Consider the following 57,671-nt stretch of genomic DNA (forward strand, 5'->3'; position numbering starts at 1 on the left):
CTTCTTCGGATAACCTATTTACAGGTGTAAAGATCGGTTATCCGAGTTAAGAGGATGATTTAAAGCATATTATAGATATGAAAAGCTCCGATAAAAGTTTTTATCGGACACTGATGTTTAAATATTAAAGATATGGGAATAACTAAAAGTTTCTTGTTAGAGTTAGCGCATGAAGTGAATAGTACTAAAAAAATTATTGCTTGCGTACCGAATGATAAGTGGGGATGGAAGCCTCATGTAAAATCTATGAGCCTTGGAGATTTGTCAAAGCATATCGTTGAATTGACAGTTTGGACTGAGAATATTCTTACCAAAGATTTCTTGGATTTTCAAGTTGATTATAAGCCGTTACAAGCGGTAACAACAGAAGATCTATTAGTATTACTAGACAAGTATGAAAAGGTGGTTATATCGGCTTTAAATGTATTTGATGAGGAAAAGTGGATGTCTGATTGGAAACTTAAGTCAGGTGATCACATTATTGTAGAAATGCCTAAAGTAGCAGCGAATAGATTCATAGTGAATAATCATATTTACCACCATAGAGGTCAGTTATCTGTTTATTTACGATTATTAGATATTGCTATTCCAGGTATGTATGGACCATCTGCAGATGATGCGAAGTAATATATGATTTAAAAATACATAAATAAAAAACCCTAACTACTTAGTAATTAGGGTTTTTGTGCCCGGAGTGGGAATCGAACCCACACTCCGAAGAACACGAGTTTGAGTCGTGCGCGTCTACCAATTCCGCCATCCGGGCCGATGACTTATCGTTTGTGAGTGCAAATGTAGATAAAAAAAATTAGGTACAAAGAAAAAATATAAAAAAAATCGTTTTGTCAATTTATATTTTATAAATTTGCACCGCTTAACAATTATAGTTGAGTTCTAACTCGCAACATAACAACTAATTATATAATGTCATATTTCGAACCAGACGCAAAGATTTTTGCATGCGCTCAAAGCGTTGAGCTTGCTGAGAAAATTGCAAAAGCATACGGAGTAGAATTGGGAAAAGTAACTTTGTCACACTACAGTGATGGAGAGTTTCAACCTTCATTTGAAGAATCAATTAGAGGTAGAAGAGTTTTCTTAGTATGTTCTACATTTCCGTCATCAGATAATCTGATGGAATTGTTACTAATGTGTGATGCTGCTAAGCGCGCATCTGCAAGACACATCACTGCTGTAATTCCTTATTTTGGATGGGCAAGACAGGACAGAAAAGACAAACCAAGGGTTCCAATCGGAGCTAAATTAGTTGCTAAATTGCTTGAATCAGCAGGTGCTACTCGTATTATGACGATGGATTTACACGCAGATCAGATTCAAGGATTCTTTGAGAGACCAGTTGATCATCTGTATGCATCGACTATTTTCTTACCATATGTGAAAAGTTTAAAGTTAGATAATCTAACTATTGCTTCTCCTGATATGGGTGGATCTAAGAGAGCTTATGCTTATTCTAAGTTCTTAGAATCTGATGTAGTTATTTGCTATAAACAACGCAAACAAGCTAACATCATTGATAAAATGGAGTTGATAGGAGATGTTACTGGTCGTAATGTTGTTCTAGTTGATGATATGATTGACACTGGTGGTACATTAGCAAAGGCTGCTGATATGATGATGGAGAGAGGAGCATTAAGTGTTAGAGCGATCTGTACACATGCTATTTTATCTGGAAGTGCTTATGAAAAGATTGAGCAATCAGCTATAGAAGAATTAATCGTTACTGATTCAATTCCTTTGAAAAAACCTTGTGATAAAATAAAAGTATTAAGTTGTGCACCTTTATTTGGTGAGGTAATGCATAATGTACATGCTAACGAGTCTATTAGTAAGACTTTTGTAGTTTAGAATTTATTAATTTTTTAAATATATTTAAATGAAATCAATTACGATTAAAGGATCAGAAAGAGAAAGCGTAGGTAAAGTATCAACTAAAGCCTTACGTAATGCTGGATTGGTACCTTGCGTGTTATACGGAGGAACAGAATCAGCAGTGCACTTTTCTGCAGAAGAAAAAGCATTCAAAAATTTAGTTTACACTCCAAACGTACACACAGTGGTAATTGAATTGGAAGGTGGGAAAACTTTCAACGCTATCTTACAAGATATCCAATTTCACCCAGTATCTGATGAAATCTTACACATTGATTTCTACCAATTACACGAGGATAAAGAAATTACATTAGAGGTTCCTGTTAAACTTAACGGAAATGCTAAAGGTGTAATGGCTGGAGGTGTATTAAACTTAAACTTACGTAAATTAAAAGTAAGAGCTTTACCAGCTAACTTACCTGATTTCGTTGAAGTAAACATCTCTCATTTAGAAATGGGGAACAAATTATATGTTACTGACGTTGCTGTTAACAATTACAAATTGTTACACACTGATAACACTGTAATCTGTCAAGTAAGAATTTCTCGTGCAGCTATGAAAGCAGCTCAAGAAGCAGCAAAAGCAGCAAAAACTCCTGCAAAGAAAAAATAATTTTTTTAGCAAGATATTTTCCAAAAGCATCTGTGTTTACACAGGTGCTTTTTTTTTGTGCTATATGTAAGGTTACTTATCTCGTTTAATGTATTTTTGCAATTCAATTAATTATGTCATTAATAGAGAGATGAAGAAGTTTTTAATTATCGGATTAGGAAATATAGGTGCTGAATATATTAATACACGTCATAATATCGGGTTTAAGGTAGTAGACGAAATAGCGAGAGAACTTGGTGGTGACTGGCAAACTGTGAAACTAGGAAGTTTAGCAGAAGTAAAGGTTAAAGGGAGAACACTGTTACTTCTTAAACCTAATACTTATATGAACCTTAGTGGGAAGGCTGTGCAGTACTGGATGGAGAAGGAAAAGATACCTGTTGAGAATATACTTGTGATAACAGATGATTTGAATCTTGCCTTTGGTACAATCAGGATTAAAGCAAAAGGTTCTGATGGTGGACACAATGGGCTTAAGAGTATACAAGCTACATTAAACTCAGCAGCATACCCTCGTTTTAGATTTGGTATCAGTGATGAATTTAAGAAAGGACAGCAAGTAGATTATGTTTTGGGAGTATGGGACGATAAGGAGAAAGAGCTTCTACCAGAACGTCTTAAAATGGCTTCTAAGGCAGTACAAGAGTTTGCTCTTGCAGGACTTAACAATGCAATGAATACCTATAACGGAAAGTAATTTTCTAAAAGGGTAGAAATATAAAAAGGGAGTTACTTGAATTAGTAACTCCCTTTTCTATTATTATGCTTGTGGTTGTACCACTGTAATGTGTAATTCTTCTAATTGTTCTGGAGTGATTGTCGCTGGAGCGTCAATCATAACATCTCTACCAGAGTTGTTTTTAGGGAACGCGATGAAATCTCTAATTGTCTCTTGTCCTCCTAAGATAGCAACTAACCTATCCAAACCAAAAGCTAACCCCCCGTGAGGTGGTGCTCCATATTGGAATGCATTCATTAAGAAGCCGAATTGTTTCTCTGCTTCTTCTTTGCTAAATCCAAGGTGTTTAAACATTAACTCTTGCGTAGCTTTATCGTGGATACGAATAGAACCTCCTCCGATTTCGTTACCGTTTAATACCATGTCATAAGCATTAGCACGTACTTTTCCTGGATCAGTATCTAATAAAGCAATATCTTCTACTTTAGGAGATGTGAACGGGTGGTGCATAGCGAAGTAGCGTTTTGCTTCTTCATCATACTCGAATAATGGGAAATCAATTACCCATAACGGAGCGAACTCATCTGACTTTCTTAATCCCATACGGTTACCTAATTCCATACGTAGAGCACTTAACTGTCCTCTTGTTTTGTTAGCAGGTCCAGATAATACTAAGATTAAGTCACCAGCTTTAGCACCAGTTACCTCAGCCCATTGTTTAAGATCTTCTTGGTCATAGAATTTATCTACTGAAGATTTGAATGTACCATCAGCTTCACATTTACAGTACACCATTCCTGATGCACCTACTTGTGGACGTTTAACCCATTCGATAAGAGCATCTATCTCTTTACGAGTATAGGCAGCAGCATCTGGTACAGCAATACCTACTACTAACTCAGCACTGTTAAATACACCGAATTCTTTATGTTGAGCTACAGCATTTAACTCACCGAACTCCATACCAAAACGGATATCTGGTTTGTCATTACCATATTTGCGCATTGCTTCTTCGAAAGTCATACGAGGGAATTTCTTCACCTCTATACCGTGGATAGATTTCAATAGATGTCTAGTCATTCCTTCGAATGTATCCATAATATCCTCTTGATCTACGAATGTCATCTCACAGTCTATTTGAGTAAACTCAGGCTGTCTATCAGCACGTAAATCCTCATCACGGAAACACTTCACGATTTGGAAGTATCTATCCATACCACCTACCATCAACAATTGTTTGAAAGTTTGTGGTGATTGTGGCAAAGCGTAGAATTGACCTGCGTTCATACGAGAAGGTACCACGAAATCACGTGCTCCTTCTGGAGTAGAACTAATTAAGTAAGGCGTCTCTACCTCACAGAAATCTTGTGCAGAAAGATAATTTCTAACCTCTTGAGCTACCTTGTGTCTAAACAATAAATTGTTCTTCACTGGGTTTCTACGGATATCTAAGTAACGGTATTTCATACGGATGTCTTCACCACCATCAGTATCATCTTCGATAGTGAATGGAGGTACAGCAGACTCGTTTAATACTGTAAGTGTGTGAACTAAGATCTCGATATCTCCCGTAGGGATATTAGGATTCTTAGAAGCACGTTCTATTACTTGTCCTTTTACTTGAATTACAAACTCTCTTCCAAGGTTTTTAGCTGCTTCGAATACTGCTTTATCAGTTCTCTCTGCATCAAAGATTAACTGTGTGATACCATAGCGGTCACGTAAGTCGATCCAAATCATAAAACCTTTATCGCGATGCTTGCTTACCCATCCAGATAGGGTAACTTCTGTATTTATATCCGAAGCTCTTAAGGCTCCGCAATTATGCGTTCTGTACATTGCTAAAAATTATTTCCTACAAATTTATAAACTTATTATGAATGATAGAATAAAAGCAGAGACAATATGTTTTAGTTTTTACTCTATTTGTGTTTTAAGTTGTTGCATTTCTTTTCATACGGATGAATACATAGGCAAGTAATGCTCCACATAATGCTAATCCTGCACCTATCCATTCAGGTGAATTATACCCTAATCCCATTGTGATAGGGATACCTCCTAATGAAGCTCCTAATGCATTACCGATATTAAAGGATGCTTGACCAGCCGAAGCCGCTAACATCTCAGATCCCTTAGCATTGTTAATTAATAACATCTGTAATGGCGATCCAATAGTGAATGCTACTAACCCTGTGACTAATGACATTGCGTATGCCATCCATTGAATATGAACAGTGTAATATACGATAATTAAACAAATCGCCATCCCACAAAACGAAAAGATTACCGCCTTAGCAGGAGGGAATGTATCTGCTAATTTACCTCCGACGAAGTTACCCATAAACATTCCTAAACCTACTAATGTCATCACTAGAGGTATTCTAGCTTCAGAGATTTGAGCAATATTAGTCATCATCGGTGCGATATAACTTATCCATGCAAATAAACCTCCCGTCCCTATCGAGATCAAAGCTACTAATACCCACGCAATAGGAGTTTTGAAGAAGGCGGTCTGTTTCTTAAGGTTTGTTTCTTTATCTGCCTCTAATTTTGGTACCCATGCAGCTATAGTTAACGCTGATATAACACCTAACGAAGCGATAAGCATATATGCCGTACGCCATGAGAATTCCTGTCCGATGTATGTACTTAATGGTACTCCTACTAAGTTAGCTGTTGTTAAACCTGCAAACATAATAGCTACGGCTTGAGCTTCTTTACCTTTTTTGGCTAATCGAGTAGCGACTACAGACCCCACCCCGAAGAATGCTCCATGAGGAAGTCCTGACATAAATCGTGAAATGATTAACGTAGTATAACTAGGTGATATAACGAATAGCAAATGGAAGAATGAGAACATTATCATCAGTGCCATTAGTACTTTGTGAGGGGCGTATTTATTAGAAGACATTACTAATAAGGGAGCTCCTACTACTACACCTAAGGCATACGTAGAGATAAAGTTCCCCGCTTTTGGAATACTTATTTGTAAATCATTAGCGATAGTAGGAAGTAGTCCCATCATTGAGAATTCTGTCATTCCGATGGCTAGTCCACCTACTGCTAATGCTATTAAACTTTTGTTCATTGTTGTTTTACTGAGTTTTAATTTTTATAAAATACTATATTGTTTCTTTACCTCTTTCGTATTGATTAGCCCATGCTAGATCTACACCTAGTTCTGTAGCAGCTCTCATAGCGAAGTGAGGATCTCTTAATAATTCTCTACCGAGTAAGATACAGTCAGCTTGATTGGCTTGAAGTATATCTTCTGCTTGTCTACCTGTTTTGATAAGACCTACTGTGCCTACTAGTATATCTGTTTGTTGTTTGATGGCTTCAGCGAAGGGTACTTGGTAGTTTGGGGCAACTTTTATCTGTTGATGTCTGACTAATCCTCCAGTACTCACATCGATTAGTTCCACACCTTTAAGATGTACTTGTTTGGCTAATTCGATACTGTCTTCTAAAGACCATCCGCCTTCAGCCCAGTCTGTAGCAGATATTCTAAGCCATAGACTCTGAGTAGTCAATACTGACTTAACAGCCTCTATTATTTCTATTGTTAATCTAATTCTATTTTCAAAACTACCACCGTATTCATCCGTACGTGTATTCGTTAGGGGAGATAAGAACTGATGAAGTAAATATCCATGTGCACCGTGTAGTTCTATTATCTCATAGCCAGCTTCTACAGCTCGTCTTGCACCTGATTGAAATGCTTTGATTATTCTATCTATCTCACCTTTGTCCATCTCAGTAGGGAGATTCTCTCCATCATTAAACGAGATAGGAGAAGGAGCGATAGTCTGCCAGCCGTTATTTACCGTTGGTGCTATCTGTGCTCTATTGATCCATGGTTTGTCACAGCTTGCTTTTCTACCTGCATGTGCTAATTGTATTCCAGGTACAGATCCTTGACTTTTTATAAACGTAGTTATCTGTCGTAATTTAGTAATATGCTCATCAGACCAGATACCTAAATCAGCATAGGTGATTCTTCCCTCTGGACTTATAGCAGTTGCTTCTTGTATAATAGCTCCTACTTTTCCTATCGCAAATTGTCCATAGTGAACCAAATGCCAATCACTCGCATAGCCATCTATAGCAGAGTATTGACACATTGGAGAAACAATAATTCTGTTGTATAATGTATTGTCCCTTAATACTAAAGGAGAGAATAGAGTTTTCATAAGTTGTGTGTTGTTTGGTGGTGCAAAGGTATAAAATCGAAAATAGAATAGAAGGTCTTTTGTCCTAAAGGATTTTGCGTTTGAATAATTATTACACTTATCTACTGTTTACTTCGACTAGGAAGCCTATATTTGTTATTTGTAATCAATATAAATAAATTAATAATGAACTATTTTAGAATACTTACTGGAGCATTACTTGTTGGTGTGCTTTCTGTTGGATGTAAACAGACGAATACTGAAGCGAAGTCTGAAGAGACTTTATCTATAGAGAATATGGGACGTACGATAAGCTTTAATAAGAAACTAGAGAATGTCGTTGTCTTTGACGTGGGGGCAATGGAGAATATGGCAGAGTTAAACATCCCGTTTAAGGGAATGGCTAAAGTCTACAGTCCTAACTTTCTTGCTAAATATGCAGATGACGAGAGTATTGAGAATGTAGGTTCTTTTATGCAACCTAACTATGAACTAGTCAGCTCTGTTAATCCTGATTTGATTATTATGAGTAGTTGGTTTGATAAGGATTATCCTGAGTTCTCTAAGATTGCACCGACGATAGCGCTTGGTATTGCAGGGAGCAACTATTTAGCGAGTACTAAAGAGAATTTAAAAACATTAGGTCAGGTGTTTCAAGTAGTTGATAAAACCGATAAGCTTATAGAGAATATTGACCATAAAGTTGAGCATATGAAGTCTGTCATCAGTAAGAGTGATGCGAAGGCTATGCTTATCTTGTATAATAGTAAGAGTTATAGTGTCTTTAGTGAGAACTCTCGTTACGGTTATATCTTTAATGATTTAGGGATTAAGCCTGCAGTAGTTGGTTTAGAAGAAGGTAGTGATCATGGTAATGTCGTATCTAGTGAGTTTATATTAGAACATAATCCTGATATTATCTTTATTATCGATAGAGGATTAGTGATGGAGAATAGACATGCAGATAAGAAGGACGTTGAGAACCCTTTAATCCAAAAGACGAATGCCTATAAGAATGGCAAGATTATCTATCTAGATCCTAATGCTTGGTATTTAGCAGGAGGAGGATATATCTCTTTAAATATGATGCTAGACGAATTAGCTCAAGCGTATAAGTAGTATAACCTTAAATCTGCAACTACCATTTACTGCGAATTAATTCTACTTCACATAGCTTCAATTAGCTCTAAAACCACACTACAGTGTGCTTTAATCACTAATTTTGCTCTGTTTTGTACAATTCATTCTCGTTTAAATGCTCTCTACAGATTTAAGGTATAAAAAAAGCCAACTGACTCAGTTGGCTTTTTGCTTTCTATTGTTTTTTGACAAATAGATTACTTGCTATTTTTTTAGTAACAGTGATCTGATGATTATCTACTTTTATAGTATACGATTGATCGAATGGTTCTATATCTATTATTTCTAGTTTAGAGCCTAGTGATATTTTTTGTTTATCTAAATATTGTAAGAACTCTGCAGAAGAGTCTTTAACCCCTACACACACTACTATTTTAGAAGGTTCTATTTCTGATAATAGTTTTTTATCTATCTGTTTTATCTCACCTTTAGCATTGGGAATAGGGTCACCATGTGGATCTTCTGTTGGAAAACCTAAAAAAGAATCTAATTTATTAATTAATTTCTCTGATTTAATATGTTCTAATTCCTCCGCTACATCGTGTACCTCATCCCAATTAAAGCCTAGTTTCTCTACTAAGAATACTTCCCATAGTCGGTGTTTACGCACGATCATCTTAGCTGCCATTACCCCTTTAGGAGTAAGTGTTACGCCTTGGTATTTTTGGTAAGTAATTAATTCTTTGTCATTTAGCTTCTTTATCATATCAGTCACAGACGAAGCCTTAGTCTCGATCTTAGCAGCTATCGCATTAGTCGATATCCCCTGAGATTGGCCTAGTGACAAGTGGAATATTGTTTTTAAATAATTCTCTTCTGAATAGGTAAGCATGGAATGTTTATTTGTTTAAATACAAAGTTAGCATTTTTTTATTTACAAATTAATTTTTAGCTTTGTCTAAATTTAATAACAAGACATGTGTAAAAGTATTTTTAAACTAGTATCAATAAATATTTTCTTTACTCTTTTTTTTGCATCAGTTGCCAATGCTCAGAATATAAAGGGAAAAGTTATCTCTAATGGTGAATCACTCTCTTATGCTACCGTCACTTTAGTAGGCACTTCTCACGGTGTAATGACGGATGATAAAGGAGAATTTATATTTGATCAATTAAAAGAAGGTAACTATACAGTGAAAGCTGAGCTCGTTGGTTTTAAGCCAATGACTAAAAAAGTAAATGTAAAGAATCAACAGAGTGTACAGATGTCATTCGACCTACAGGAAGATGCGACTTTAGACGAAATAGTTATCTCAGGAACATTAAAACCTGTACTTAAGTCAGAAGCCGTAGTACCTGTGGAGATTTATACTCCTGCTTTTTTTGAGAAGAATCCTACTGCGAGTTTATTTGACGCAGTACAAATGATTAATGGGGTACAACCTCAACTTAACTGTAATGTATGTAATACAGGAGATATTCATATTAATGGTATGGAAGGACCTTATACTATGATCTTGATTGACGGGATGCCTATCGTGTCTTCGCTATCGACAGTGTATGGGTTATTTGGTATTCCGACAAGTTTGATAGAGCGTGTAGAAGTGGTTAAGGGCCCAGCATCTTCCCTATACGGTACAGAAGCGATGGGGGGTATTATTAACGTAATTACTAAAGACCCTGAGCATGCCGCAAAGTTGAGCGTAGATGCCTTTAGCACCACTTGGCTTGAGAATAATATAGACTTAGGAGCGAGTTATAAACTTGGTAAGCACGTAAAAGGTTTGTTCGGTGGAAATTACTTTAAGTATGGTCAACGAAAAGACAAGAACGGCGATGGCTTTACAGATGTAACACTTCAAGACCGTATATCGATGTTTAATAAATTTAGTCTTAAGCGAAAAGAAGACAGAGTAGCCAGTTTGGCATTGCGTTATGTATATGAAGATAGATGGGGAGGACAGACAGATTGGAAACGCAAGGAGCATCGTGGAGGAGAAGAAGTATATGCTGAGAGTATATTCACTAATCGCTTCGAGGCAATAGGGATGTATCAACTGCCTACTACAGAGAATATCTATACACAGTTCTCTTATATCTATCACAAGCAAAATTCGTTCTATGGTCCCGAATCGTATAATGCGAAACAACAAGTGGCTTTTGCACAAGCATATTGGGATAAGAATATTGGTAACCACAGTATGCTACTAGGTGCGTCATTTAAATACACGTATTATGATGACAACACGAGAGCAACAGGTATCTATGATGAGAATGGATTAGTGAAGAACCAACCTCAAGAAACACCTATACCAGGTATATTTATTCAGGATGAATGGAAACTAAGTGATCAACATAAGCTTCTATTAGGGTATCGATTTGATTATGATCAGAAACACAAGGGAATTCACTCTCCTCGTATCGGATATAAATATACGCCAACAGCTAACCAAGCATTAAGAGCAAGCTTTGGTACAGGGTTTCGTGTAGTGAATGTATTTACAGAAGATCATAGAGCACTGACAGGGGCGAGAGAAGTAGTGTTCGCTGAGAAGTTAGATCCAGAAAAGTCGTATAATGCCAATCTTAATTATACCATTAAGGTGCCTTCAGATTTTGGAGTATTTAACTTCGATGTGAATGGATTCTATACTTACTTTACGAATAAGATAGACGCAGATACTGATACAGACCAGACTAAGATTATCTATGCCAACCTTGATGGGCATGCTATATCAAGAGGATTATCTCTAAATGTAGACGTGACGTTTGACATTCCGTTAAAGTTGATGGCGGGTGCTACCTATATGGATGTATTTAGAAAAGAGGATGGCGAGCGTGAGCAAATCTATCACTCTCCGAAATGGTCGGGTAACTTTATCGCAAGTTATAATTTTGGTAATGGATTCACTGCGGACTTGACTTCAGATTGGAAGGGACCAATGAGATTACCTCGTGTAGAGAATGATTATCGACCAGAATATTCGCCATGGACTGTTATCGCAAACGTACAGGTAACGAAGAAGTTTAATAACGGTATCCAAATATATGGAGGAGTAAAAAACTTGTTTAATACTCTGCCTAAAGAAGATACTATCGCGAGATGGTGGGATCCATTTGGCGAACCTGGTAATGGTGTAGCGCCACCAGCAGGTAGAAATGATGTAATCTTCGAACCAAATGATTATAGCTATACACCGCTACAGGGTATCAGAGGATTCTTAGGAGTTAGATATAACATATTTTAATTAGTTAGTTGACATTATGAGTAGATGTTTACTTTTTTTCATGTTGAGTTATTTCTTTGGGTTGACGACTTATGCTCAACCCAAGGAGATACTGTTCTCTGAGTTAGAATCGGCTATGGCTAAAGATCCTAAACCTGTGATGATATTCTTACACACAGACTGGTGTAGCTACTGCTCACTGATGGAACGCAAAACGCTGAAGAGTGATAAAGTCATTGGTAAGCTAAACAGAGATTTTTATTATATCTCCTTTAATGCAGAACATGATGAAGTGATAAAGTATAAAGGAAAGAATTATTCACTGAAGAAAGTAGGGATTAGTACTAAGCAACATGAGTTAGCTAAAGAGTTAGCTCAATCCAATGCTTATCCTGCAGTCATCTTTTTAGATGAGAAGCTTGAGGTACTCTATCGACACTTCGCATATGTCAAACCGGATGATATGTATAAAATATTGAATACCATCAAAACAACTAATAAAGGATAGTCAATATCTGTGATAATATAAACGTATATTTTTAGTATTTCTTGATTTTAGAAATGTTGTGAGAATATATAACACAGATACATCTTGCTTTTTATTCACCTATCCCTAAATGAGTCATACTATATTATGACTCAAATTAAAAGAGCCTTACACATTCATTGTTGTGTAAGGCTTTTTGCTTTATTGCTTCGGTTGCTGTTGTGTCACACAGTGTATCATACCTCCATAAGCATATAGGTTGCGGATATCGATACCGATCACCTTTCGTCCTGGGTATAAATTAGCGATTAGCTCGTTAGCTACTTTATCATTCACATCATTATAGTTAGGGACTAACACCTTATCATTCGCGACATAGTAGTTAATATAACTTCCCTTGTAGTATAGGTTCACTCCTGATGGCGTAGTCACATTTTTACTTGTCAAGGGCAAAGCTACTTTAGTGTATTCCTTATTCTCTATATTCGTAGCTGTGTATAAAGTAGTAATATCTGAAGCTGATACTCCCCACTCTGACAAATCTTTTTTACTCATCGTCACCATCACATCACTACTTACAAACTTAGCTATACCATCTATGTGCATATCTGTAATATCTTCTTTAGAGAATCCACCTTCTAACCAAATAAACTTTTTGGCACCTAAGTATTGAGAGAATATTTCTTCTGCTTGCGCCTGAGACATCCCTTGATTTCTAATCGAGTTAGCAGGATATTGACTAATGATAGCACTTTTAGTCGCTAATAGCACTCCTTTTGGATCAAGCTCTACAGCACCTCCTTCGTTTACCATCACGTCATTAAGATTTACTATTTCAGTATTGGTATCCTTAGCGATTAATGCAGGGATAGCATTACATCGTTCGTAATCAAACTTCTCTCCCCATCCATTAAATCCCCAATCTTGGATTACCAGCTTACCTTTGTTATCACGGACATAGATAGGACCGTTATCCCTTATCCATACGTCATCAGTCTTATAGATCTTGAAGTCAATATTCGTTAATGGAACATCGTTCTCCAGTAGTAGATCTGTGATACGCAGTCTCTCTGTCTCATTATATGCGATAAGGTGTACCTTCTCCGTAGACTGTAACGCCTTAGTCATCTCTACCCATATCTGATCTAATTCATCTGGATAATCTACCCCATGCTGATACTGATGAGGCCACTGTAGCCATGTCCCTTCGTGAGGAGCAGACTCTTCTGGAAATGTATATGTAGTTTGTTTCATCTTAGTGGGTGGATCTGTATCTATGTGATCAGCCGCATTACACGATTGGGTTAACATAGATAGGGTTAGACTTAGGGCAATGGTCTTTAGGAGCATCATTCTGTGATTTAATTGATTAATTATAGGAGCAAAGTTACTTCGAGTCAGCGATGTCGGATTGTTCTAAATTGACAAGTTTCTTTTCGACAGGAATTAAAATATGTGTTGCCCACGTATCAGACACAGTTTCATTAGGAAGATATTGCTCTATAATAGGAGTGGAGTCTATACTATAAGGAGTGTTATTCATCCACTGATAGTAGATATTTCGGTAGGTATCTTCTATAGGGCTGTGGTTATCAGGATGTGTATACCTCGCATACCACTGTCCGAAAATAGTCTTCTTTAAGAACGGTTTAGTATCTGTAACTTTAGTCATACAGGTTTCGTAGCGAGTTCTGGTTTTATCAGAGATAAGGGGTTGATCGATGATAACCCCAAATAGCAGCGAGTCTGTGGTAGAGGGTATATAGTTATCTACCTGTTGCCATATCGTGTTAATGGCATCCGTGTTATAATCATTAGTGATATATACATTATAATAGACTGCTAAGGGAGACATATAAACATAGTCAAACGTTATATCCTTAGATTCTATCTGATGTGATGCTATATAAGGAATGAATAGCTCTGCTTTATTCTCTCTCGCATTAAGTGGTGTAATGCCAAACTTCTGCTTAAACGCCTTCGCAAAAGATTGATTACTCTCAAATCCTACATTAAGGGCTATCTCTGTAATGGGTAAATCCGAATATATAAGTGACTTATAGGCATTCTCTAACCGCAGACGTGTGATACATCTGCCTATCGTTTCTTTAGTCAACGCTAAAAATACACGCTGTATGTTGCGATAAGAGTAGTGAGACACCTCCTCTAATTCCTCAGGGAATATCTTTCGATGACTATTGGCTTCGATGTATGCTATGAGTTTTTGTATTCGGTGTATATCCATATAGTTAGGTTGTCATAGAGGAGATTAGTATTGAGCTAAAGTTAAGAATAATGAGGCTTTTTATACGAAGTAAAGTGACCTTTACTATTGATTTTTTTACAGCTTCTTAGTGGGTGGTCGGCTGATGGTCGGCATGTGATGGGCATATGATCGGCTAAAAAGTGCTATAAATAAGCCTATCACTAGCCGAGCATATCGGGAACATGTAGGGAGCATGGTAATTATATGTCACGGATTGTGGCTACTGTGTGATGTTTCTTAAAGAAGTAAATGCCCTATTTCATTGATACAGTATACTTTATTTTATATAAACTAACTATTTAGTTTGTAAACTAAAAAAATAGTTATATGTTTGTGATATCAAATTACAATTATGGAAAAGCTGACTAATAAAGAAGAGGAGATTATGTGTATCCTCTGGAAACTTGAGAAGGGATTTGTCAATGATATTTTAGAACATATGCCAGAACCTAAACCTCATTATAATACACTGTCTACACTGGTGCGTATCTTAGAAGAAAAAGGAGTGGTGTCTTATAAAGCGTATGGAAAGTCTCATCAATATTTTCCATTAGTAAAGATGGAGGACTATCGCAAGATGTTTATGGAAGAGACGATGGAGAAATATTTTGATAATTCGTTTAGTAATCTAGTGAGTTTCTTTGTGAAGGATAAGAAGTTATCTAAGAATGAATTAGATGAATTGATGCAAATTATAGAACAGAATAAAAAATAATTATTGCTGTTTAAAATGCTGACAAATAAAATTATTAGTTAGGATTTTGATTTATTTACTGTTTTGTCTTGACACCAAAAAGTAACAAAAAAAGTCAAGACAGTAACTCCTAAACGGTCAATGTACAATGTAAATTCTTAAACTAAACAAACTCCCTTCGGTCAGACACTGTTTAGTTTTACAGAATTCACATCTATTGACGCTCGCTTATGCGTTTACGCGCTTGTCGCTTCGCAAGAATATTTATTTGAGAGAGAATATCTAGCTTGTGTTCAGAAAAAAAATAGTTTGATTATTAACCAACCAATCAACTGGACTTATGACACCCATTCTGATATATATATTAAAAGTAAACGGATTGCTATTAATAGTCTATCTGTTTTATAAATTGTTCTTACAGAAGGAGACTTATGTACGAGCTAATCGCTTATACTTCTTGTCAGGAGTGGCGTTAAGTGTTGCTTTGCCTTTGTTTACTTATACTAAAGTAGAGACAGTAGAGTTAGAACTAATTCCTGAAAAGTCAGGTATTGTTGTTGATGCTAATATGCCAATGAAGACAGGAGATTATGTCTTGTCTAGTGGTGAGACTGATGTTCCTTTGGATGCTAATAGGATGATTCCAATTAGTGATTCTACTTTATCCAATGAAGAGGGAGCTTTAGAAAGCACCCCTAATAGTAAAGATTTAAAACACTTGGCTGTTGAAACAGCTGTAGTACAACAGTCAGATTGGACCTCGGTTGATTATTATGGCTTAGCTATGGGGCTTTTTATAGTTATGACTGGACTTAGTCTTTTATGGCTAGTGTATAAAGTACAGAGGTTAATGCGTCATATTTATAGACTTCCCATTAGTCAGATAGATGCGAGTGTGCGTATAGATTACAGTACTACTGATGCATATTCGTTTTTGAGATGGGTAGTGTTACCTAGCGATTATAAGTCTATGGATCAGTTAGAGGTGGTATTAGCTCATGAGCGTGTGCATGTGAGACAGTGGCACAGTGTGGATCTTATTCTTATGGAGATCTTAAAGCATCTGTTTTGGTTTAATCCTATGTTACATCTGTTACAGAAGGAGGTTAATCTTAACTTAGAGTACATTGTAGATGAGCAGATAGCTCTTGAAGAGGATGTGTATAGTTATCAGAGAGCATTAGTGCTGTATGAGTCTAATAAATTAGGGTACACTCCTATGGTGAATACATTCGGTTCTTCTGATTTGAAGAAGCGTATCTTAATGCTTAACAACCCAAAATCAACGAATATGAAACGTTTAAAATATTTATTACTTAGTCCTGTGGTAGGAGGCTTCTTCTTTCTATTTCAGATAGAGGTGCAAGCGCAGTATGTAGCGAAAGTTAGTGATACATCTACTGTACCTGAGTCACCTCAACCTATGTCTGTTGATGTGATAGAGGAAATGATAAAAGTAGGGGAGGAAGCTAAGCTTTTAGGTGAAGAAGCAAAACACATAGGTGAAGAAGCGAAACGCGTAGGAGAGGATGCTAAAACTTCAGCTAAAAAACTTGAAGAGATTAACACTGTTCTTTCTAAAGTATCTGTATCTGGCGATAATAATAAAACTCCACTATATGTAGTAGATGGGAATGTGGCGAAGGAGATCAAAGATCTAGATACTAATACGATTGAGTCAATAGATATCCTTAAAGGTGATTCGGCTACTGCGCTATATGGAAATAGAGCAATGAATGGGGCAGTAGTAATTAAATTAAAGAAGAATGTAAAAGATGTTCCTTATATCGTGAATGGATTTGTGTATTCTTATAACGAGTTTACAGCACTAGGCAATCCTGTGTCTAGTATTGCTAGTATGGATGTATTAGATACAGATACAGCTACTAAACGCTATGGGGAAGTAGGTAAGAATGGGGCTATCGTGGTCAAACTGAAACCTGATACAGAATGGACGAATAAAGGGAGCTTTATGGATGGTGCTCGTAATGTAGGGTATGCTTCTGGGACTTCGTCTTATAAGCTAAGTCTGGAAGATAAAGAGGGTAATACGATAGAGTCTAAGACTTATAAATCAAGAGCAGAAATGGATAAAGCTATGGAAGCTGGAATAAAGAAACTTGATGAAGAAGCGAAAAAGAAGGAAATAGAAGCGCGTAAAGAAGATATTTATGCTCAACTAGGAAATAAGAAACAAGAGAATACTGTTAAGAGAGAAAAAGCAATAGCTGAAGCAGAGAAGAAAAAAGATGAGGTATATAGAGCTCAAAAGAAAGTATTAGATGATGCAAGAAAACGTGGTGATAAGAATCTAGTAGATAATGCTGTAATGTATGTAGAGGGAAAGGAATTATCTATGGATAAATCAGGAGAGTATAAAGACCAAGTAAAAAGTGTTCGCATATATACTAATACTGATGCAAAGGCGAAGTTAGGTTATACAGGAGAATACAAAGTTATGGAGTTAACCCTAAAAACAGAGGAAGATAGAGAAAATGAGAAGAAAGTAGCTGAGGTAACCAAGAAGTATAAAGCGCAAGTAGCGGATAGATTTAACGAAGTTAAGAAGGAAGAGTTTAGTGGATTGTTATTAGTTAATAATGTGGAGAAGTCTAGTACTGAACTAAAGAGTATTAATAGCGCTGATATTGTGACTATGGAGGTTTATAAAGGTTCTCCTGCAATAGAGAAGTATGGAGATAAGGCAAAAAACGGAGTAATTTTTATTAGAACAAAGTAATATCATAAATATTAAGATTATAGTTAGCAGAAGGCAATCTCAGTGATGAGGTTGCTTTTTTTGTATGTATGTACTTGACAATATAGATTTAACCCAGATTCCGCACTCGCCCTATACTACGAATAAATTCTACTTTACATCTCTTTCATTTCTTCTAAAACCATACTATAGTATGCTTTTTTCATAAATTCAGAGCTGTTTTGTATAATTTACTCTCGTTAATAGGTCGATCGCGTATTCTGGGTTTAAGGTAACATCTCTTTCGGGGTTAAAATCCCATTTTCAAGAAATAGTATTTTAGTAGAGATAGAATCTACTAAATCAGTATTATGATCAGTGAGTATAATAATCTTATGCCTAGCCGCCTCTGTTATGACGTTAGCGATGAACTCCTGTAGTATAGGAGATAATCCTGCAAAAGGCTCATCTAATAGGCAAATGGGTTGAGGTAAGCTTAGTACATAAATCGTCTGGATGAGCTGTTGTTCACCTGTGGATAACTCGTCTATTTTAGTATTAAGGTATTGATATAGGGATGTGTTTCTAAGGATGTCTTCTCTAATAACATCTTTTACTCTTAGATGTTTAGGGAAGAAGTTGAATTGAGGTTTATAACTAAAGTACTTATTAAGATGATGTCTATTGGTAATTACGCTATTATCTACTTTGATGTGATGATAATCAGATTTAATACTACCAAATAATATGTTCATCAGTGTTGATTTGCCTGATCCATTTCGCCCACGGATATTGAGTATGTCTCCAGTATTAGCAGATAAGTAGACACCTCTTAATATAGGCCTATTCTCAATAGAATAGCTTAGGCTGTCTACGTGTAAGTTATGACTATATTGCATTTAGTAAGTATTGGATTAGACTTGTGATAAATAAGCAGCAAAGTGCTGTTATGATTAATACCAGTGGGATATTTGTTTGGTTGTTGCGATGATAGAGTAATTCGTTTCTTTTAAAAGTAAAGAAATAAATCAGATACATACCTATGCTAATTACGGGGATAAAAATAAATAACACATCTCTCATTAATATAGTAACTACCGTGTTTAGGATTAGTATCGTTATTATATTTCTCCACGGGATAGATAGACTAGAATCCATAAGTAAATAGAAATAAGGTTTATATGATGTAATTTACAGTTATTAATCTAAAAGTCTACTTGTATTATGACAATTTTGTCTATCTGGGTAAGGGGATAATAGATATGAAGTAATATGGGGTTAAGTATAGCGATAATCTTGAGGATTTCTTAGGAGTGTGAATTAATTGTAAAACTTTGTAGTTCATATTGGCTTTCAATAGATTTAAGTATATTTGCCTATAAACTAATAACATCAATATGGATTTCGGTACAATTATTAAACAAGCTCACTCAGGTGTTGCTTATTTAGCTGTGATTTTTCTAGTGATCGCTGTAATCAATGCGTTTATGGGAATGTCAGCAAACAAAGAGTTTAAAGACAAAGACAAAAAACTTGGATTGTTTGCATTAATCTTCACACATACACAATTATTGTTAGGTCTTATCTTGTATTTTGTTTCTCCAATGGTTCAAGGATTTGGAGTAGCAATGAAAGATTCTACATTAAGACTTTATGCTTTAGAGCACCCATTAATTAATATCATCGCAATCGTGTTAATTACTATCGGATGGTCTAAACACAAAAAAGATGTGGATAACAAAACTAAGTTTAAGAGATTTGCAATATTCTATACATTAGGTTTAATCTTGATCTTATCAAGAATTCCATGGAAAATGTGGTTACCAAGTTTATTCGCATAAGCTTATATTAAATATAGAGAAAGGATCTTCGAAAGAGGGTCCTTTTTTCGTTTGGTATGCTTCTTGCAAATATTCCCTTGTAGAATTATTAAAAGAGACATGAAAGCATATCAATATTTACTGGCTATACTATTTATGGTTTTCCTATCAAGTTTTGGTGGGACAACAAGAATCGTAAAAGAGAATAAAGTTAAAATTGCATTGGCAAAAGTAGTTCCTGATTCAATCACAGAAGAGAACGATTCTATCGTTATGGCTGCAGATACAGAAGAGGAATTTATTGTACTAGATGAGGATACTCAAGCGTCATATTACCATGATAAATTCACTGGAAGAAAGACAGCAAGTGGAGCAGTATTTAACAACAAGGAATACACAGCAGCCCATAAATCACTGCCTTTCGGGACTAAAGTGAAGGTAACTAACTTAAAGAATAAACGCTTCGTAATTCTTACAATTACAGATCGTGGACCATTCGTTAAAGGAAGAAATATAGATATGTCAAAGAAGGCTTTTGGGGACTTGACAGATAATGTAAACCGAGGTGTTTTAGATGTTAAAATCGAGAAATACGTAGGCGAAAATGAAGAGCAATTATAGGCTAACATACTACATCAGTATATGCATTCTAATGTTGTTTTTAGGCGGATGTTCTGCTAGTAAAAACGCAAATAATTCTACAAAAGGCAATTACAAAACTAATGTAACTGCATCCTATTACCACAAAAAGTTTAACGGAAAGCGTACAGCGAGTGGGGAAAAATTCCACAATTCGGGTATGACAGCCGCACATAAATCCCTTCCTTTTAATACTAAAGTGAAAGTCACGAACCTAAAGAATAATAAATCTGTAAAAGTTCGTATTAATGATCGTGGACCTTTTGCGAAAGGCCGTGAGATCGACCTTTCTAAAAAAGCTTTTATGAAAATAGCAGACCATAAGAATGACGGTCTGTTACAAGTAGATATTAAGATAATCAAGTAAATATTACCAGTTTTTAAATGGGTTATTGGCGATATAAGAGTTGTAATACTTTAAATCACCTGTAACTTCTTTTCCTAACCAATTCGGTTTGTCATAGGCTTCGTTTTCTGCAGATAGTTCTATCTCTGCTAGAATTAACCCATCATTATCACCGTGAAATACATCTACTTCGAAAGTGTGTATTCCATATTTGATTAAATATCTAGTCTTAGAGATAACGTAATCTTCACAAAGATTGATTAGTTGGCTAGCTTCATTGAAGTCAATTGGTTTTTCCCACTCTAGACGTGAGGTACCTGCTCCATTACTCTTTCCCTTTATTGTTATAAAAGCTAATTCATCTTTTAGTCTAATACGAACAGTCCTTTCGGGATGAGAGTTTAAGTATCCTTGAGTGATTTTATTGAACTTATAAGATTGTTCGATGAAGTCCAATGAGTTGACTAAAAATTTTCTTTCTATTTCGATCATTGTTTTGAGAATAAAATGTAATTTTATGCCAAAATAAAGTATTTTATTTTATTAACTATTCAAAAGTAGAATTTTTTTCAAATGAAATTACGACATATGTTACGCTCACCACACGGTGTAGAAGAATTATTTAATAAGTATGTTATTGACGGGAAAGTATATGCTACAGAGGATTTGCTTTTTATTGTAGACTTAGTACATATTTTTAGACCTAAAAATAATAAAAAAATAAACAGAGTATCTATAGATGCTTTAATTGCTTACTTAAAAACGCATGATATAGAGCGTATCGCTCTAATGAATTACCTTAATGAATTATTATCTAATAGGCATTTTAGTAGAATGGTATCTGATGCAGGTATACTTCAAGATGCTGATTTCTTTGATGAGGTAAAAAAGCGTGTTTGGGCAAAGATATTACCTTATCAGCCAGAGAAGGATACGTATGAGTATGTGTTGAATCAAGTGTTCTATAAACATACTGATGCTGAATGGGTAGATATGATACCGGAGGAACAGCTAATAGAATTGTTTTCATTATTAGAATTTAGTTCTATATTCTCTGATAAGAAGGATGGAGAGACTTTAAATGAGCTCTTGACTTCTATTGATATTATTACCCAACGTATGAGTGGTAGAGCGATGGAGAGTTCTATTATTAATATGGTACCTGAATATTCTCATCTAGAAAGTCCGTTTAGAGCATTAGAACATGAGTTTACAGTTATTCTTCAGAGTTTTCAAAATGGAGAAATCAAGTTCCTTTTAGACACTGATATAAATTACAAGCAAATAGTGATCTTGCACAAGCAATGTCAAGAATTCGTTAACCAAGCTTTTAAGAATAGTTCGAAGTATGGTATATCTATGAAGGTAAACCAAAGTTTACTTCGTCTAAGACAACAATTAGCTAGGGTGAATGTCCTTATCTCTATTCTTGTGGTTAAAGAGGGTAATTTGCAAGAAAAAAGAGAGAATACACTGAGACTAGCACGTAAACTAATAGAGTATAACTGTTATAAATATAATGTAAGTGGACTTATTCGCGAAAGTACACAACTAATCTCTTATGAGATTACACAACATACAGCCAAAACAGGAGAGCATTACATCACGAACTCTGCGAAGGAGTACTGGCATATGTTTAGAGGTGCGATGGGTGGAGGTTTGATTGTTGGTTTTATGTGTATTTTGAAGGTGTTTGCGCATGAAGCAGATGTGAGTAAATTTGGAGAAGCAATGCTATATAGTTTGAACTATGCATTAGGATTCTGTCTTATTTATCTTTTAGGATTTACACTAGCTACTAAGCAGCCTGCTATGACTGCGGCAACTATCATTAAGGCGATTGAAGATGGTAGAAAACAACATATCGATAACGCGGATAAGCATATTGGTTTTGCTAAACTATTTGCTCGATTATTCAGATCACAGTTTATCGCTTTTATAGGTAACGTTATTTTAGCGTTCCCCATAGCCATGTTACTGATTTGGGGTATAGACCAAGTATTCGATGTGAATATCGCTGAGCATGGATGGGAGAAGATGTTGATCGATGCAGATCCGATAGAGTCAAGAGCCTTATTCCATGCGGGTATAGCGGGTATCTTCTTGTTCTTATCAGGTATTATATCAGGTAATGTATCCAATAGAAATAAACACAATAAAGTGTTTTATCGTATACAGGAGCATCCATGGTTAAAGCGCAACATCGGATATACCCGAACAACTAAACTTGCCAATTGGGTAGATACAAAATGGCCTGGTATAGCATCGAATATTTGTTTCGGTTTATTTATGGGAACATGTGGTACTATCGGAGCATTTTTAGGTTTAGGAATAGATATTCGACACATTACATTCGTAAGTGGTAATATCGCCTTAGGCTGGTATGGATCAGATTTCGGAGCACCTGTTAATATGTTAGTATGGGCATTTATAGGGATGTGGTTGATTGGGTTTATGAACTTCTTAGTGAGTTTCTCTTTGTCGTTATTCTTAGCATTTAGATCTCGTAATATTCCATTTAAAGAAACTAAGGACTTGATTAAAGCAACGTGGAGACACTTTAGAAGTTTTCCATTAGAGTTCTTTTTACCTACTTCTAGTGGTGTAGTTGAGAATCCTCATAATCTTACTACAGGTAAGGCTACTGAGAAGAAAGAAGATAGTAAGGATACTACACATTAGTAGTGATCATAATAAACAGGAAAGGCTATTACTGATTATCAGTAATAGCCTTTCCTGTTTATAACACTATATTTTTAGTTGGATTATCAACGTTTCGTGGATACAATAAAGGCTTCTAAAACAGAAGCCTTTATATATTAATTAGAGGAAGTTATATCTACTTCTTCTTTGTCAGAAACTTTTTCTGCTTGTTGTTTGTTTTTTCTTGTGTTTTGTAGGTTGTCCTTCATCATCTCAGATTGTTCTGCGAACTCAAGTCTAGAAACGTTGATGTAATCTTCTAGGTTGTGTATGTTCTTCGCAAGTTTACGTAGAGAGGCTCTGTCACTCTTAATGAACAATTCACTTTGTAGAGATGCCTCCTCATGACTAAACCCTAGTTTTTCTAGCATTACACCTCCTACATAAACAGCAGAGAAGAATGTTTCTCTATATACTTCAGTAAGTCCATCTTGTAGATATTCATAAGCATTCTTACGGTTTTTAGCTCTTACGATTACTTCTACATTAGGGAAGTGCTTACGCAAGACAGCTACTAGCTGTTGGTTTAACTCTGGAGGATCCATCGCAGCAATAACATAATCGGCTTTGTCTACACCTATTGATTTTAATATGTTTATAGAAGTAGCATCTCCGTAGTATACATTAAATCCTAGTTTGCGTAAGTGATCTACACGTTCAGCATCATTGTCTAGAACTAAAATAGGCACTTCATTCGCTTGTAACAAACGTCCAATAGTATTACCGAAGTCTCCAAAACCTGCTATAACTATTTTCTTATTAGCTGTTATATCTGATAAATCATCATACTCTTGTTTGTCATTAGTAGAAGGACTTAAGCCTAGGTGTGGCGCTATCCACTTTTCGTTTAATAACAACAGAATAGGAGTGACTACCATTGATAAAGCAGTCGTTGCAAGTAAATAGTCGTACCATTGCTGATTAATCAAGTTAATCGTTTTTCCTAGTGCTAAGATTACAAAGGCAAACTCTCCTACTTGAGAAAGTAAGATTGCAAATAAGAAATTCTGGTCTTTAGGGAACTTCTTCCACTTTCCAATCGCAAGTAAAACAAGTGCTTTTATCCCCATAGAACCCACTAATAAACTTAGAATAAGTAGAGGTTCATTAATAATGATATCGAAGTTAATAGTAGAACCTACTGCAATAAAAAATATCCCCAAGAGCAATGCTTTAAAGGGCTCAATATCACTTTCTAGTTGGTGCTTATAGGGGTTGTTTGCTAAAACAACTCCTGCGATAAATGCTCCTAAGGCTGGAGATAGTCCTACCATTTTCATTAATAGAGATACACCAACTACTAAAAGTAATGCAGATGCAGTATAAATCTCTCTAATCTGAAGACGTCCAACAGATCTAAATAAAGGATTAACAATATAGTTTCCTACTAAAAAGATAACAGAGATTGCTCCTAGGATAGCTAGCGTCTTCATAAAAACTGGAGCACCATCTAGCCAACTATGAGCTTCTGTACTTATAGGCGTTTTGGTAGATACAGCTAGAAGAGGAATAATAGCCATCATAGGGATAACCATTATATCCTGAAATAGAAGAACTGCGAAACTGGACTTCCCTGCGTTAGATTGGTTTAGTCCGCGTTCAGATATTGTTTGTAGGATAATAGCTGTTGAAGACATGGTGATTACAAATCCCATGGTTAGAGACGTACCTATGCTCATATCTAGTCCGAAATGGGCAATAGTAGCCACTATGGCTGTAGTACCAACAGCCTGTGCAGTACCAAGTCCAATTATCTCGTTTTTAATTTTCCAAAATTCTTTAGGGTCAAGTTCTAGCCCTACAAGGAATAGCATCATGACTACTCCAAACTCAGTAGCGTGCATAATATCTGCACTGTCATTACCTACAAATTTTAATACAAAAGGTCCAATCAGTACACCTGCAAACAAGTACCCTAATACAGAACCCATTCCTAATTTCTTTGAAATCAGAACACATACAACGGCAGCAAAGAGAAAGATAAATGCTTGTGCCAAAAAATCATTCATTATGGATAGTTCTTTTTTAGTTAATTAATAATGATGTGAAAATCACTATTTTTTTCATAGTCCTTACAAAATTATAAAAAGCGTTTAGCATTATTAAGAATAAGTTTAAAAAAAAGTGGTTTATTTTTGCATTAGTAATATTAGTCATTTTTAGTATAACTTAGTTTCGCAATTAGTTCATTTAATGAATCGTAAGATAATACATGTCGATATGGATGCTTTCTATGCATCAGTAGAGCAATTAGACTTTCCTGAATTAAGAGGTAAGGCCTTGGCTGTTGGTGGAAGTGAAGAGAGAGGTGTTATTGCGGCAGCTAGTTATGAAGCAAGGAAGTTCGGGGTGCGCAGTGCCATGAGTGGAGTGATGGCTAAAAAGAATTGTCCTCATTTAATTTTTGTCAAACCTAGGTTTGAGCGATATAAAGAAATCTCTAGAATAATTAGATCAGTATTCTATGAATATACTGATCTAGTAGAGCCACTAGCATTAGATGAAGCATTCTTAGATGTAACGGAGAATAAGATAGGCTGTCCTAGTGCAACCTTGATCGCGCATGAGATTAGAATGAAGATATTTGAACGAACAGGACTTACTGCTTCTGCCGGTATTTCTGTTAATAAGTTTCTAGCCAAAATAGCAAGTGATTACAATAAACCCAATGGACAGAAAACAATTGAACCCCATGAGATAGTTGAGTTTCTAGAGCGTTTAGAGATAAAGAAGTTCTTCGGTATCGGAAAAAAGACAGCAGATAGGATGTATCATTTGGGTATTTTTACTGGTTTAGACCTAAAGAGTAAGACAGAAGAGTTTTTGACAGAGCACTTTGGCAAGTCTGGGAAGATTTATTACGATGTGGTAAGAGGAATTAGCAATTCGCCTGTCAGACCGAATAGAACAATTAAGTCTGTAGGAACAGAACGCACATTCGATGAGAACCTGTCATCTGAGGTTTATATAGAAACAAGGATAGACGTTCTGGTTGAAGAGTTAAGTCTACGCCTTAAGAAACAAAACCTAGCCGGAAAAACGATTACATTGAAGATTAAGTATTCTGATTTTGTTCAACAAACACGGAGTACTACTGTATCATACTTTGTTTCTGATAAAGAAATTATATTTGATTTAGCTAAGGCATTGCTGTATCAGGAGAAGCTAAAGGACTCGGTGAGATTAATCGGTGTGTCTTTATCTAATTTGAATACAGATGAAAAGAAAATGCCAATTGCTGTTCAGTTAAGTTTTGATTTTTAAATTTGTAATACCTTTAACCCATATTACGCGATAGACATATAAACGAAAAGTAATTATACAAAATAGGTCTGAATTAGTGATTTCAGCATACTATAGTATGATTATAGAACTAATGAAAGAGCTATGAAGTAGAATTACTTTGTAGTATTTGGCTAATGCGTAATGTGGGTTTAACTTGCGGAAAACAGGAGTTACTGCTGGAGTATAATATACTAATAACAACACACAATGATAAGACCCGATTATTTAAAAAAAGGAGATAAAGTAGCAATCGTTTGTACAGCGCGTAAGTTTAGTAAAGAGGAGGCAGAATTAGCTATCGAATTAATGAATTCTTGGGGATTAGAAGTGGTATTAGGGGATACTATTGGTTTAGATAATTATCAACTAGGAGGAACGGATCAGCAACGTGCTGATGACTTTACTAAGCAACTTAAAGATCCTGAGATTAAAGCGATATGGTGTGCTAGAGGTGGATATGGTACAGTGCGTATTATTGATGATATTGATTTTACAGGCTTTGTTGATCATCCGAAGTGGATTGTAGGTTTTAGTGATGTGACTGTTTTGCATAGTCATATTCACAATTTAGGTGTAGAGACCATACATGGTATAATGGCTTTTAGTGTAGCGAAGTCGTTAGTTGATTCTAGAGATTCGCTGTATAGAGCATTGTTTGGACAAGAAATATCTTATACTATTCATTCTGATAGGAGTAATAAGATTGGCCAAGGTCAAGGTGAATTAGTAGGAGGAAATTTATCTATTTTATATAGTCTATTAGGATCTGTATCTTCGATGAACACAGAAGGAAAGATATTGTTTATAGAGGACCTTGATGAGTATCTATATCATCTAGACCGTATGCTCCATAACCTTAAACGCAATGGATTATTAAGTGGTTTGGCTGGTTTGGTTGTTGGTGGAATGACAGATATGCATGATAATGCTATTCCGTTTGGTTACGATGCGAAGCAAATTATCCTATCTATTACAGCAGAATATGATTACCCTATTGTTTTTGATTTCCCTGCAGGGCATGGTGAAGAAAACTTAGCATTAAACCTAGGTAGAGAAGTAAAACTAGAGGTCAATCAGGATCGTACACAACTAACATTTTTATAATATGGCTATAAATCAAGATGTAGGTAAAGAAGGAGAAGACGCAGCTGTTCAGTTCTTAATCAATCTAGGGTATATAATTCTTCATCGAAATTATAAAGGGGATAAAGCAGAGATTGACATCGTAGCGTTATTTAATAATCTTTTGGTTATCGTAGAGGTGAAGACTAGAAGTTCAGTGAATTTCATTCTTCCACAGGATGCCGTTAATGCTAGAAAAAGAAAGCAATTAATCAAAGCGACTAATTGTTACGTGGAAGAGTTTGAGCGTACAGAAGAGGTTCGATTAGACATCATAGCTATTCATAAGAAAGGAAATACCTTTGATATTGACCATATCGAAGATGCGTTTTACTTCTTTTAAACAGGCTCTTGATGTAACAGGTTGTGGATTCAAGTAATAAAAAATAAGGGTGTAGTAAAAAACATTGGATTTTAATACATATATTTGCAAAGCATTGAATTTCAATATTCAATAGTTTTTTTAGACCAATCTTCGAGGTCAATTTTAAAATAATCACATTGTACGTTAATAAGGGAGGGAATTGGCATTTTTATGCAGTTTTGGTTCAGGTGAGTCCATAGTGCGTCCATAATGAGTCCATAGTGACTCCATTAGAACAGCCTTTTTAATGGAGTCACTATGGACACACGATGCTGTCAATATTCAATCATATGAATGGAGTTAGCCATATCTATAAAAGAAGCGATTAATAAGGTGATTTTTTATTGAGATAAGTGAGAAGATTGGGGGTATAATTCTTAATTGGATTAAGATTCTTGATTTCTAATGAAATAGAAACTAATATAGAACTGCAAATTTACGGATTTAAATTGAACGTGTCTGAAAAGGATTGAGTAAATGGGGTTCTATTTTGTATCAGTTTTAAATAGGTGGGCTTCTAAAAAGGGTTGTTAATCTTTTTATTAGAAGTCTTTTTTAAGAAGTTTAAAGTTGACTTCTTTTGTCATATTCTTACTTTATCTTCGTTTTGTAGAGGTTTGAGTAAGGTTATTTTAAAATATAGGAGATGTTTCTCTATTTTATTTAATGTCTATTTAAAAAAAGTCTTAATAAGGTTTGGTTGTTATTTAGAATCAATTTACTTTTGTACAAGTTAAATGAGTCTAAATAATATAACTAAGAATGAAATTAATAAATACACTTTTATTTACTATCGGTGGGGTGATAGTAAGTATAGCTCAAACTTCTACAGTTAAGGGGCGTATTGTTGACGAAACAAATAAACCAATTCCTTTTGCTACAGTATATATTGGAGAAGGAACAGTAGCTACTCAAGCTGGTGAAAATGGAGAATTTAGATTAATAGAAGTTCCTAAAGGGAAATCTATAATTAAAGTTTCTTCTGTTGGTTTCGTCGATTCTCAACGTGAAGTAAATGTAATTAAAGTTGATGAGGTACTTAACTTCGTTTTATCATCAGATAGTCAATTAAGTAATATTACTGTTTATGGTAGAAGTAATAAAGATGTAAAAAAACTACAATACTTAACACGTCTTCCTTTAGGATTACAAGACCAAGTACAATCTATTAGTATTGTATCAGGACATATCATTAGAGAACAAGGAGCATTAACTATTACTGATGCTGCGCGTAACGTAGCAGGTGTAGTGCAATTCTCTAACTATGGTGGACCAGCAGAAAGTATGTCTATCCGTGGTTTTAGAGGTACTCCTGTATTGCGTAATGGTGTAGGAATGGATTCTGACTTTAGAACAGCTTCAGCTATGGCAGATATGCAAGGTGTTGAAAGTGTTGAAGTAATTAAAGGGTCTGCTGCTGTACTACAAGGTATTGGTAATGGATTAGGAGCTGCAGGAGGTGTTATTAACTTAGTTACTAAAACTCCAAATTTCCAAAACAAAAGAGAAGTTAGTTTCCGTACAGGAAGTTATGGACATGTAAGACCTACTTTTGATTTTGAGCAAGTTTTAGATAAAAAAGAAACTGTTTCTTTCCGTTTAAATGGTGCTTATGAAAGAAATGATGGATGGAGAACGCATACAGGAAATGATCACTTCTATATTAACCCATCGTTAACTTGGAAGATTGATAGTAAAACGAAGTTAACTGTAGAGATGGATTACTTAAGTGGTGACTATACTCCAGACAAAGGAACAGTAAACTTAGCTCCTGATTATGTGGAAGCTGTTTATAAAATGCCTCATAATAAATTCTTAGGATTTAAAGGAGACAATCAAAGTATTAAAATGCAGAATTATGTTGCTCGTTTTGAGAGACAACTAACAGATAAATTAACGTTCAGAACTTCTTATACAGCATCTATCTATAATGAAGATAATCGTACAACAAGTGTTGGAACAGTAAAGAAGAAGGATGCAATTACTGATTGGAGCGAATTCCAAAACATTAGACGTACAGTGTCTAAGGGAGAAACGGGAGATTATAACTCTGTATTTCAAGCTGATTTAGTAGGGAAAGATATTTTCACAGGTGTACTTAAACATACTTTCCAAATTGGATTTGATTATAGACAAACTAAAACAATTGCGGGTAGTACAACAGGACAAGTTTGGGGAACTGATAAAAATGGTAAACCAGCTCTAGTGAATTATACTAATGACATAAATGTTTTAGGACCAATTGACAATACATTACCTGAGAATGTAATGTTCGGTGATATTAATACAACAAGAACAATGAGTCCAACAATTGGTTTTATGGTTCAAGATTATATCGCGATTGGTGAGAAGTTAAGTGCTATGTTAGGAGTGCGTTATAGTAGATTAAATGGTAGTACAACTGAGAATGCTACTGTAGAGCGTTGGAATCCAATATTTGGATTAATATATAAACCTGTTGAAAATGTTAGTGCATTTGCATCATACACAACAACATCAAGTTTGAGACAATCTAATAAGCTTATTCACGGTGGTGGTACAGCAGGTGCGTCTGATACAAAACAATATGAGTTTGGTTTCAAATCAAATTGGCTTAATGATCGTTTAGGATTTAACTTTAGTTACTTCTTTATTAACCAAGACAATCTATTAGCTCCTTATATTGATCCAATCACTAATGAACAATCTAAAACAGAGAGTATCTTAGTAGGAAGTTTGAAACGTAATGGTTTTGAAATTGAGGTTAATGGAAAAATAACGAACAACCTAGAAGTAATGTTAGGATATGCTAATCTAGATGCTAGATATAAAAATAGTCCTAATTACGAAGATGGTTCAGCTCCAATGAATGCTCCTAAAAATGTTGCTAATGGATGGGTTAACTACAAGTTTGACCAAGGTACTTTAAATGGACTTTCTTTAGGATTAGGAGTTTATTACGTAGGAAAACGCCCTGTTAATGAGTTTACAATGACTCCTGATGGACACGGATCTAATGTAAATAAACGTCCATTCGATATGCCAAGTTACACTACAGTGAATGGGCAAATATCATACACATATAAGAATGCAACGTTGGGAGTTTATATGAACAATATGTTCAATGAGTTAGGTTACACTTCATACTACAGAGGTGGATACATTAACGAGATTGCACCAAGAAACTTTGCAGCACAATTAACATATAGATTTTAGTTAATAATATTTGATTTAGTAAGACACGACTTCGCTCTTTTGAGTGGGGTCGTGTTTTTGTAATTATAAACCTTTTTATGAAATCACAGAAGAAATACAGTTTTCGCCAATTAATGAACGACCTACATTTATGGTTAGGTATAGGTAGTTCTATTATCCTTTTTGTCGTATGTCTTACAGGTACGATATATACATTTAAGAGTGAGATACAGTCTATGATGGCTCCTGATATGTATAAATTAACTGTAGTGAAAGAAGAGGTTTTGCCTATTGATGAATTAAGAGAATATGTGGAGACTACATATCAGGGTAAAGTACAAAGAGTAAGTATCTCAAACAAACAGGATAAACCTTACCAATTCTCTGTTGGTTTTAAAGACAAAGAGAAAAAGAACGAAACGGTTTATCTAAATCCATATACTAAAGAGGTAGTAGGAAGTGGTAAAGGACCAGGTGATGAGTTTTTTATGACTGTATTTAAATTACATAGATGGTTATTATTAGAAAGTGAAATAGGTCGTCCTATCGTAGGAGGAGCAACTATCATTTTTGTGTTCTTATCTATTTCGGGCTTGATTCTTTGGTTCCCAAAGAAGATTAAAGGGTGGAAAAGTATTAAACCAGGTTTTAAAATTAAGTATAAGGCTAACAGGAAACGTATCAATCACGATTTACATAATACACTTGGATTTTATACTTTACTGATTGTTGTGATTATGTCATTGACAGGATTGTGTTGGTCTTTTGAGTGGTATAAAGATGGATTAAGTAAGGTCTTAGGAACTAAAGTTTTTGGAGGAAGAGATGAAGTAAAACCTGAATCAGCTTTTGCAGATAATAAAACGATTACTTTATCTGAGGCTATCAATATTGCTAATAAAGAATTGCCTTTTACAAGTAGAACTATTTCTGTTTCTATTCCTAAAGATTCTATAGGAAGTTATGAGATTAATAAGAATGACTTAGCTCGTTTTAATGAAAGTGCTACTGACAGAGTGTTTATTGATCAATATAGTGGCGCTGTACTAAAGAAAGAAGTATTTGCAGATAAATCAGTTGGAGAGAAGATATCAGCTTCTATTAAACCTTTGCACCTTGGTGATATTTATGGTAAGTTCTCTAAAACTATTTATTTTATAGTATGTTTAATAGCAACTACTTTACCTGTCACAGGAATCTTTATTTGGTTAAATAAGATGAAGAAGGACAAGAAAAAAAAAGTATAACATTTCTTTATAATTGATATGTTTTTATGTTTAAGAAAAAATGTAACTTTGCTATATAACATAATTTAGATAAGATATGTACCCAGAAGAAATAGTAAAACCAATGCGTCAAGAATTAGTTGAGGCAGGATTTGAATCATTACATACAGGAGAAGAAGTAGAAGCAGCTTTACAAAAAGCAGGTACTACATTAGTAGTTGTTAACTCAGTATGTGGATGTGCAGCGCGTAATGCTCGCCCAGCAGCAGTTATGAGTTTACAAGGAGATAAGAAGCCAAGTAACATCATCACTGTATTTGCAGGAGTAGATAAGGATGCTGTAGACGTAGCACGTAAACACATGTTCCCTTTCCCTCCATCATCACCAGCTATGGCGTTATTCAAAGACGGTGAGTTAGTTCACATGTTAGAAAGACATCACATCGAAGGGGCTACTGCTGATGCAATAGCAGAAAACCTAAAAGATGCATATACAGAATTCTGTTAAAAATATAAACCACCTAATAGGTGGTTTTTTTATGCTTTAGATTATGCGAAAAATGTACTAATGACTGTTAATTGTTTATTTAAGATTAAGATTAGTTGATACTTCCACCTATAGTATAGTATTTGAACTAGTTAAAGGTATCATATAGTTACTATTGATTATAGATTAAAACGATCGATAAGACTATTAATTTGCTGTATATGTTTATTGTAGTATTTGCGTTTAAGTGTATATTTGCGATAAACTATTGGATTAATGCACAAAATTATATCATACCCTATATCTCTACTATTTGTACTCGTTATGTTAGTAGTTCTATATGTATTCCACTTTTTGCAGTGGATTGCATTTAGTTTGTTTGGGTATAAAGCACATAATATTACTGTAGAAGGGCTAGTCTTAGGGCTTATGGCTACTACGGGTATATTAGGGACGACCTATAAGTTCCATAAAGTTGAAGACTTACCTACTGATCGCCCGATTATATTCGTGGCTAATCACCAAAGTATGTTTGATATTCCGATGATTATCTGGTTTTTTAGAAAGAATCATCCGAAGTTTGTCAGTAAGAAAGAGTTAGGAAAAGGTTTTCCTAGTATCTCATATAATTTAAATCACGGTGGGTCAGTGTTAATTGATCGCAAAGACGCAAAGCAAGCATTAACTGCTATTAAAGGGCTTGGTCAATATATTTCTGAACATAACCGCTCTGCTGTTATTTTCCCAGAGGGTACTAGAAGTAGAGATGGCAAGCTTAAGAGATTCTCAGAAAATGGGGTAAAGATGCTTTGTAAGTTCGCACCTAATGCATTAGTTGTACCTTTGACGATAAATAATTCGTGGAAGTTATTCCGTTTTGGCAAGTTTCCTTTCGGATTAGGTTCACGTATTAACTTATATGCACATCCATCTTTTGCAGTGAAAGATTTTACATTCGAAGAGATTATGCAGCGATGTGAAGATAATATCAAATCAAGAATAGAATAAAATTCTAAATATAAACTAGCCTTTAGCATTAATAAATCAAACTAAACCATTGAGGGAATAATGTAGAGGGCATAAATACAACAATATGTCTATAAAGAATGTTCGCCTAGAAGTAATGCAATTCCTAGAGAAGAATATCGATAGCTTCGTAGATAGCTATTTGATACCTGTAGAGAAGATATGGCAACCATCAGACTTATTACCAGACTCAGAAGGAGTAAACTTCATCGAAGAGGTAAAAGAGCTTAGAGAATATGCCAAAGAATTACCATATGATTTTTGGGTTGTCTTAGTTGGTGATACGATCACTGAAGAGGCACTTCCTACTTATGAATCTTGGTTAATGGATGTAGAAGGTGTAAACCAAAAAGACGGAGAAGGTGGTAATGGATGGGCTAAATGGCTACGTCACTGGACTGGAGAAGAGAACCGCCACGGAGACCTTCTTAATAAATACTTATACCTATCTGGTAGAGTAGATATGAAAGAGATAGAGATTACTACACATCACTTAATTAACGATGGTTTTGATCCGGGTACAGATAGAGATCCTTATAAAAACTTTGTATTTACTAGTTTCCAAGAGTTAGCTACGTATGTATCACATAACCGTGTAGCGAAGTTAGCGAAGCAGTATGGTGATCATAAGTTATCTAAGATCTGTAGATTAATCGCTGGAGATGAAATGAGACACCACCATGCTTATAGCGAGTTTGTGGATCGTATCTTTCAGGTTGACCCTAGTGAGATGATGTTAGCTTTCGTAGATATGATGAAGAGAAAAATCACTATGCCTGCCAATTTAATCCGTGAATCTGGAGGTAAAATGGGAGACGCATTCGAACTATTCTCTGACTCAGCTCAACGTATAGGTGTGTATACTGCACATGATTACATTGAGATTATGCAGAAGCTTATTGACCGTTGGCAAGTAGATCAATTAAATAACCTTACAGATGAAGCTGAGAAAGCTAGAGATTATTTAATGAAGTTACCTGCTCGTATGTCTAGAGTAGCAGATCGTATGACGATCGGTAAAGAAGAGCATATCTTTAAATGGGTTAAACCAGCCCTTATTAAATAATAACCAATTACAATACAATAGTTATGGACAAGCGTATAGATCAAGTCATCCTTTATGTAAAGAAAGAATTACAGCAAGCTGAGAGCGGTCACGACTGGTTCCACATCGAACGAGTTTATCGAAATGCATTGAATATAGTAGAGGGTGAAGGTGAAGTCGACTTAGTTGTCGTTAAACTTATCGCGCTATTACACGATATAGCAGACAGTAAGTTCCACGGTGGAGATGAGACAGTAGGGCCTACTAAAGCAAGAAAGCTATTAGAAGAGCTGTCTTATGATCAAGATACTATTGAACACGTTGTTAAAGGAATTGAGAATATTTCTTTTAAAGGAGGTAACTTTAATCAGGTGTTTCGTTCTAAAGAACTAGATATTGTACAAGACGCTGATAGATTAGATGCTATAGGAGCCATCGGTATCGCTAGAACATTTAACTACGGTGGATATAAGAATACATTGATGTATGATCCTAAGATAGAACCTAAGATAGGGATGTCTAAAGAGGAGTACAAGAATAATGTAGGAACAACGATTAATCACTTTTACGAGAAACTACTTCGTTTAAAAGATTTGATGAATACGGATACAGGAAGACAATTAGCAGAAGGACGCCATAAGTTTATGGAATCTTTCTTAAGCCAATTCTACGATGAGTGTGAGGGTAATGCCTAATAAAGTCTTAGTTAGATATAGAGAAGCCAGTCGCAAGACTGGCTTTTTTGTTATGTATAATACCTTAAATCTGCAACTACCATTTATTACGAATAAATTCTACTTTACATAGCTTCAATTAGCTCTTAAACCACACTACAGTGTGCTTTAATCACTAATATTGCTCTGTTTTGTACAATTCATTCTCATTTAAATGTTATCTGCATATTTAAGGTAATATACTTTTTGGATATATTTACTTATTCAAGTGCTGTTTTTTTGTGTAATAATTACGTGAAGTGTAATTTTTTGTTAACTTTAGTTAAAATTATTAAACTACTCACGATATGCGATTAGACTATGAACCCGATGTAAGGCCTCTAAAGTCAGTAAAGAACTATCTTATTATTCTGGTAAATGTTATTACATTATTACTACTTATAAATTATTTGCCCTATGAACCACAAGTAAATAAAGGACTTGCCCTTTTAGTATTTGTGGCTGTGTTATGGTTGACAGAAGCTATACATGTTACTACGACGGCTGTGTTTGTGCCAGTGCTTGCTATAGGATTAGGGCTCTCTGATACTAAAGCGGCTTTGTCATCATTTGCTGATCCTACGATCTTCTTATTCTTGGGAGGATTTGTATTAGCAGGAGCATTACACGTACAGAAGTTAGATACCATTATCGCTAATAAGATTATGTATTTAGCGAAAGGGAGGTTACTCTATGCTGTGTTCTATTTATTCTTAGTGACTGCTTTATTATCTATGTGGATTAGCAACACTGCTACAGTAGCGATGATGCTGCCCTTAGTAGTTGGGGTCTTGGGACAATTAGATAGAGAAAAGCACCGCAATACTTATGTATTCGTATTGCTAGGGATAGCATACAGTGCGAGTATAGGAGGAATGGGAACGGTAGTAGGAAGTCCACCGAACGCTATTGTTGCTTCACAACTTAATATATCCTTTTCGGAGTGGATGAAGATGGGAATCCCTATTGTGTTATTGTTATTGCCAATTATGATTGCTGTTATTTACTTTGTATTTAAACCGAAGCTTGACTTTACCTTTAAACATACCTCTGAGAACATACCCATGAATTTTGATAGATGGTTAACCTTAGGTATATTCTTGTTTACTGCGATTTGTTGGATCTTTAGTAATGAATTAAATCCTATTGTAGCTAATTGGGTTGGCTTCGAAGGTAAGTTCTCTAGTTTTGATACGTTCATCTCTCTATTGGCTTTTATATTGATCTGTGTGAGTCAAGTATCAAGGTGGAAGGAGCTGCAGCATAATGTAGACTGGGGTGTACTACTTCTTTTTGGAGGAGGATTGACACTTAGTATGGTGCTTAAAGACTCAGGAGCTAGTAAAGTGATGGCGGATATATTAGTGTCTTTTATTAAGAATAGTCACTATTTTACTATTGGATTAGTAGTCTCATTCTTCATTGTATTCTTGACTGAGTTTACTTCTAATACTGCCAGTGCGGCGTTATTAGTACCTATCTTTATCTCTATCTCAGCGGAACTAGGTTTACCTCCATTAGGGCTATCGATGATTATCGGGTTAGGAGCATCATGTGCATTTATGCTACCTGTGGCGACACCACCTAATGCCATCGTATTCGGTACAGGAGATATCCGTCAGAAAGAGATGATGAAAGCAGGTTTTGTATTGAATATTATCTGTGCGATATTACTGTCTGTTATAGCTTACTTCTTTTGGTTGAGTTAATAGAATTGTTATAAAACATAAAGGGCTGTATCATAATTTTGATACAGCCCTTATTTAATTTATATAGGTAGATTAGTGATCATAGACCACTAATCTCTATCTACTAATACGGTTTCTCGTCACGTCCTTCATAGAAGTTGATAAATGCTCTGTTTACTACTCGGTTACCTCCGATAGTAGGGTATTCACCAGTGAAGTACCAGTCCCCTAAGTTATGAGGACATGCAGTATGTAGGTTCTCTACAGACTGGAATACAATCTTAACTTCAGATTTGATATTCACATCTTTTACCATTTCAGCTATTTTGTCAGAGATCTCTTTATCTGTAAATGGAGCATATATTTCTGTAACGAAGTTTACTACTTCGCTATCGTGTAAATTTTCTTGTGCTTTAGACTTAGTATATACCTCTTCTACGATGTGATATAGGTTGCGTTCCTTAAGAAGTTCTATAGCAGCTTGGAAAGCGATAAGTCCTTCTAACTTTGCCATATCGATACCATAACAGTCAGGATATCTCACCTGAGGAGCAGCAGATACCACTACAATACTCTTAGGATTAAGTCTATCTAACATACGGATAATACTCTTTTTAAGTGTAGTACCACGTACGATACTATCATCTATAATAACTAGATTATCCGTTGGTTTTATCACTCCATAAGTCACGTCATATACGTGAGCAACTAAGTCATCACGACTACTGTCATCAGTGATAAAAGTTCTCAACTTAGCGTCTTTTACAGCTATCTTCTCTGTTCTTAATTTCACAGATAAAATCTCTTGTAGTTTAGCCTCAGTTAAGTTCTCTTTATTCTTTAGGATATCACTGATCTTTCTTTGGTTAAGGAAGTCTTGTGCTCCCTCTACCATACCATAGAATGATGTCTCAGAAGTGTTTGGGATATATGAGAACACAGAGTTATCTGTATCGTCATTAATTGCTTTAAGTACTTCAGGGAAGATAAGTTTACCTAGATCTTTACGTTCTTGGTAGATTTCAGCATCATTTCCTCTAGAGAAATAAACTCTCTCGAAAGAACATGCTTTTAACGGAAGAGGCTCTAATATTTGTTCAAAGTGTACAGAAGCATCTTTGCGAATGATAAGCGCTTGTCCAGGAACAATCTCTTTAATCTCATCAAAAGGAACATTAAACGCTGTCTGTATTACAGGGCGCTCACTAGCAACTACTACTATCTCGTCATTCTCAAAATAGAATGCAGGACGTATACCAGCAGGGTCACGTAGTACGAATGTATCACCATGACCTATCATACCTGCCATAGCGAATCCACCATCCCAGTTTTTAGAAGCGCGACGTAAGATACGAGCTACATCTAGACGCTCTCCGATAAGTGGAGACGCATTCTTTTTAGTATATCCTTCTTGTTTTATTTTGTAGTATAAATCATTTACTTCATCATCTAAGAAGTGACCTATCTTCTCCATCACAGTGATAGTATCAGACATCTCCTTAGGATGTTGTCCTAACTCTACTAGATCTTGAAACAAATCTCTAACATTGGTAAGGTTAAAATTACCTGCTACGATTAAGTTTCTGTGCATCCAGTTATTTTGACGCAAGAATGGGTGAACGCTTTCTATATTGTTCTTACCGAAAGTACCATATCTTACGTGACCTAAGAATACTTCGCCTATATATGGGATGTGTTTCTTTTGTAGATCTACGTTATTGTGATATTCAGGATGAGCTTCCATCTCTTCATTGATACGCTCATTGATTTGTTGGAATATATCTTGTATAGGTTGTGCTTTATTAGAGCGAACGCGACTGATGTAACGCTCACCAGCATCCATATCCAGTTTGATACTTGCTAGACCAGCTCCATCTTGTCCTCTGTTGTGCTGTTTCTCTAGTAACAAGTACATCTTCTGTATAGGATAGAAGGCACTACCATACTTTTCTTTGTAGTAAGATAACGGTTTTTTTAATCTTAAAACCGCTATACCGCATTCGTGTTTTAAAGCGTCGCTCATGTTTAGTTGTGTGTTGGTGTTGAATAAAAAAAGCCCCATGACGAGGCTTATAATTTTACATTATTGTTTTAATTCGATATCGAATTGAGTTAACATCTTAAATTGTTGTAGTCTTTCAACTACGTCGTTATCCTTTAAATTCTCCATCCTGCATGTTCCGAATTCTTCTACGCAGAACGAGGCAAGGTTAGATCCATATATGATAGCATTCTTCATGTTTCTAAACGAAACATTACTGCTCTGTGTTAAATATCCTGTGAATCCACCTGCAAAGGTATCTCCAGCTCCAGTAGGATCAAATACTTCTTTTAAAGGTAGCGCAGGAGCAAAGAATACATCTTTGTCTGCAAAAAGCAAGGCTCCGTGCTCGCCTTTCTTTATCACTACATATTTTGGACCCATCGTATGAATAATCTCCGCAGCCTTCACTAGTGAGTATTCACCAGATAGTTGACGTGCTTCCTCATCATTGATGGTGATAACATCTACTCTTTTTAGTACTTCTTTTAGTTCCTCAAGTGCACAATTCATCCAAAAATTCATAGTATCTAATACGACAAGTTTTGGTTGAGTAGTTAATTGATCTAAGACACCTATCTGAATATTTGGATGTAAGTTTCCTAACATTACTACATCTGCGTCTTTAAAGTTGGCTGGAACTACTGGGTTAAAGTCTGCTAATACATTAAGTTGTGTGTCTAATGTATCTCTAGAGTTTAGATCATTATGGTATCTACCACTCCAGAAGAAGGTTTTACCTCCTTGTACGACTTCGATTCCCGAAGTATCTATGTTTTTACTATTTAAAAGATCCAAGTGTTCTTGTGGGAAATCATCTCCTACCACAGACACTATAGCTGATTTAATATTGAAGTGTGAGGCAGACAATCCGATGTACGTTGCCGCACCACCTAATATCTTGTCTGTCTTTCCGAATGGAGTTTCTATCGCATCAAAGGCCACCGTCCCCACTATCAGTAATTTATTCATATTTTTTGCAAAGAAATAAGCTACAAATATATGGCAATACTCTTTTTACTACCAAATTAAATAAGCACAATTAACTATTTTACTAGCAATGAGTTTGTTATCAAATATAGTGGTTTATTCGTAATCATCACATACTTAGTGAATATAATCTCAATTTATAGTAGTTAGCATTGTTTTTTGTGCTGTTTTTTTAACAAGGTTGGCATGGATTTTATAAATCACATCTTCTGTGTCGTGTTCAAATTAGGTGATTGTTATCACGATATTCTCATTGTGATTAAGGATGCTGATTTTAGTTGCTATTCTCTCTATTTGCTTACTTATTTTGTAACTTCTATTATATAGGTAGTAAAGCTATCAGATTGGCTTTCGATCTTTGGGTTACTTTATGTATATAAGACTTAAGTATTATAATGTGTTTTTGTGTTTAGTGTGTAACTATTATAGTTGTGGTAATGCTAAATAAAGAAGTTAATTATGGTTATTATCATACTCTTATTTTCATGAGGTGTTTGCTTCAAGAGTGATTTAAAATTACGTCAATAATGCTTCAACAAAAGGCTGTGTTAATAGGGTAATCTTGTAGTTATGTTGAAGCAGTGATGAAGAAGTTAGATGTGGTGAGTATAAATCGCTTTTTAGTTTATTTTGTTCTAGTTTTTTATTTTGAATTATAACAAGTTTTTTCTAAAGAGGGAAGGTGTTGTTTATAGCAGAAAAAGTGCTAGATACATTTTACCTAAATGTATCTAGCACTTGGATGGATAGTATATTATTTTAGGAACAGTATATTATCCAGCATTGATAGTTATTTCTGTATCTCTAGGATTATCAGATTCGAATCTGAAAGTACGCGGTTTTAAAGTATAAGAGTTGCTAGTTTCGTCTTGTTCTCCTGTTTGCCAATTGTGACTGCTTTCTTCTGTTGACACATCTCCTGTTAATGGAGTATAGGTTACGCCATGAAAAAAGCCTGCTGCGGATATTGACAAGTCGATAGTAGTAGCGATTAGTTGATTATCGATGTATTCGTATTCAGCTGAAAAGTAGCCTCCATATACTTTAGCGTAGATTTGGAGTTTTTTTGAGTCTTCGTTCTGAAGTATGTCAAAGTCAAAAGACTCATTGTCATCAGCGTACTTAGATAGCATCGCTACCCTAGACATCGCATCTAAGATATAGGTGTTATCTTCTTGTTGTAATAAGATTAAGACAGGGCGGCTAGCATCAGGATCATTCTTATGAAATAGAAGTAGTACTAGATCTTCAAGTCCATCTTTATTAAGATCCATTTTCAGTTCCCTTATCACCTCATATTTGCTAGATCTTGGTATGAAGTCTTCTATGGATCTACCTGTTTTAGGGAAAGATATTTCTTTATCTTCAGGAATGTATTCAGGGGCTTCTTCATTTACAGTCACTTCTTCTGCATCTTCGTAGTATTCTTCTGAGTCATTACTCTCATTGCCTTTACAAGAGTGTAGGGTAGGGATGATTATTAACAGGGTTGTTAATAGGATGTAGATGTGTTTATTCATAAGTGAAATTGATTAATAGAAAGGAAGATTAGGGTCGTCTATTAAGTAGCGTTTAGGTTTTTCTATGCGTGTTTCAGTTGATTCTTTTTCTTCTTCGGTAGTTTCATCATACCAACCATTCCATAGAGTGTATTTGCCGATTAAAGGTTCGTATGTAGTAGTACTCACTGCTCCTGATCCACTAGAAGAAGATTCAACATAAGATAGAGCGAATCGATTATCAATGTATATGAATTTAGTATTGATTAGACCTCTTGGTGCTAGATAAGTCGATATTTTAAGTTCTTTATTATTGATAGAGAAATCACCTGGAACTTCGTGCAATACATAGTAATTAGTGAAACTTGATGGTTTAGCTACTCGAGACATTTCTTTTAAAATATAAGTACTGTCTGTGTTTTTAAATAAGATTAGGACAGGACTACTGCCTTCTACATCGTATTTATGTTTTAATAGGAGTACTATATCGTCAAGATTATCACCATTAAGATCTCCTTGTGCTTTATCTATTATTTCATATATGCTATTCGGTGGGACGAAGTCTTCTGCGGATTTACCTGATGTAGGAAATATATAATCTTCTTCTTTAATGTAGGTAATTGAGGAGTCTGCCGTATCGTCTACTTCTTCAGTAGCAGGAGCTTCCCTCTCTTCATAGTGTTCTTCAGTATTGTTGCTCTTATCTCCCTTACACGAGTGTAGAGTAGGTATGGTTATTAACAGGGTCGTTAGTAATATGTATAAATGTTTAGTCATTGTGTATTTCTTTTGTAGCTATAAGATAACGAGATTTTGGAGGTAAAATTTTGTGAGATTAAAAAGTTTTAAAAGTGTAAATTACCTATTGATAGTCTTTTGTACTTTATTTGATGATTTATTTTTATAGATTTACCATAACCAACTAACTTTTAAATTGATTCGATTATGAAGAGAAGCCTGACGCTTTTAATGATGCTTACTATAGGTACTGTAGCAAGTGCTCAAGTACATATTCCTTTTAGACTTACGAAGTATAATAATATGTTGATCAAGACGGTGGTCAATGAGAGAGAGAGCCTGGATCTGATGTTCCAAGTGGCAATGGATGATGGAGCAATATCTCCTGAGGCAACTGCTAAAGTTAAGGGGATAGTATTTGACAATGATGGGTACAGTACTTCTAATAAGGTGCAGATAGCAGGGCAGAGTTGGAAAGATATACCTTTTATTAATAATCAGTATAGTGGACAAGAATCAGATGGTAAGATAGGGATGCTATTATTTAAGAATAAGGTGTTAGAAATTAACTATGATAGTGCTGAATTAGTGAGACATGAAGTGATGCCTAGTATAGAAGGATATGTGGCTATGCCTGTAAAGCATCGAAATGGGGCAATGTTTATAGATGTCGTTAGTGAAATAGCGGGGGAGAGTTATACGCATCCTTTTTATTTGCAATCTGGTTATGCGGGGGCGATGTTATACGATGATAGATTCTCAGAGAAGAATGTATTAAGCGAAAAGTTGGTTACTATTAGTGAGAAGGAATTGAAGAATTCGGCAGGCAAGATTGTGATTACTAAGACTGCTGAGGTAAGTAAAGTCAGTGTTGGTGGTTTTGAGTTAAATAATGTGGCAGTGGGGTATTTTGTTGGAGAGTTAAAGAATCAACCATTTAGTTTATTTGGTGCTGATATGATGAAGCGCTTTAATTGGATTATTAATGCTGATAGAACGATAGCGTGGATTAAGCCAAGTAAACATTATAAGGAAGAGTTTTTTAGATTAAACTAATAAAATGGTTATGACTGTGTTTTATAAAGTAAAGAGTGTCATTCTAGATAAAAGTGAATGTTAATATTCTTATTTTTGTTAAAAATTAAAATAAGTGAAGAGAGAATATCATTTAATCATAAATGGTCAGAAACAGGGACCATATAGTGAAACCGACTTACGTCAGTTCGTTATTTATCCAAATACATTGATTTGGTATCAGGGCTTGAGCAATTGGACAGAGGCAATGTATCTACAAGAGATGTCGTCTTATATAGTACAGCCAAGTTATAATGCTCCGAATAGAGTAATGTCTAATCAGAGAGTTTCGATAAGTTACTCGAGTGATAATAATTATGTCACAGTGACTACGGATACAGAACGCATACATTATCAATATGCTGATTTTGGAGAGCGTTTTGTCGCTCGTTTACTAGATTCCCTTATTGTTATTATTCCTAGTTGTTTTTTCCCTATAGTATCGGGCTGGCTTTATTTTGCATTAATGCAGAGTAGTGATCAGCAGGCTACAGTAGGACAGAATGTAATGAAGATAAGAGTGCTAGACTGTGCTGGAGAGAAGGTGACTTTCGGGCAGGCCTCAGGTCGTTATTTTGCAGGAATACTTTCAGGTATGATGATGCTTATCGGGTATTTTATGTTCTTCTGGACAGATAAGAAACAAACATTACACGATAATTTAGCAGAGACTATTGTAGTTAGAGAGATAGGTAGAGAAAGAGTAGATTCGTTTAAGTCGTAATTTACTAAGTATATATTAAAAAAGAGGTTCACTTAAGTAAATTAAGTGAACCTCTTTTTTTAATCCTCTATTGATTCATAGTATTCATCGATGAGTAGATTGGTTCCTGTGGCAGCTTTAACTGCAAGAACATCACATCGCTCGTTCATAGGATGATTATTATGACCTTTTACCCATTTAAATTGTACACTGTGTTTGCGATATACTTTTAAAAAGCGTTGCCATAGATCAGGGTTCTTCTTGTCTTTAAAGTCCTTTTTCTCCCATCCGAAGACCCAACGTTTATCCACAGCATCGACTACATACTTAGAGTCAGATACAACTAATACTGATGTGCCTTCGCTTTTTAGCATTTCTAGTCCGACGATTACAGCTAATAGTTCCATGCGGTTATTAGTAGTCTTGCGATATCCTTGCGATGCTTCTTTATAGACATTTCGACCAGCCCATTCTAATATTAGTCCATAGCCACCAGGGCCAGGATTACCTCTAGATGAGCCATCAGTATAGAGTATTACTTGTGGTAAATTCATTTTATATTTAAAATAGTAGTTTTTCGATAACTTGAGGAAAGTGTAAGTGCTCTAGTTTTAGTACAGCAGCTCCAACTTGTTCTGGTGAGAACGTAGGGTCTAGAGTTGTTGTAGCTTGAAATATAGTAGCTCCTTCATCATAATTCTCATTCACATAGTGTATAGTGATACCAGATTCGGTTTCTTTATTCGCTACAACAGCTTCGTGTACGAAGTGCCCATACATCCCTTTGCCGCCATATTTAGGCAAAAGAGCAGGATGGATATTAATTACTTTATTCGGATATTTTTTAACAAGGTCAATAGGAAATTTCCATAAGAAACCTGCTAATACAATTAAATCGGGTTGAAATTGTTCTAATTTTTGAGAGACAACACCTTCATTTAGCATATTTCTATCAAAAAGGACAACCGGTATGTTTCTTTTTTCGGCTTTTTCTATTACCTTAGCACTTTGGTTATTAACCAAAATAAGGTATTGATTAGAGATAGATTTATTTTCGAAGTAGTTAATGATGTTCTCTACATTACTGCCTGAACCCGAGGCGAATAGTGCTATTTTTTTCATGTAGTTAGTTGTGTTATGAGGTTGTGAGTACGATAATTAAGTACAAAAAAAAGAATAATAACTGACAATAAATAGAAAAATAGCGATAAGTATTAATAATTTTTATAATTTCGCACCGACAATTAACATGAAAAATCAGGTTTTAAAATAAAGTTTTTTATTTTTGCCTACGAAATTAAATTTAAAATTAAAGATTATGTCAGACATTGCATCAAGAGTAAAAGCGATTATCGTTGACAAATTAGGCGTTGACGAGAACGAGGTTGTAGCAGAAGCAAGCTTCACTAATGATTTAGGAGCTGATTCACTAGACACTGTTGAGCTTATCATGGAGTTCGAAAAAGAATTCGATATTCAAATTCCAGATGACCAAGCTGAAAACATTGCTACAGTTGGACAAGCTATCTCTTACATAGAAGAAGCTAAAAAATAATAATGATATCCCACGTGTCCTTTCAAGGTCACGTGGGTGTTATTATTTTTTTGAAAATGACTAATTTTTGAAAGAAACAAAAAAGGACAGATTGGCAACAATCTAACAAATACAATCAAACAAACACCCCGATGTTTCCTTTTTTTACAAAAGTGAAGGTTGGGATTTTTTTTTATAGTACAAACCATATAAGTTATTTTATGAAATTAAAGCGAGTTGTTGTAACCGGTTTAGGTGCCCTAACGCCAATTGGAAATAATATTCAAGAGTATTGGAACAACCTAATTAATGGAGTAAGCGGAGCTGCACCCATTACATATTTTGACGCTACCAATTTCAAAACTCAGTTTGCGTGTGAAGTGAAGAACTTCAACGTAGAGGATTTTATTGAGAGAAAAGAAGCACGTAAAATGGACCGTTACGCTCAGTATGCCATGGTAAGTGCTGACGAAGCAATACAGGATTCAGGATTAGATTTAGGAGCAATTAATTTAGATAGAGCTGGAGTTATCTGGGGTTCAGGTATCGGAGGTTTAGAAACTTTTCAAAATGAAGTGACTAATTTCGTACAAGGAAACGGAATACCTAAGTTCAATCCATTCTTTATCCCTAAGATGATAGCAGATTTAGCAGGTGGACATATATCTATGAAGTATGGTCTAAGAGGGCCTAACTTTACTACTGTGTCTGCATGTGCCTCATCTACTAACGCTATTATAGATGCATTTAACTATATCCGTTTGGGTATGGCGGATATCTTCGTAACAGGAGGTTCTGAAGCAGCTGTAACTATCGCTGGTATTGGAGGATTTAATGCAATGCATGCTTTATCTACACGTAATGATGATCCACAGACTGCATCACGTCCAATGGACAAGGATAGAGAAGGATTTGTATTAGGTGAAGGAGCAGGAGCTATTATTCTTGAAGAATATGAACATGCTGTAGCTCGTGGAGCTAGAATCTACTGTGAAATCGGTGGAGGAGGTATGTCTGCAGATGCTCATCACTTGACGGCACCACATCCAGAAGGATTAGGGGCTACTAATGTAATGATCAACTGTCTTAAAGATGCTGGTTTAGAAGCTAAAGATGTAGATGTGTTAAATATGCATGGTACTTCTACTCCACTAGGAGATATAGCTGAATCTAAGGCTATTCTTAATGTATTCGGAGAGCATGCTTATGATATGAATCTTAACTCGACTAAGTCGATGACAGGTCACTTATTAGGAGCTGCTGGAGTTATCGAAACTATTTCTGTTATTCTTTCATTAGAGCATGGAATAGTACCTCCAACAATTAATCACTTCACTGATGATGATCAAATCGATTCTAAACTAAACTTTACTTTTAACAAAGCGCAAAAACGTGAAGTTAAGGTAGGTATGAGTAATACATTTGGTTTTGGTGGTCACAATGCATGTGTACTAGTTAAAAAATTAGAGAAGTAATATCATCCTATAAAGATGAAAAAGTTACTAAATAGAATATTCAACAATTCCCGTTCCTTCAGTATTGAAGACGGGAATTTTTGTCGAAAGGTGACTCAGATAGTTGGAGTGAAACCTGTAGACTTATCTTATTATAAAGTTGCATTTACACATCGTTCTATGAACAAGTGTGATGACACAGGACATCCTGTTAATTATGAGCGATTAGAGTTCCTGGGGGATGCTATGTTAGGCTCTGTAATTGCATCATACTTGTATATTGAAGTTCCTAGTGGGGATGAGGGATACTTGACTAAAATGCGTTCTAAGATTGTTAGTCGAGAGAATCTAAACCAGATAGGTAAAGATCTTGACTTAGCTTCTCATGTAGAGAGTAAGATGGGTAATCAGCAATTCGGAGAGAATATTCATGGTAATTTATTAGAAGCTATAATCGGTGCAATCTATCTAGATAGAGGATATCCTGCATGTGAGAAGTTCATCCACGAGAAACTACTTAGTACAGTAGCAGGTATTCAAGAGCTAGAAACAAAAATCACTAGTTATAAGAGTCTATTAATCGAATGGTGTCAGAAAAGGAAGCATACGTTTAAATACGATACTTTCGAGGAAGACACGGCAGAAGAATTAAAGTACTTCGGTGTACGTCTGTTCATAGACGATAAACTTGTAGCAAGAGCAAGAGCTACTTCTAAAAAGAAAGCAGAAGAGAAAGCTTCTCAAAGAGCTTATTTTGCTTTTCAAGAGCAGATAAAACAATAATTATTGTTAATTTCTTAACGGTTTTATAATCTATTATACTGCCTTTTACATATAAGTAGCTGAATAAAAGTTGTATCTTTGTGTAATGAATTTCTCATATGGGTATAATAAAACATAAGCTTGAAGACTTTGATAGTGAAGATTATCGCTTGATCGCTATACATACTTCCCGTAAAGAAGATTATAAGGTAATGTATTTTATTAATTCAGTACTTGAGATTAATCTAGAAAGAAGCAAAGTAGATGTTGATATCTTTACAGATGTAGGACACGCTTATTTTTCTTTTTATGAGTATGATGATATTGATCATCATGTTTATTGGAAAGTGGTCGCGAATAAGGCATTCTTAATTCCTGAATCAGGTTTGGATTCACCATTATTTGTCACAGCAAATCATCCAGTAACAAAACAAGGGTATTTACTGCCCGAGCTAAAAGCGGTCGATTATTTGATTAAAATCGAAGAAACGGATAGTCAATTCGAAATTGGTACAATCATTGAAAGACTTAATACAGTAAAGTTTATCTCGGCTGCTTATGAAATCAAGCAGGAGATATTGAAAAATAAAACGAACTTAATTTTTTAAAAATATGTTAGCACAAAAAAAGACGAAAATCGTAGCAACGTTAGGACCAGCATCTAGTACAAGAGAGGTATTACATGATATGATCAAAGCTGGTGTAAATGTTTTTAGAATCAACTTTTCACACGCTGATTATAAAGATGTTCAGGAAAAAGTAAATATAATCCGTGATTTAAATAAAGAATTTGGATACACTGTTTCTATTTTAGGTGATTTACAAGGCCCTAAATTAAGAGTAGGTGTGATGGCAGAGGATGTTATTGTAAATCCAGGAGATGTAATTACGTTCTCTACGAAAGAAGAGTTTAAAGGAGACGCTGAACGCGTGTATATGAACTATAAGAAGTTCCCTTCTGATGTAAATGCAGGTGAGAGAATCTTATTAGATGATGGAAAACTTATCTTCGATGTATTAGAGACTAATGGTGTTGATGAAGTTAAAACGATAGTAGTACAAGGTGGTCCTCTTAAATCTAAAAAAGGAGTAAACTTACCAATGACGAAGGTGTCTTTACCAGCGTTAACTGAAAAAGATATTAAAGATGCTATTTTTGCTTGTGAATTACAAGTGGATTGGATGGCATTATCATTCGTACGTACGCCAGAAGATTTAATGGACTTACAAGATTTGATTAATAAACACTCAGATCACAAAATTCCTATCGTAGCTAAAATTGAGAAACCTGAAGCAGTTAAGAATATTAAGAAAATAGTAGCTTACTGTGATGGTCTTATGGTGGCTCGTGGAGATCTAGGTGTTGAGATTCCTGCACAAGAAGTTCCATTGATTCAAAAAGAATTAGTTCATGTGGCTAAAAATGCTAGAATACCTGTTATCATCGCTACTCAAATGATGGAAACTATGATTTCTAGTCTTACACCTACAAGAGCTGAAGTGAATGATGTGGCTAACTCTGTAATGGATGGTGCTGATGCAGTAATGTTATCAGGTGAAACATCTGTAGGAGCTTACCCTGTACAAGTAATCGAGAAGATGACACAAATTATTCAAAGTGTTGAAACTTCTCCATTAATTAAGGTACCTCAAAGTCCTCCTACAATCAAAACGAACCGTTATATCACTAAGAATATTTGTTATCACGCTGCTTTAATGGCAAATGATATCGAAGCAAAAGCTATCTGTACATTAACAAATAGTGGTTATACAGCATTCCAAATTTCGGCTTGGAGACCAAATAGTAATATTTTAGTATTCTCTTCTAACCGTCGTATCATAACGCAATTAAACTTGTTATGGGGAGTTCAAGCTTTCTACTATGATAAGTATGTTAGTACTGATGAGACTATAGAGGATATTAATGCTATGGTTAAAGAAAAAGGACTTGCTACTACAGGGGATATGGTTATCAACTTAGCTGCAATGCCAATTATCGAAAAAGGTATGGTAAATACATTAAGAATATCTGAAGTAGAGTAGTTACTTTAGAATTAGATATAAAAGCTCAGAATTGTATTCTGGGCTTTTTTTGTTGTTAGTATATAACTCTTGAATCATAATTATAAAAAAAAGCTCCAATAAGGAGCTTTTAATAGTTTGTAATAAAGGTGCAAAATTATATTATTTTGCCTCTGCGTATCTTCTTGAAACTTCAGCCCAGTTAATTACGCTAAAGAAAGCATTGATATAGTCAGGACGACGGTTTTGGTAGTTTAAGTAGTAAGCATGTTCCCATACATCCATACCTAAAATAGGAGTACCACCACAAGCAACACCTGGCATAAGCGGGTTGTCTTGGTTAGGAGTACCACATACTTCTAATTTTCCGTCTTTTACACATAACCAAGCCCATCCAGACCCGAACTGTGTAGCTCCAGCTTTAGCGAAAGCATCTTTAAAGTTTTCGAATGATCCGAAATCTTTAGCGATAGCGTCAGCTAATTCACCAGTAGGTTCACCACCTCCATTAGGAGACATTACTGTCCAGAATAAGTTGTGATTATAGAATCCACCACCATTGTTACGTACAGCACCTTTAGTCATATCTAAGTTAGCAAGGATATCTTCAATAGATTTTCCTTCTAAATCAGTACCAGCGATAGCTGCATTTAAGTTAGTAGTATAAGCATTATGATGTTTAGTATGGTGGATTTCCATCGTACGAGCATCAATATGTGGTTCTAATGCATCATATGCATAAGGTAAATTTGGTAATTCGAAAGCCATAATTCGTATTATTTAAAGATTAGTATTAATTTTATTTCAAAATTACACAAATAAAGCCTAATAGCGAAAGGTTCTAATGTTTAATATAAGTTAATAAAATCCCTTTAGAATGATATATAAGCCTTCATTTTCAATTTATAACGCATCAGCTGGTTCAGGTAAGACGCATACTCTAGTGAAAGAGTATCTCAAGATATTACTTTTAGATAGACAAGACGATGCCTATAAAAAGATCCTAGCTATTACATTTACTAATAAAGCTGTGGCTGAAATGAAGAGTCGTGTGGTATCTTGTTTGAACGCTTTTTCAAAAGATGTACTTGACCCAAAATACCAAAGTATTTTTGACCAAGTACAACAAGAGACAGCATTAAAGAAGGATTTTATACAGGCTAAATCAGGACGTATTATCAGAAGTATTATTCATAATTATGCTTCATTTGATATTTCTACTATTGATAAATTTACTCATAAAGTTATTCGTTCATTTGCTTTCGATTTAGAACTGCCAATGTCATTTGAGGTTTCTTTAGATTCAGACGAATTGCTTCAAGAATCTGTTGATGCTGTGATAGCAAAAGCGGGTATAGATAGTGAATTGACAGATTTGCTTATTGATTTCTCTATTGATAAGGCAGATAACGACAAGAGTTGGGATATCACAAGAGAGCTAAAAGAAGTAGGCTCGTTATTATTAAATGAAAATAATAGAGAAGAGATTGCTTTATTTTCTAACCACACTTTGGAGGACTTTGTGAAAGTAAGAGATTTTCTTCGTATTGAAATAAAGAATCTTACTGCAGAGAGTATTGAAATAGGAAAAAGTATTCTTGATTTAATAGAATCCAAAGGAATGGATAAGACGTCATTCTCTGGACAATATTTTATTAAACACATTGATAATGTTATATCTGATACTGTTGGTACTACGAAGAGATATCACGAGTTTGATGATATTAAGATTAAGAAAACAACGAAAGATGTAGAACTAATAGAGGCTTTTATTCCTGATTTTTTAAGAATGCTTGCTCAGGTATATGATTTATACTCACGTAGAGCGTTTTATAAGGCATTTTTAAAGAATTTAACGCCATTGTCATTGCTAAGTACTATCGGGCAAGAGATGGATAAAATACAGGCAGAAAATAACATCTTGTCTATTACACAGTTTAACGCGATTATTCACAATGAAATACAGAATCAACCTGCGCCATTTATTTATGAGCGTTTAGGAGAGCGTTATCATCATTTCTTTATAGATGAGTTTCAAGATACTTCTGAGATGCAGTGGCAGAACTTAGTGCCGCTTATAGATAATGCATTGGCAGGTGAAGACTATGCTGGTGTGAAAGGAAGTTTAATGATCGTAGGAGATCCTAAGCAGTCTATATACCGCTGGCGAGGTGGTAAAGCAGAGCAGTTTATTGCCTTGAGTAAAGATGAGAATCCATTCTCTAATCCAGAAAAGCAGACGGTTAATCTTGGGCGAAATTACAGAAGTTATGCAGAGGTGATTAATTTTAATAACAGACTGTTTAAAGATGTATCACGTAATTTTATCAATGAAGATTATAAAGATCTTTATGAAAATAATAGCCATCAAGAAGTAAATAGTAAAGAGGGAGGGTATGTTAATATTACTTTCTTAGAGAAAGATGAAAGTGAGGAACCTGAGGTTAAAGATATGCAGTATGCTAATGCCACATTAGGAGCTATTAACCAAGCAGTAGAACAAGGTTTTGATCTAAAAGATATTGTTATTCTGACACGTAAGAGAAATCACGGTGTGTTACTTGCTAATTTCCTAACAGAGAATGGTTTGGAGATATTATCTTCAGACTCTTTGTTGATTAATAATGCTAGTGAAGTGCGTCTAATCATTAATGTACTTAAGTTTCTTAAGACAGATCGAGACTTAGAAGCGAAGATGATGATGTTATATTACATCGGCTCTAAGCGAGAAGATGTAAGTAAGAAGCACGATTTTATCAAGGAGGGATTATCATTCCTTTTAGAGGAGGAATTCGAAGCTTGGTTAGTTGATAATGGAGTACCTATTTCGTTTGAGGCATGTCGTTCTAAATCGCTTTATGATGCTGTAGAGGCAATCATTTTAGCATTTATGCCGGATAAAGGAGCTAATTCTTACGTTTTATATTTCTTAGATTTAGTTTTAGAAAAGTCGCTAAAGAGTCAGTTTGGGATTAGTGACTTCTTAGAATATTGGAATACAAATTACCAAAAGTTTAGTATACCTACTCCGGAAGGGCGTAATGCGGTGCAGATAATGACTATCCACAAATCTAAAGGATTAGAGTTTCCTGTAGTAATCTTTCCATTTGCAGAAGAAGACTTTACTAGGCCAAGTAGAGATAAACTATGGGTAAATATAGAAACAGATAAAGATCACATTATGTTTCCCAAGGCATTAGTTGATTCTAAGAAAGAGGTAATGGAGTATGGTGAGTACGCTCAACAGCTTTATGAGAAGAAAGAACAAGAAATGTTATTAGATAATGTGAATGTTCTATATGTTGCGCTTACACGTGCAGAAGAACAATTATATGTTATTAGTTATAAGAATGTAACAAGTAAAGGGGAGTTTAAAAATAACCTCTCTAAGTTCTTTTTAGAGTTCTTAGTGACAGAGGGGGTTTATAATGATGTAGATATGTCTTATTCATTTGGTGTTAATCAAAGAATGTCTAAGAAAAGAGAGGTAGAGACAGAAGAAGTGAATAAAATGATTCTTCCTGTCAAGAAAGCTTTAGACTTTGAAGCTATTAAGATTGCTCAGAGAGAGGCGCTGATGTGGGATTCACATAATCAGAAGGCGATAGAGTATGGTAACCTAGTGCATAAGTTGATGTCTTTCGTTACAGATTATAAGGATGTGGATAGTGCAGTTAATGAAGGTCTAGAAAAAGGAATGATACAGGAAGAGGCTAAGGATAATTTTATAGATATTATACAAAAGATAGTAAGTCACCCTGAGTTAGAGATTTTCTTTAGAGCAGATAATATCGTGTTTAATGAACGTGTTATCATAGGCCCGTATCAGCGTAATACTATTCCTGATAGGGTAGTGATAAGAGGTAAGCAAGCGTATATCTTAGACTACAAGACAGGTAAAGAAGATGAGAAGTATAAGGAACAAGTGCAATCTTATGGTAAGTCTTTAGTTGAAATGGGGTATGAAGTCGTTAAAATGACCTTGCTGTATACCGGAGAGAACTTAAATATAATACATTTGTAGAATAGAGTATAAAAACGTTTAAAGCTAAAAATATATAATATGTACGGAAAGATTAAAGAACATCTTCAAAATGAATTAAAGTCAATAGAGGATAATGGACTTTTTAAAAAGGAACGCATTATTACTTCTCCACAAGGAGCAGAGATCACTGTATCAACAGGGGATAAGGTTTTAAACTTTTGTGCAAACAACTATTTAGGGTTGTCATCACATCCAGAAGTAATTAAAGCAGCGAAAGAAGCTTTAGATACACACGGATTTGGGATGTCATCAGTTCGCTTTATTTGTGGAACGCAAGATATTCACAAAAAATTAGAAGCAACGATTGCTGATTTTTATGGTACAGAAGATACGATTCTTTATGCTGCAGCATTTGATGCAAATGGAGGTGTATTTGAACCATTATTAGGAGCAGAGGATGCTATCATCTCTGATAGTTTAAATCACGCGTCTATTATTGATGGAGTTAGATTGTGTAAGGCTGCTCGTTACCGTTATGAGAATAACAATATGGCAGAATTAGAAGAGCAGTTGATTAAAGCTAATGAAGCAGGGCATCGTTTTAAGATTATCGTTACAGATGGAGTGTTCTCTATGGACGGTCTAGTAGCGCCATTAGATAAGATTTGTGATTTAGCAGATAAGTATGATGCGTTGGTAATGGTAGATGAGTGTCACGCTGCTGGATTTATCGGTGCAACAGGTAAAGGTACTTTAGAGGCTAAAAACGTAATGGGACGTGTGGATATCATCACAGGAACATTAGGAAAAGCACTAGGTGGAGCAATGGGAGGATACACTACAGGTAAAAAAGAGATCATAGAATTATTAAGACAACGTTCTAGACCATACTTATTTTCTAATTCATTAGCACCTATGATTGTTGGGGCTTCTATAAAAGTATTTGAATTACTTCAGAATGATACTTCTTTAAGAGATAAGTTAGAGTGGAATACAAACTACTTTAAAGCAGGGATGAAAAATGCAGGAATTGACATTATTGATGGAGATTCTGCTATCGTTCCAGTAATGCTTTATGATGCGAAATTATCTCAAGTTATGGCGGATCGTTTGCTAGAAGAAGGGGTTTATGTGACCGGATTCTTCTATCCAGTGGTTCCTCAAGACAAGGCTAGAATACGAGTTCAACTATCTGCGGCTCATACGAAAGAGCACTTAGATAAAGCGATTGCAGCCTTTACTAAGGTGGCTAAAGAGCTAAAAGTTATCTAATTTAAAAGCTATGTGCAATAAAAAGCACGATTCTTAACGAAATTTTTTGTAAATCTTGTTTGAGAATTGTACTTTTGCTATAATATTACGGTAAAGTAAAAATAAAAGTTATGAAACATTTCAACAAATTATTTGCAGCAGCAATACTTTGTGCAGGGCTTTCAGCTCACGCTCAAGATGCTGACCATCCATGGGCTGTAACTGTTGGAGCTAACGCAGTAGATACTAAAGTTAGTACTTCTAGCAGCTTCGCACACAGAACGGGAGGGTATTTTAATACTAGCAATTGGAATATTCTACCTTCAGTATCTTACTTAAATGTAGCTAGATACTTAGGTGATGGATTTTCACTTGGTTTAGTAGGGTCAGTTAATAAAATTGACAAGTTTATCAAACCAGAAGCTGAGGGGTATGAGAAATACAACCCAGGAGATTTAACTTACTACGGAATTGACGCAGAGGTTAAATATAGCTTCAAAGAATTATTAAAATCAAAAGTAGTAGATCCATTCATCTTAGTTGGTGGAGGTTATACTTTTATGGGGGATGCAAGTCAAGGAACAGTTAATGGTGGAGCTGGATTAAACTTCTGGTTTACTAAGAACGTTGCTTTAACAGTGCAATCTACTTATAAACATTCATTCTCTGATTCTAGATTACCAGATGTAGGTGTTGCTTCACACATTCAACACTTCGCAGGTATCCGTTTCCAATTTGGAGGTAAAGATACTGACGGTGATGGAATCTTAGATAAATATGACGAATGTCCAGACGTTCCAGGTTTAGCTGAATTCAACGGTTGTCCTGATACTGACGGAGATGGTATTCCAGATCACAAAGATGAGTGTCCAGACGTTCCAGGTTTACCTGAATTCAACGGATGTCCTGATACTGATGGAGATGGTATTCCAGATCATAAAGATGAGTGTCCAGACGTTCCAGGTTTAGCTGAATTCAACGGTTGTCCTGATACTGACGGAGACGGTGTGCCAGATAACAAAGACGAATGTCCTGAAGTTCCTGGTCCAAAAGAAAACAAAGGTTGTCCATGGCCAGATAGAGATGGAGACGGAGTGCCTGATCATTTAGACAAATGTCCAGATGTACCTGGTCCAGCTTCTAACAATGGATGTCCTGAAGTTAAAGAAATCAAAGCTGAACAAGTAAAACAGCTTAACGATTACGGAAAAACTTTATTATTCCACACTGGAAAATACACTTTCCAAGACGGTTCTTATGCTGTTTTAGATAACATGGTTAAAATTATGAAAGAATACCCAACTGCTAAATTCCACATCGCTGGATATACTGACAGTACAGGTTCTAACAAAATTAACTTACCATTATCTGACAACAGAGCAAATGCTGTAAAAGTTTACTTAATTGAAAAAGGAATCGATTCTTCTAGATTAACTTCTAAAGGATACGGATCAGCTGATCCAATCGCTTCTAACAAAACAGTTAAAGGACGTGAGTTAAACAGACGTGTTGAGATTCAATTAGCTAAATAATTGAGTTAAAACTTAATACTATAGAAAACGCTTCGAGTAATCGGAGCGTTTTTTTTGTACCTTTATTTTTATGGAATCGAATACATTTTTAGATAAGCTGAGTGCACAGATTAGCGCTGATTTTCCAAACTCTATGGAGAGATTGGTTATCGTTTTGCCTAATAAACGTGCGAAAGTCTTTTTGTTAGAAAACTTGAAGAAATATTATAGGACAAGTGTGTTCGCACCTGAGATTATAAATATTGAAGACTTTATACAGCAGATTTCTGGTATTAGAGGAATTGATTCTATAGAACTTCTCTTTAAATTTTATATTGTTTATCAAGAGATAGAACAAGCAAATGCCCATGATTTTGAACGGTTCTCAAGTTGGGCAAATATGTTATTGGGTGATTTTAATGAAGTAGATAGATATTTACTGGATCCAAATTATGTGTTTTCGTATTTAAAAAATATTGAAGACATTAAGCATTGGTCTCTTGATCCTGAAAAGAAAACAGATTTAATAACTAGTTACTTAGCCTTCTGGGAACAAATACCAGTTTATTATAATAAGTTATATGAAGTACTATTAAATGAACGAGTAGGATATCAGGGGATGATCTATAGAGAGGCTGTAAAGCTTCATAAAGAATACTTAGG

Annotated in this window: 50 protein-coding genes and 1 tRNA gene (1 of these 51 running past the window's edge); 34 read left to right on the plus strand and 17 right to left on the minus strand. The window is 35.3% G+C overall.

Going from position 1 to position 57,671, the window contains the following annotated elements; genetic code table 11:
• Window positions 1-132: 132 nt before the first annotated feature.
• Complete coding sequence (locus tag CF599_RS01265) at window positions 133-627, plus strand: DinB family protein (protein ID WP_121964236.1); 495 nt, start codon at window positions 133-135, stop codon at window positions 625-627.
• Between the two features lie 59 nt (window positions 628-686).
• Here the strand turns inward: CF599_RS01265 and CF599_RS01270 are convergent.
• Window positions 687-766: transfer RNA gene (locus CF599_RS01270), tRNA-Leu, on the minus strand.
• A gap of 158 nt (window positions 767-924) precedes the next feature.
• Between CF599_RS01270 and CF599_RS01275 the strand changes: the two genes are divergently transcribed.
• The 3 genes from CF599_RS01275 to pth all read left to right on the plus strand — a co-directional run bounded on the left by CF599_RS01275 (window position 925) and on the right by pth (window position 3,200).
• Window positions 925-1,866 carry a ribose-phosphate pyrophosphokinase gene (locus CF599_RS01275; protein ID WP_121964237.1) on the plus strand — a complete coding sequence of 314 codons (942 nt, stop codon included), beginning with the start codon at window positions 925-927 and terminating at the stop codon, window positions 1,864-1,866.
• Window positions 1,867-1,894: 28 nt separating this feature from the next.
• Entirely contained in the window at window positions 1,895-2,503 is a 609-nt protein-coding gene (locus tag CF599_RS01280; RefSeq protein WP_121964238.1) for a 50S ribosomal protein L25/general stress protein Ctc, read from the plus strand.
• A gap of 130 nt (window positions 2,504-2,633) precedes the next feature.
• A complete protein-coding gene (gene pth, locus CF599_RS01285) occupies window positions 2,634-3,200 on the plus strand; it encodes an aminoacyl-tRNA hydrolase (protein ID WP_121964239.1) in 567 nt (188 codons plus the stop codon).
• Window positions 3,201-3,263: 63 nt separating this feature from the next.
• Here the strand turns inward: pth and aspS are convergent, their stop codons facing one another.
• The 3 genes from aspS to CF599_RS01300 all read right to left on the minus strand — a co-directional run bounded on the left by aspS (window position 3,264) and on the right by CF599_RS01300 (window position 7,375).
• Window positions 3,264-5,021 carry an aspartate--tRNA ligase gene (gene aspS / locus CF599_RS01290; RefSeq protein WP_121964240.1) on the minus strand — a complete coding sequence of 586 codons (1,758 nt, stop codon included), beginning with the start codon at window positions 5,019-5,021 and terminating at the stop codon, window positions 3,264-3,266.
• A 94-nt stretch (window positions 5,022-5,115) separates the two neighbouring features.
• On the minus strand, window positions 5,116-6,270 hold the full coding sequence (locus CF599_RS01295; protein ID WP_121964241.1) for an MFS transporter: 1,155 nt from the start codon (window positions 6,268-6,270) through the stop codon (window positions 5,116-5,118).
• A gap of 34 nt (window positions 6,271-6,304) precedes the next feature.
• Window positions 6,305-7,375, minus strand: a complete 1,071-nt coding sequence (locus CF599_RS01300) for an NADH:flavin oxidoreductase/NADH oxidase (RefSeq protein ID WP_121964242.1) — start codon at window positions 7,373-7,375, stop codon at window positions 6,305-6,307.
• 165 nt (window positions 7,376-7,540) lie between these two features.
• Between CF599_RS01300 and CF599_RS01305 the strand changes: the two genes are divergently transcribed.
• Window positions 7,541-8,473, plus strand: a complete 933-nt coding sequence (locus CF599_RS01305) for a siderophore ABC transporter substrate-binding protein (RefSeq protein ID WP_121964243.1) — start codon at window positions 7,541-7,543, stop codon at window positions 8,471-8,473.
• 196 nt (window positions 8,474-8,669) lie between these two features.
• On the opposite strand, the gene CF599_RS01310 is transcribed toward CF599_RS01305, so the two are convergent.
• Window positions 8,670-9,326, minus strand: a complete 657-nt coding sequence (locus tag CF599_RS01310; RefSeq protein WP_121964244.1) for a metal-dependent transcriptional regulator — start codon at window positions 9,324-9,326, stop codon at window positions 8,670-8,672.
• An 85-nt stretch (window positions 9,327-9,411) separates the two neighbouring features.
• On the opposite strand from CF599_RS01310, the gene CF599_RS01315 reads away from it, so the two are divergent.
• Both CF599_RS01315 and CF599_RS01320 read left to right on the plus strand, forming a co-directional pair.
• A complete protein-coding gene (locus CF599_RS01315; RefSeq protein ID WP_121964245.1) occupies window positions 9,412-11,682 on the plus strand; it encodes a TonB-dependent receptor in 2,271 nt (756 codons plus the stop codon).
• 16 nt (window positions 11,683-11,698) lie between these two features.
• Complete coding sequence (locus CF599_RS01320) at window positions 11,699-12,169, plus strand: thioredoxin family protein (RefSeq protein ID WP_121964246.1); 471 nt, start codon at window positions 11,699-11,701, stop codon at window positions 12,167-12,169.
• Window positions 12,170-12,349: 180 nt separating this feature from the next.
• Here CF599_RS01320 and CF599_RS01325 read toward each other — a convergent pair whose 3' ends face one another.
• Both CF599_RS01325 and CF599_RS01330 read right to left on the minus strand, forming a co-directional pair.
• Window positions 12,350-13,501: an agmatine/peptidylarginine deiminase gene (locus CF599_RS01325; protein ID WP_254050214.1), complete on the minus strand. Its 1,152-nt coding sequence runs from the start codon at window positions 13,499-13,501 to the stop codon at window positions 12,350-12,352.
• Between the two features lie 34 nt (window positions 13,502-13,535).
• A complete protein-coding gene (locus tag CF599_RS01330; RefSeq protein ID WP_121964247.1) occupies window positions 13,536-14,393 on the minus strand; it encodes a GyrI-like domain-containing protein in 858 nt (285 codons plus the stop codon).
• 373 nt (window positions 14,394-14,766) lie between these two features.
• On the opposite strand from CF599_RS01330, the gene CF599_RS01335 reads away from it, so the two are divergent.
• Window positions 14,767-15,129 (plus strand): BlaI/MecI/CopY family transcriptional regulator, encoded by a 363-nt coding sequence (locus CF599_RS01335; RefSeq protein ID WP_121964248.1) that lies wholly within the window; start codon window positions 14,767-14,769, stop codon window positions 15,127-15,129.
• Window positions 15,130-15,448: 319 nt separating this feature from the next.
• Complete coding sequence (locus CF599_RS19475) at window positions 15,449-17,848, plus strand: M56 family metallopeptidase (protein WP_158221760.1); 2,400 nt, start codon at window positions 15,449-15,451, stop codon at window positions 17,846-17,848.
• 245 nt (window positions 17,849-18,093) lie between these two features.
• Here CF599_RS19475 and CF599_RS01350 read toward each other — a convergent pair whose 3' ends face one another.
• Window positions 18,094-18,705: an ATP-binding cassette domain-containing protein gene (locus CF599_RS01350; RefSeq protein WP_121964249.1), complete on the minus strand. Its 612-nt coding sequence runs from the start codon at window positions 18,703-18,705 to the stop codon at window positions 18,094-18,096.
• 498 nt (window positions 18,706-19,203) lie between these two features.
• Between CF599_RS01350 and CF599_RS01355 the strand changes: the two genes are divergently transcribed.
• From CF599_RS01355 to CF599_RS01365, 3 genes are all read left to right on the plus strand, one after another.
• Window positions 19,204-19,647 carry a hypothetical protein gene (locus CF599_RS01355; RefSeq protein WP_121964250.1) on the plus strand — a complete coding sequence of 148 codons (444 nt, stop codon included), beginning with the start codon at window positions 19,204-19,206 and terminating at the stop codon, window positions 19,645-19,647.
• Between the two features lie 99 nt (window positions 19,648-19,746).
• Complete coding sequence (locus CF599_RS01360; protein WP_121964251.1) at window positions 19,747-20,247, plus strand: septal ring lytic transglycosylase RlpA family protein; 501 nt, start codon at window positions 19,747-19,749, stop codon at window positions 20,245-20,247.
• On the plus strand, window positions 20,231-20,632 hold the full coding sequence (locus tag CF599_RS01365; RefSeq protein ID WP_121964252.1) for a septal ring lytic transglycosylase RlpA family protein: 402 nt from the start codon (window positions 20,231-20,233) through the stop codon (window positions 20,630-20,632). The genes CF599_RS01360 and CF599_RS01365 overlap by 17 nt, the downstream gene beginning before the upstream one ends.
• A gap of 3 nt (window positions 20,633-20,635) precedes the next feature.
• On the opposite strand, the gene CF599_RS01370 is transcribed toward CF599_RS01365, so the two are convergent.
• Window positions 20,636-21,103, minus strand: coding sequence for a CYTH domain-containing protein (locus CF599_RS01370; RefSeq protein WP_121964253.1), 468 nt, complete (start codon window positions 21,101-21,103; stop codon window positions 20,636-20,638).
• Window positions 21,104-21,199: 96 nt separating this feature from the next.
• Between CF599_RS01370 and CF599_RS01375 the strand changes: the two genes are divergently transcribed.
• Complete coding sequence (locus CF599_RS01375; protein WP_121964430.1) at window positions 21,200-23,293, plus strand: site-specific recombinase; 2,094 nt, start codon at window positions 21,200-21,202, stop codon at window positions 23,291-23,293.
• 137 nt (window positions 23,294-23,430) lie between these two features.
• Here the strand turns inward: CF599_RS01375 and CF599_RS01380 are convergent, their stop codons facing one another.
• Window positions 23,431-25,323: a monovalent cation:proton antiporter-2 (CPA2) family protein gene (locus CF599_RS01380; protein ID WP_121964254.1), complete on the minus strand. Its 1,893-nt coding sequence runs from the start codon at window positions 25,321-25,323 to the stop codon at window positions 23,431-23,433.
• A 184-nt stretch (window positions 25,324-25,507) separates the two neighbouring features.
• Between CF599_RS01380 and dinB the strand changes: the two genes are divergently transcribed.
• From dinB to CF599_RS01435, 10 genes are all read left to right on the plus strand, one after another.
• Window positions 25,508-26,578, plus strand: a complete 1,071-nt coding sequence (gene dinB, locus CF599_RS01385; RefSeq protein WP_121964255.1) for a DNA polymerase IV — start codon at window positions 25,508-25,510, stop codon at window positions 26,576-26,578.
• A 228-nt stretch (window positions 26,579-26,806) separates the two neighbouring features.
• The gene (locus CF599_RS01395) at window positions 26,807-27,703 is read left to right on the plus strand and encodes an LD-carboxypeptidase (protein WP_121964256.1); all 897 of its coding nucleotides are present in this window, start codon (window positions 26,807-26,809) and stop codon (window positions 27,701-27,703) included.
• Window position 27,704: 1 nt separating this feature from the next.
• Window positions 27,705-28,064, plus strand: coding sequence for a YraN family protein (locus tag CF599_RS01400; protein WP_121964257.1), 360 nt, complete (start codon window positions 27,705-27,707; stop codon window positions 28,062-28,064).
• Window positions 28,065-28,847: 783 nt separating this feature from the next.
• Window positions 28,848-31,280 carry a TonB-dependent receptor gene (locus CF599_RS01405; protein ID WP_121964258.1) on the plus strand — a complete coding sequence of 811 codons (2,433 nt, stop codon included), beginning with the start codon at window positions 28,848-28,850 and terminating at the stop codon, window positions 31,278-31,280.
• 77 nt (window positions 31,281-31,357) lie between these two features.
• Window positions 31,358-32,506 carry a PepSY domain-containing protein gene (locus tag CF599_RS01410; RefSeq protein ID WP_173835503.1) on the plus strand — a complete coding sequence of 383 codons (1,149 nt, stop codon included), beginning with the start codon at window positions 31,358-31,360 and terminating at the stop codon, window positions 32,504-32,506.
• 76 nt (window positions 32,507-32,582) lie between these two features.
• Window positions 32,583-32,993 (plus strand): BrxA/BrxB family bacilliredoxin, encoded by a 411-nt coding sequence (locus tag CF599_RS01415; protein WP_121964259.1) that lies wholly within the window; start codon window positions 32,583-32,585, stop codon window positions 32,991-32,993.
• A 255-nt stretch (window positions 32,994-33,248) separates the two neighbouring features.
• Window positions 33,249-33,980 (plus strand): 1-acyl-sn-glycerol-3-phosphate acyltransferase, encoded by a 732-nt coding sequence (locus CF599_RS01420; RefSeq protein ID WP_121964260.1) that lies wholly within the window; start codon window positions 33,249-33,251, stop codon window positions 33,978-33,980.
• 85 nt (window positions 33,981-34,065) lie between these two features.
• Window positions 34,066-35,064 carry an acyl-ACP desaturase gene (locus tag CF599_RS01425; protein ID WP_121964261.1) on the plus strand — a complete coding sequence of 333 codons (999 nt, stop codon included), beginning with the start codon at window positions 34,066-34,068 and terminating at the stop codon, window positions 35,062-35,064.
• Between the two features lie 23 nt (window positions 35,065-35,087).
• Window positions 35,088-35,738, plus strand: a complete 651-nt coding sequence (locus CF599_RS01430) for an HD domain-containing protein (protein ID WP_121964262.1) — start codon at window positions 35,088-35,090, stop codon at window positions 35,736-35,738.
• Window positions 35,739-36,064: 326 nt separating this feature from the next.
• Entirely contained in the window at window positions 36,065-37,465 is a 1,401-nt protein-coding gene (locus CF599_RS01435) for a DASS family sodium-coupled anion symporter (RefSeq protein WP_121964263.1), read from the plus strand.
• Window positions 37,466-37,568: 103 nt separating this feature from the next.
• Here the strand turns inward: CF599_RS01435 and CF599_RS01440 are convergent, their stop codons facing one another.
• The 4 genes from CF599_RS01440 to CF599_RS01455 form a co-directional block, all read right to left on the minus strand.
• Window positions 37,569-39,467 (minus strand): amidophosphoribosyltransferase, encoded by a 1,899-nt coding sequence (locus tag CF599_RS01440; protein ID WP_121964264.1) that lies wholly within the window; start codon window positions 39,465-39,467, stop codon window positions 37,569-37,571.
• Between the two features lie 60 nt (window positions 39,468-39,527).
• Window positions 39,528-40,457 (minus strand): PfkB family carbohydrate kinase, encoded by a 930-nt coding sequence (locus CF599_RS01445; RefSeq protein ID WP_121964265.1) that lies wholly within the window; start codon window positions 40,455-40,457, stop codon window positions 39,528-39,530.
• A 791-nt stretch (window positions 40,458-41,248) separates the two neighbouring features.
• Window positions 41,249-41,995, minus strand: coding sequence for a hypothetical protein (locus CF599_RS01450; protein WP_121964266.1), 747 nt, complete (start codon window positions 41,993-41,995; stop codon window positions 41,249-41,251).
• A 12-nt stretch (window positions 41,996-42,007) separates the two neighbouring features.
• A complete protein-coding gene (locus tag CF599_RS01455; protein ID WP_121964267.1) occupies window positions 42,008-42,751 on the minus strand; it encodes a hypothetical protein in 744 nt (247 codons plus the stop codon).
• 168 nt (window positions 42,752-42,919) lie between these two features.
• Here CF599_RS01455 and CF599_RS01460 point away from each other — a divergent pair, with 168 nt between their 5' ends.
• Window positions 42,920-43,768 (plus strand): hypothetical protein, encoded by an 849-nt coding sequence (locus CF599_RS01460; protein WP_121964268.1) that lies wholly within the window; start codon window positions 42,920-42,922, stop codon window positions 43,766-43,768.
• A 94-nt stretch (window positions 43,769-43,862) separates the two neighbouring features.
• A complete protein-coding gene (locus tag CF599_RS01465; RefSeq protein WP_121964269.1) occupies window positions 43,863-44,510 on the plus strand; it encodes an RDD family protein in 648 nt (215 codons plus the stop codon).
• Window positions 44,511-44,569: 59 nt separating this feature from the next.
• Here CF599_RS01465 and rnhA read toward each other — a convergent pair whose 3' ends face one another.
• Entirely contained in the window at window positions 44,570-45,043 is a 474-nt protein-coding gene (gene rnhA, locus CF599_RS01470; RefSeq protein ID WP_121964270.1) for a ribonuclease HI, read from the minus strand.
• Window positions 45,044-45,050: 7 nt separating this feature from the next.
• Entirely contained in the window at window positions 45,051-45,611 is a 561-nt protein-coding gene (locus CF599_RS01475) for a phosphoribosylglycinamide formyltransferase (protein ID WP_121964271.1), read from the minus strand.
• A gap of 196 nt (window positions 45,612-45,807) precedes the next feature.
• Between CF599_RS01475 and CF599_RS01480 the strand changes: the two genes are divergently transcribed.
• The 5 genes from CF599_RS01480 to pyk all read left to right on the plus strand — a co-directional run bounded on the left by CF599_RS01480 (window position 45,808) and on the right by pyk (window position 50,282).
• Entirely contained in the window at window positions 45,808-46,044 is a 237-nt protein-coding gene (locus tag CF599_RS01480) for an acyl carrier protein (protein WP_002988156.1), read from the plus strand.
• Window positions 46,045-46,244: 200 nt separating this feature from the next.
• Window positions 46,245-47,498, plus strand: a complete 1,254-nt coding sequence (gene fabF, locus CF599_RS01485; protein ID WP_173835506.1) for a beta-ketoacyl-ACP synthase II — start codon at window positions 46,245-46,247, stop codon at window positions 47,496-47,498.
• Window positions 47,499-47,513: 15 nt separating this feature from the next.
• Window positions 47,514-48,260, plus strand: a complete 747-nt coding sequence (rnc, locus tag CF599_RS01490) for a ribonuclease III (protein WP_121964273.1) — start codon at window positions 47,514-47,516, stop codon at window positions 48,258-48,260.
• 98 nt (window positions 48,261-48,358) lie between these two features.
• Window positions 48,359-48,847, plus strand: a complete 489-nt coding sequence (locus tag CF599_RS01495) for an IPExxxVDY family protein (protein ID WP_121964274.1) — start codon at window positions 48,359-48,361, stop codon at window positions 48,845-48,847.
• A 4-nt stretch (window positions 48,848-48,851) separates the two neighbouring features.
• The gene (gene pyk / locus CF599_RS01500; RefSeq protein ID WP_121964275.1) at window positions 48,852-50,282 is read left to right on the plus strand and encodes a pyruvate kinase; all 1,431 of its coding nucleotides are present in this window, start codon (window positions 48,852-48,854) and stop codon (window positions 50,280-50,282) included.
• A 141-nt stretch (window positions 50,283-50,423) separates the two neighbouring features.
• Here pyk and CF599_RS01505 read toward each other — a convergent pair whose 3' ends face one another.
• On the minus strand, window positions 50,424-51,029 hold the full coding sequence (locus CF599_RS01505; RefSeq protein WP_121964276.1) for a superoxide dismutase: 606 nt from the start codon (window positions 51,027-51,029) through the stop codon (window positions 50,424-50,426).
• Window positions 51,030-51,138: 109 nt separating this feature from the next.
• Here CF599_RS01505 and CF599_RS01510 point away from each other — a divergent pair, with 109 nt between their 5' ends.
• From CF599_RS01510 to CF599_RS01525, 4 genes are all read left to right on the plus strand, one after another.
• Entirely contained in the window at window positions 51,139-54,285 is a 3,147-nt protein-coding gene (locus tag CF599_RS01510; RefSeq protein WP_121964277.1) for an exodeoxyribonuclease V subunit beta, read from the plus strand.
• A gap of 39 nt (window positions 54,286-54,324) precedes the next feature.
• Window positions 54,325-55,518: a glycine C-acetyltransferase gene (kbl, locus tag CF599_RS01515; protein WP_121964278.1), complete on the plus strand. Its 1,194-nt coding sequence runs from the start codon at window positions 54,325-54,327 to the stop codon at window positions 55,516-55,518.
• 110 nt (window positions 55,519-55,628) lie between these two features.
• Window positions 55,629-57,029 (plus strand): OmpA family protein, encoded by a 1,401-nt coding sequence (locus CF599_RS01520; RefSeq protein WP_121964279.1) that lies wholly within the window; start codon window positions 55,629-55,631, stop codon window positions 57,027-57,029.
• 70 nt (window positions 57,030-57,099) lie between these two features.
• Window positions 57,100-57,671, plus strand: partial view of a PD-(D/E)XK nuclease family protein gene (locus CF599_RS01525; RefSeq protein ID WP_121964280.1) — the start only. The gene runs 2,194 nt beyond the window's last position; 572 of the gene's 2,766 nt are visible here — the first part of the coding sequence; its start codon is at window positions 57,100-57,102; the stop codon falls past the right edge of the window.

Source organism: Myroides sp. N17-2 (assembly GCF_002286775.1).
Classification (GTDB): domain Bacteria; phylum Bacteroidota; class Bacteroidia; order Flavobacteriales; family Flavobacteriaceae; genus Flavobacterium.

Bases quoted from the DNA above. Each gene is read 5' to 3' on its own strand.
- CF599_RS01265 (WP_121964236.1), top strand. From the start codon at position 133: ATGGGAATAACTAAAAGTTTCTTGTTAGAGTTAGCGCATGAAGTGAAT.
- CF599_RS01275 (WP_121964237.1), top strand. From the start codon at position 925: ATGTCATATTTCGAACCAGACGCAAAGATTTTTGCATGCGCTCAAAGC.
- CF599_RS01280 (WP_121964238.1), top strand. From the start codon at position 1,895: ATGAAATCAATTACGATTAAAGGATCAGAAAGAGAAAGCGTAGGTAAA.
- pth (WP_121964239.1), top strand. From the start codon at position 2,634: ATGAAGAAGTTTTTAATTATCGGATTAGGAAATATAGGTGCTGAATAT.
- aspS (WP_121964240.1), bottom strand. From the start codon at position 5,021: ATGTACAGAACGCATAATTGCGGAGCCTTAAGAGCTTCGGATATAAAT.
- CF599_RS01295 (WP_121964241.1), bottom strand. From the start codon at position 6,270: ATGAACAAAAGTTTAATAGCATTAGCAGTAGGTGGACTAGCCATCGGA.
- CF599_RS01300 (WP_121964242.1), bottom strand. From the start codon at position 7,375: ATGAAAACTCTATTCTCTCCTTTAGTATTAAGGGACAATACATTATAC.
- CF599_RS01305 (WP_121964243.1), top strand. From the start codon at position 7,541: ATGAACTATTTTAGAATACTTACTGGAGCATTACTTGTTGGTGTGCTT.
- CF599_RS01310 (WP_121964244.1), bottom strand. From the start codon at position 9,326: ATGCTTACCTATTCAGAAGAGAATTATTTAAAAACAATATTCCACTTG.
- CF599_RS01315 (WP_121964245.1), top strand. From the start codon at position 9,412: ATGTGTAAAAGTATTTTTAAACTAGTATCAATAAATATTTTCTTTACT.
- CF599_RS01320 (WP_121964246.1), top strand. From the start codon at position 11,699: ATGAGTAGATGTTTACTTTTTTTCATGTTGAGTTATTTCTTTGGGTTG.
- CF599_RS01325 (WP_254050214.1), bottom strand. From the start codon at position 13,501: ATGATGCTCCTAAAGACCATTGCCCTAAGTCTAACCCTATCTATGTTA.
- CF599_RS01330 (WP_121964247.1), bottom strand. From the start codon at position 14,393: ATGGATATACACCGAATACAAAAACTCATAGCATACATCGAAGCCAAT.
- CF599_RS01335 (WP_121964248.1), top strand. From the start codon at position 14,767: ATGGAAAAGCTGACTAATAAAGAAGAGGAGATTATGTGTATCCTCTGG.
- CF599_RS19475 (WP_158221760.1), top strand. From the start codon at position 15,449: ATGACACCCATTCTGATATATATATTAAAAGTAAACGGATTGCTATTA.
- CF599_RS01350 (WP_121964249.1), bottom strand. From the start codon at position 18,705: ATGCAATATAGTCATAACTTACACGTAGACAGCCTAAGCTATTCTATT.
- CF599_RS01355 (WP_121964250.1), top strand. From the start codon at position 19,204: ATGGATTTCGGTACAATTATTAAACAAGCTCACTCAGGTGTTGCTTAT.
- CF599_RS01360 (WP_121964251.1), top strand. From the start codon at position 19,747: ATGAAAGCATATCAATATTTACTGGCTATACTATTTATGGTTTTCCTA.
- CF599_RS01365 (WP_121964252.1), top strand. From the start codon at position 20,231: ATGAAGAGCAATTATAGGCTAACATACTACATCAGTATATGCATTCTA.
- CF599_RS01370 (WP_121964253.1), bottom strand. From the start codon at position 21,103: ATGATCGAAATAGAAAGAAAATTTTTAGTCAACTCATTGGACTTCATC.
- CF599_RS01375 (WP_121964430.1), top strand. From the start codon at position 21,200: ATGTTACGCTCACCACACGGTGTAGAAGAATTATTTAATAAGTATGTT.
- CF599_RS01380 (WP_121964254.1), bottom strand. From the start codon at position 25,323: ATGAATGATTTTTTGGCACAAGCATTTATCTTTCTCTTTGCTGCCGTT.
- dinB (WP_121964255.1), top strand. From the start codon at position 25,508: ATGAATCGTAAGATAATACATGTCGATATGGATGCTTTCTATGCATCA.
- CF599_RS01395 (WP_121964256.1), top strand. From the start codon at position 26,807: ATGATAAGACCCGATTATTTAAAAAAAGGAGATAAAGTAGCAATCGTT.
- CF599_RS01400 (WP_121964257.1), top strand. From the start codon at position 27,705: ATGGCTATAAATCAAGATGTAGGTAAAGAAGGAGAAGACGCAGCTGTT.
- CF599_RS01405 (WP_121964258.1), top strand. From the start codon at position 28,848: ATGAAATTAATAAATACACTTTTATTTACTATCGGTGGGGTGATAGTA.
- CF599_RS01410 (WP_173835503.1), top strand. From the start codon at position 31,358: ATGAAATCACAGAAGAAATACAGTTTTCGCCAATTAATGAACGACCTA.
- CF599_RS01415 (WP_121964259.1), top strand. From the start codon at position 32,583: ATGTACCCAGAAGAAATAGTAAAACCAATGCGTCAAGAATTAGTTGAG.
- CF599_RS01420 (WP_121964260.1), top strand. From the start codon at position 33,249: ATGCACAAAATTATATCATACCCTATATCTCTACTATTTGTACTCGTT.
- CF599_RS01425 (WP_121964261.1), top strand. From the start codon at position 34,066: ATGTCTATAAAGAATGTTCGCCTAGAAGTAATGCAATTCCTAGAGAAG.
- CF599_RS01430 (WP_121964262.1), top strand. From the start codon at position 35,088: ATGGACAAGCGTATAGATCAAGTCATCCTTTATGTAAAGAAAGAATTA.
- CF599_RS01435 (WP_121964263.1), top strand. From the start codon at position 36,065: ATGCGATTAGACTATGAACCCGATGTAAGGCCTCTAAAGTCAGTAAAG.
- CF599_RS01440 (WP_121964264.1), bottom strand. From the start codon at position 39,467: ATGAGCGACGCTTTAAAACACGAATGCGGTATAGCGGTTTTAAGATTA.
- CF599_RS01445 (WP_121964265.1), bottom strand. From the start codon at position 40,457: ATGAATAAATTACTGATAGTGGGGACGGTGGCCTTTGATGCGATAGAA.
- CF599_RS01450 (WP_121964266.1), bottom strand. From the start codon at position 41,995: ATGAATAAACACATCTACATCCTATTAACAACCCTGTTAATAATCATC.
- CF599_RS01455 (WP_121964267.1), bottom strand. From the start codon at position 42,751: ATGACTAAACATTTATACATATTACTAACGACCCTGTTAATAACCATA.
- CF599_RS01460 (WP_121964268.1), top strand. From the start codon at position 42,920: ATGAAGAGAAGCCTGACGCTTTTAATGATGCTTACTATAGGTACTGTA.
- rnhA (WP_121964270.1), bottom strand. From the start codon at position 45,043: ATGAATTTACCACAAGTAATACTCTATACTGATGGCTCATCTAGAGGT.
- CF599_RS01475 (WP_121964271.1), bottom strand. From the start codon at position 45,611: ATGAAAAAAATAGCACTATTCGCCTCGGGTTCAGGCAGTAATGTAGAG.
- CF599_RS01480 (WP_002988156.1), top strand. From the start codon at position 45,808: ATGTCAGACATTGCATCAAGAGTAAAAGCGATTATCGTTGACAAATTA.
- fabF (WP_173835506.1), top strand. From the start codon at position 46,245: ATGAAATTAAAGCGAGTTGTTGTAACCGGTTTAGGTGCCCTAACGCCA.
- rnc (WP_121964273.1), top strand. From the start codon at position 47,514: ATGAAAAAGTTACTAAATAGAATATTCAACAATTCCCGTTCCTTCAGT.
- CF599_RS01495 (WP_121964274.1), top strand. From the start codon at position 48,359: ATGGGTATAATAAAACATAAGCTTGAAGACTTTGATAGTGAAGATTAT.
- pyk (WP_121964275.1), top strand. From the start codon at position 48,852: ATGTTAGCACAAAAAAAGACGAAAATCGTAGCAACGTTAGGACCAGCA.
- CF599_RS01505 (WP_121964276.1), bottom strand. From the start codon at position 51,029: ATGGCTTTCGAATTACCAAATTTACCTTATGCATATGATGCATTAGAA.
- CF599_RS01510 (WP_121964277.1), top strand. From the start codon at position 51,139: ATGATATATAAGCCTTCATTTTCAATTTATAACGCATCAGCTGGTTCA.
- kbl (WP_121964278.1), top strand. From the start codon at position 54,325: ATGTACGGAAAGATTAAAGAACATCTTCAAAATGAATTAAAGTCAATA.
- CF599_RS01520 (WP_121964279.1), top strand. From the start codon at position 55,629: ATGAAACATTTCAACAAATTATTTGCAGCAGCAATACTTTGTGCAGGG.